Origin of the sequence: Frankia sp. R43, assembly GCF_001306465.1 — a bacterium.
Classification (GTDB): Bacteria; Actinomycetota; Actinomycetes; order Frankiales; family Frankiaceae; genus Parafrankia; species Parafrankia irregularis.
The window spans coordinates 461,372-519,042 of the sequence record NZ_LFCW01000003.1 but is presented as its reverse complement, the minus strand read 5'-3'; the positions used below and the strand labels follow the sequence as shown (position 1 = coordinate 519,042).

45 protein-coding genes and 1 tRNA gene (2 of these 46 running past the window's edge) are annotated in these 57,671 nt (G+C 71.8%); 10 read left to right on the top strand and 36 right to left on the bottom strand.

The window, feature by feature from the left end; translation table 11 throughout:
- The 6 genes in view from mnhG to mbhE are tightly spaced (at most 2 nt apart) and all read right to left on the bottom strand, a layout consistent with a single transcriptional unit that may run on beyond the window.
- Window positions 1-214 carry the 5' portion of a monovalent cation/H(+) antiporter subunit G gene (gene mnhG / locus ACG83_RS15750; RefSeq protein WP_083473278.1) on the bottom strand. The gene continues 221 nt to the left of window position 1, outside the view, so 214 of the gene's 435 nt are visible here — the first part of the coding sequence; the start codon lies at window positions 212-214; the stop codon falls past the left edge of the window.
- A complete protein-coding gene (locus tag ACG83_RS15745; protein WP_054566947.1) occupies window positions 214-480 on the bottom strand; it encodes a monovalent cation/H+ antiporter complex subunit F in 267 nt (88 codons plus the stop codon). Before ACG83_RS15745 ends, mnhG begins: the two co-directional genes overlap by 1 nt.
- Window positions 481-482: 2 nt before the next feature.
- Window positions 483-1,103 carry a Na+/H+ antiporter subunit E gene (locus tag ACG83_RS15740; RefSeq protein ID WP_083473277.1) on the bottom strand — a complete coding sequence of 207 codons (621 nt, stop codon included), beginning with the start codon at window positions 1,101-1,103 and terminating at the stop codon, window positions 483-485.
- Entirely contained in the window at window positions 1,100-2,695 is a 1,596-nt protein-coding gene (locus ACG83_RS15735; RefSeq protein WP_054566946.1) for a Na+/H+ antiporter subunit D, read from the bottom strand. Before ACG83_RS15735 ends, ACG83_RS15740 begins: the two co-directional genes overlap by 4 nt.
- Complete coding sequence (locus tag ACG83_RS15730; protein ID WP_054566945.1) at window positions 2,692-3,204, bottom strand: Na(+)/H(+) antiporter subunit C; 513 nt, start codon at window positions 3,202-3,204, stop codon at window positions 2,692-2,694. Before ACG83_RS15730 ends, ACG83_RS15735 begins: the two co-directional genes overlap by 4 nt.
- A complete protein-coding gene (gene mbhE, locus ACG83_RS15725) occupies window positions 3,201-6,197 on the bottom strand; it encodes a hydrogen gas-evolving membrane-bound hydrogenase subunit E (protein ID WP_054567261.1) in 2,997 nt (998 codons plus the stop codon). Before mbhE ends, ACG83_RS15730 begins: the two co-directional genes overlap by 4 nt.
- A gap of 772 nt (window positions 6,198-6,969) precedes the next feature.
- Here mbhE and ACG83_RS15720 point away from each other — a divergent pair.
- A complete protein-coding gene (locus ACG83_RS15720) occupies window positions 6,970-7,632 on the top strand; it encodes a hypothetical protein (protein ID WP_054566944.1) in 663 nt (220 codons plus the stop codon).
- Here the strand turns inward: ACG83_RS15720 and ACG83_RS45415 are convergent.
- The gene (locus tag ACG83_RS45415; protein ID WP_161934766.1) at window positions 7,623-7,781 is read right to left on the bottom strand and encodes a hypothetical protein; all 159 of its coding nucleotides are present in this window, start codon (window positions 7,779-7,781) and stop codon (window positions 7,623-7,625) included. The genes ACG83_RS15720 and ACG83_RS45415 overlap by 10 nt on opposite strands.
- Window positions 7,782-7,912: 131 nt before the next feature.
- Here ACG83_RS45415 and ACG83_RS15715 point away from each other — a divergent pair, with 131 nt between their 5' ends.
- Window positions 7,913-9,724: a serine/threonine-protein kinase gene (locus ACG83_RS15715; RefSeq protein WP_054566943.1), complete on the top strand. Its 1,812-nt coding sequence runs from the start codon at window positions 7,913-7,915 to the stop codon at window positions 9,722-9,724.
- Window positions 9,725-9,747: 23 nt separating this feature from the next.
- Here ACG83_RS15715 and ACG83_RS15710 read toward each other — a convergent pair whose 3' ends face one another.
- The 3 genes from ACG83_RS15710 to ACG83_RS15700 form a co-directional block, all read right to left on the bottom strand.
- On the bottom strand, window positions 9,748-10,998 hold the full coding sequence (locus ACG83_RS15710; RefSeq protein ID WP_054566942.1) for a nucleotide disphospho-sugar-binding domain-containing protein: 1,251 nt from the start codon (window positions 10,996-10,998) through the stop codon (window positions 9,748-9,750).
- A 122-nt stretch (window positions 10,999-11,120) separates the two neighbouring features.
- Window positions 11,121-11,717: a TetR/AcrR family transcriptional regulator gene (locus ACG83_RS15705; RefSeq protein ID WP_054566941.1), complete on the bottom strand. Its 597-nt coding sequence runs from the start codon at window positions 11,715-11,717 to the stop codon at window positions 11,121-11,123.
- A gap of 128 nt (window positions 11,718-11,845) precedes the next feature.
- Complete coding sequence (locus ACG83_RS15700) at window positions 11,846-14,443, bottom strand: SulP family inorganic anion transporter (RefSeq protein WP_063793095.1); 2,598 nt, start codon at window positions 14,441-14,443, stop codon at window positions 11,846-11,848.
- A gap of 659 nt (window positions 14,444-15,102) precedes the next feature.
- Between ACG83_RS15700 and ACG83_RS42415 the strand changes: the two genes are divergently transcribed.
- Together ACG83_RS42415 and ACG83_RS15690 are read left to right on the top strand one after the other, a co-directional pair.
- On the top strand, window positions 15,103-16,236 hold the full coding sequence (locus ACG83_RS42415; RefSeq protein ID WP_235497925.1) for a class I SAM-dependent methyltransferase: 1,134 nt from the start codon (window positions 15,103-15,105) through the stop codon (window positions 16,234-16,236).
- A 289-nt stretch (window positions 16,237-16,525) separates the two neighbouring features.
- Window positions 16,526-18,871, top strand: coding sequence for an MMPL family transporter (locus ACG83_RS15690; RefSeq protein WP_054566940.1), 2,346 nt, complete (start codon window positions 16,526-16,528; stop codon window positions 18,869-18,871).
- A 144-nt stretch (window positions 18,872-19,015) separates the two neighbouring features.
- On the opposite strand, the gene ACG83_RS15685 is transcribed toward ACG83_RS15690, so the two are convergent.
- From ACG83_RS15685 to gabT, 10 genes are all read right to left on the bottom strand, one after another.
- Window positions 19,016-21,652 carry a transglutaminase domain-containing protein gene (locus ACG83_RS15685; protein ID WP_161934765.1) on the bottom strand — a complete coding sequence of 879 codons (2,637 nt, stop codon included), beginning with the start codon at window positions 21,650-21,652 and terminating at the stop codon, window positions 19,016-19,018.
- Window positions 21,649-22,794, bottom strand: a complete 1,146-nt coding sequence (locus ACG83_RS15680) for a DUF58 domain-containing protein (protein ID WP_054566938.1) — start codon at window positions 22,792-22,794, stop codon at window positions 21,649-21,651. The genes ACG83_RS15685 and ACG83_RS15680 overlap by 4 nt, the downstream gene beginning before the upstream one ends.
- A gap of 13 nt (window positions 22,795-22,807) precedes the next feature.
- Window positions 22,808-23,791 (bottom strand): MoxR family ATPase, encoded by a 984-nt coding sequence (locus ACG83_RS15675; RefSeq protein WP_054566937.1) that lies wholly within the window; start codon window positions 23,789-23,791, stop codon window positions 22,808-22,810.
- A gap of 91 nt (window positions 23,792-23,882) precedes the next feature.
- A complete protein-coding gene (locus ACG83_RS15670) occupies window positions 23,883-25,436 on the bottom strand; it encodes a serine/threonine-protein kinase (RefSeq protein WP_054566936.1) in 1,554 nt (517 codons plus the stop codon).
- Between the two features lie 364 nt (window positions 25,437-25,800).
- The gene (locus ACG83_RS15665) at window positions 25,801-27,303 is read right to left on the bottom strand and encodes a cell wall metabolism sensor histidine kinase WalK (RefSeq protein WP_063793094.1); all 1,503 of its coding nucleotides are present in this window, start codon (window positions 27,301-27,303) and stop codon (window positions 25,801-25,803) included.
- 13 nt (window positions 27,304-27,316) lie between these two features.
- Window positions 27,317-28,006, bottom strand: coding sequence for a response regulator transcription factor (locus tag ACG83_RS15660; protein WP_054566935.1), 690 nt, complete (start codon window positions 28,004-28,006; stop codon window positions 27,317-27,319).
- Window positions 28,007-28,184: 178 nt separating this feature from the next.
- Window positions 28,185-29,024: an FAD:protein FMN transferase gene (locus tag ACG83_RS15655; RefSeq protein WP_369812890.1), complete on the bottom strand. Its 840-nt coding sequence runs from the start codon at window positions 29,022-29,024 to the stop codon at window positions 28,185-28,187.
- On the bottom strand, window positions 29,017-29,622 hold the full coding sequence (locus tag ACG83_RS15650) for an FMN-binding protein (RefSeq protein ID WP_054566933.1): 606 nt from the start codon (window positions 29,620-29,622) through the stop codon (window positions 29,017-29,019). Before ACG83_RS15650 ends, ACG83_RS15655 begins: the two co-directional genes overlap by 8 nt.
- On the bottom strand, window positions 29,619-31,067 hold the full coding sequence (locus ACG83_RS15645; protein WP_083473274.1) for a ferric reductase-like transmembrane domain-containing protein: 1,449 nt from the start codon (window positions 31,065-31,067) through the stop codon (window positions 29,619-29,621). Before ACG83_RS15645 ends, ACG83_RS15650 begins: the two co-directional genes overlap by 4 nt.
- A gap of 180 nt (window positions 31,068-31,247) precedes the next feature.
- Entirely contained in the window at window positions 31,248-32,627 is a 1,380-nt protein-coding gene (gene gabT / locus ACG83_RS15640; RefSeq protein ID WP_152991422.1) for a 4-aminobutyrate--2-oxoglutarate transaminase, read from the bottom strand.
- A gap of 43 nt (window positions 32,628-32,670) precedes the next feature.
- On the opposite strand from gabT, the gene ACG83_RS15635 reads away from it, so the two are divergent.
- A complete protein-coding gene (locus ACG83_RS15635; protein ID WP_200931325.1) occupies window positions 32,671-33,633 on the top strand; it encodes a LysR family transcriptional regulator in 963 nt (320 codons plus the stop codon).
- A 582-nt stretch (window positions 33,634-34,215) separates the two neighbouring features.
- Here ACG83_RS15635 and ACG83_RS15630 read toward each other — a convergent pair.
- The 3 genes from ACG83_RS15630 to ACG83_RS15620 all read right to left on the bottom strand — a co-directional run bounded on the left by ACG83_RS15630 (window position 34,216) and on the right by ACG83_RS15620 (window position 36,236).
- Complete coding sequence (locus tag ACG83_RS15630; protein ID WP_054566930.1) at window positions 34,216-34,551, bottom strand: hypothetical protein; 336 nt, start codon at window positions 34,549-34,551, stop codon at window positions 34,216-34,218.
- Window positions 34,548-34,754 (bottom strand): hypothetical protein, encoded by a 207-nt coding sequence (locus ACG83_RS15625; protein ID WP_054566929.1) that lies wholly within the window; start codon window positions 34,752-34,754, stop codon window positions 34,548-34,550. The genes ACG83_RS15630 and ACG83_RS15625 overlap by 4 nt, the downstream gene beginning before the upstream one ends.
- A 237-nt stretch (window positions 34,755-34,991) precedes the next feature.
- Window positions 34,992-36,236 carry a helix-turn-helix domain-containing protein gene (locus tag ACG83_RS15620; protein ID WP_054566928.1) on the bottom strand — a complete coding sequence of 415 codons (1,245 nt, stop codon included), beginning with the start codon at window positions 36,234-36,236 and terminating at the stop codon, window positions 34,992-34,994.
- A 1,408-nt stretch (window positions 36,237-37,644) separates the two neighbouring features.
- Between ACG83_RS15620 and ACG83_RS47950 the strand changes: the two genes are divergently transcribed.
- The gene (locus tag ACG83_RS47950) at window positions 37,645-39,489 is read left to right on the top strand and encodes a recombinase family protein (protein ID WP_369812894.1); all 1,845 of its coding nucleotides are present in this window, start codon (window positions 37,645-37,647) and stop codon (window positions 39,487-39,489) included.
- On the opposite strand, the gene ACG83_RS15605 is transcribed toward ACG83_RS47950, so the two are convergent.
- The 4 genes from ACG83_RS15605 to nadD all read right to left on the bottom strand — a co-directional run bounded on the left by ACG83_RS15605 (window position 39,440) and on the right by nadD (window position 41,497).
- Window positions 39,440-39,516: transfer RNA gene (locus ACG83_RS15605), tRNA-Ala, on the bottom strand. The genes ACG83_RS47950 and ACG83_RS15605 overlap by 50 nt on opposite strands.
- Before the next feature lie 73 nt (window positions 39,517-39,589).
- Entirely contained in the window at window positions 39,590-40,339 is a 750-nt protein-coding gene (locus tag ACG83_RS15600) for a histidine phosphatase family protein (protein ID WP_054566925.1), read from the bottom strand.
- On the bottom strand, window positions 40,336-40,725 hold the full coding sequence (gene rsfS, locus ACG83_RS15595) for a ribosome silencing factor (protein ID WP_054566924.1): 390 nt from the start codon (window positions 40,723-40,725) through the stop codon (window positions 40,336-40,338). The genes ACG83_RS15600 and rsfS overlap by 4 nt, the downstream gene beginning before the upstream one ends.
- A gap of 127 nt (window positions 40,726-40,852) precedes the next feature.
- Entirely contained in the window at window positions 40,853-41,497 is a 645-nt protein-coding gene (gene nadD / locus ACG83_RS15590; RefSeq protein ID WP_255354741.1) for a nicotinate-nucleotide adenylyltransferase, read from the bottom strand.
- Between the two features lie 210 nt (window positions 41,498-41,707).
- On the opposite strand from nadD, the gene ACG83_RS15585 reads away from it, so the two are divergent.
- Together ACG83_RS15585 and pgm are read left to right on the top strand one after the other, a co-directional pair.
- Entirely contained in the window at window positions 41,708-42,496 is a 789-nt protein-coding gene (locus tag ACG83_RS15585; protein ID WP_054566923.1) for an SDR family oxidoreductase, read from the top strand.
- A gap of 168 nt (window positions 42,497-42,664) precedes the next feature.
- The gene (gene pgm, locus ACG83_RS15580; RefSeq protein ID WP_054566922.1) at window positions 42,665-44,320 is read left to right on the top strand and encodes a phosphoglucomutase (alpha-D-glucose-1,6-bisphosphate-dependent); all 1,656 of its coding nucleotides are present in this window, start codon (window positions 42,665-42,667) and stop codon (window positions 44,318-44,320) included.
- A gap of 65 nt (window positions 44,321-44,385) precedes the next feature.
- Here pgm and ACG83_RS15575 read toward each other — a convergent pair whose 3' ends face one another.
- A complete protein-coding gene (locus tag ACG83_RS15575; RefSeq protein WP_235497976.1) occupies window positions 44,386-45,630 on the bottom strand; it encodes a DUF4349 domain-containing protein in 1,245 nt (414 codons plus the stop codon).
- Window positions 45,631-46,354: 724 nt separating this feature from the next.
- Between ACG83_RS15575 and ACG83_RS15570 the strand changes: the two genes are divergently transcribed.
- A complete protein-coding gene (locus ACG83_RS15570) occupies window positions 46,355-47,935 on the top strand; it encodes a transposase (RefSeq protein ID WP_054564590.1) in 1,581 nt (526 codons plus the stop codon).
- 375 nt (window positions 47,936-48,310) lie between these two features.
- On the opposite strand, the gene ACG83_RS15565 is transcribed toward ACG83_RS15570, so the two are convergent.
- The 7 genes from ACG83_RS15565 to rplU all read right to left on the bottom strand — a co-directional run bounded on the left by ACG83_RS15565 (window position 48,311) and on the right by rplU (window position 55,968).
- Window positions 48,311-49,738 carry a VWA domain-containing protein gene (locus ACG83_RS15565; protein WP_054566921.1) on the bottom strand — a complete coding sequence of 476 codons (1,428 nt, stop codon included), beginning with the start codon at window positions 49,736-49,738 and terminating at the stop codon, window positions 48,311-48,313.
- Between the two features lie 55 nt (window positions 49,739-49,793).
- Window positions 49,794-50,729: a MoxR family ATPase gene (locus ACG83_RS15560; protein WP_054566920.1), complete on the bottom strand. Its 936-nt coding sequence runs from the start codon at window positions 50,727-50,729 to the stop codon at window positions 49,794-49,796.
- 200 nt (window positions 50,730-50,929) lie between these two features.
- A complete protein-coding gene (locus ACG83_RS15555; protein ID WP_054566919.1) occupies window positions 50,930-52,186 on the bottom strand; it encodes a glutamate-5-semialdehyde dehydrogenase in 1,257 nt (418 codons plus the stop codon).
- 244 nt (window positions 52,187-52,430) lie between these two features.
- A complete protein-coding gene (gene proB, locus ACG83_RS15550) occupies window positions 52,431-53,555 on the bottom strand; it encodes a glutamate 5-kinase (RefSeq protein ID WP_054566918.1) in 1,125 nt (374 codons plus the stop codon).
- 10 nt (window positions 53,556-53,565) lie between these two features.
- Complete coding sequence (gene obgE / locus ACG83_RS15545) at window positions 53,566-55,215, bottom strand: GTPase ObgE (RefSeq protein WP_054566917.1); 1,650 nt, start codon at window positions 55,213-55,215, stop codon at window positions 53,566-53,568.
- Between the two features lie 140 nt (window positions 55,216-55,355).
- Window positions 55,356-55,646, bottom strand: coding sequence for a 50S ribosomal protein L27 (gene rpmA, locus ACG83_RS15540; RefSeq protein ID WP_054566916.1), 291 nt, complete (start codon window positions 55,644-55,646; stop codon window positions 55,356-55,358).
- A 4-nt stretch (window positions 55,647-55,650) separates the two neighbouring features.
- Window positions 55,651-55,968 (bottom strand): 50S ribosomal protein L21, encoded by a 318-nt coding sequence (gene rplU / locus ACG83_RS15535; protein WP_006543759.1) that lies wholly within the window; start codon window positions 55,966-55,968, stop codon window positions 55,651-55,653.
- 618 nt (window positions 55,969-56,586) lie between these two features.
- Between rplU and ACG83_RS15530 the strand changes: the two genes are divergently transcribed.
- Window positions 56,587-57,252 (top strand): hypothetical protein, encoded by a 666-nt coding sequence (locus tag ACG83_RS15530; protein WP_054566915.1) that lies wholly within the window; start codon window positions 56,587-56,589, stop codon window positions 57,250-57,252.
- Window positions 57,253-57,435: 183 nt separating this feature from the next.
- Here the strand turns inward: ACG83_RS15530 and ACG83_RS15525 are convergent, their stop codons facing one another.
- Window positions 57,436-57,671 carry the final stretch of an Rne/Rng family ribonuclease gene (locus ACG83_RS15525; RefSeq protein ID WP_369812889.1) on the bottom strand. The gene runs 3,727 nt beyond the window's last position, so only the last 236 of its 3,963 coding nucleotides appear in the window; its start codon lies off the right edge, out of view; the stop codon is at window positions 57,436-57,438.

The following is a 57,671-nucleotide window of genomic DNA, read 5'->3' as shown; positions in this document are numbered from 1 at the left end:
GCAGCAGGGCCACCAGCAGCAGGCCCACCGCAAACCGGAACGGGAGCAGCACGGCACTGCCGAGCAGGATCGCCACCAGGCCGACCGTCTGCGGCTTGGTGGCGGCCTGCAGGCGGGACGGCACGTCGGGGAACCGCAGCAGGCCCCATGCTCCGAGCACGCAGAACACCGAGCCGACCAGCAGGAGCACCGCACAGATCACCTGCCTGGCCATCAGCGGATCTCCCCCTGTCGCTCCACCAGCCGGGCCGCGGTGACGGAGCCCAGGAACCCCAGCAGGGAGACGACCGCCACCAGGGCGATGTTCCAGCCCTCCCGGCGCATCCCGATCTCCACGGTGACTCCCGCGGCGATGAGGATCACCAGGACGTCCAACGCGACGATGCGGTCGAGATCGGTCGGCCCGACCAGCAGCCTGGCGAGCGTGAGCAGCCCGGCGATGCTCAGCAGGACGAAGGTGGCCGTGTAGACAGCAGTCAAGATCATCCCTTCCCGGGCGGGCGAGCCCGCGCCCCGGTGGGCCGGCGGACGTCCTCCGCGAGGCCGAACGCCTTCAGCACTCGATGGTGCATGCTCCGGACGGAGTCACGGACCCGGTCCGCCATCCGGTCGTCCTCGACGGCGAGCATGTGGACGTACAGCGCTCCGCGCTGGTGGTCGATCTCCAGGACGAAGGCACCGGGTGCCAGCGAGATCGCGTTCGCCGTCAGCGTCGAGATGATCTCCGAGGACGCGGCCAGTGGCACCTCGACGATCGCCGACCGGGTCCGCGGCCCGTTTCTGATCATCTGGGCCGCGACCGACAGCGACGCCGGGACCAGATCGGCGAGGAGCCAGCCCACCAGGGCGAACGAGGGCAGCAGCCGGAACCGGACGGGCGCGTCGGCATCCCGCAGCGGAAACAGGACAAGCACACCGGCCGCGACGACCAGACCGCTGATCATCACCAGCGGTGTCAGCCGCCCCCACAGCGCCGCCCAGACCACCCAGAGCCACACCAGACGTCCGGGCCGGCGCAGCATCTGGCGAAGCGCCGCACGTGACCCGGGTCTCTCCACCAGCGGCTCGCTCTCGGCCTGCCGCCCGGCCGGTGTCGCGGTCATCGCCGGGCCCCGGCGGCACCCGCGCCGGTACCCGCGCCGGGCAGGACGGAGTCGATGTACGCGGTGGGCTCGAGCAGATCGCCCGCGGCCCGCTCGCTCAGCGACGCCAGCGGCCCGGCGAAGACCGCGACCGCGACGCCGGCGGCGACGACCCCGGCGGTCGCGAGCACCATCGGCCGGGTCACCGGCCCAGCCCGGCCGCTCCGTTCGGCGGCCTGCTCCGCGCCCGGTCGCGCGCCCTGCTCAGCGCCCTGTTGCGCGGCGCCGGGAAGGCCGCGCCGCGGGCCCCAGAACGCCTGGATCCACACCCGGGCCACGACATACAGCGAGAGCAGGCTGGTGATCAGGCTGGCCGCCAGCGCGACGTCCACCGGCCAGGTGCGGGTCTGGGCGCCGGCCTCCAGCAGCGTCAGCTTCGCGACGAAGCCGGAGAAGGGCGGGATCCCGGCGAGGCTGAGCGCCGGGAGTGCGAACAGCAGCGCGGTCACCGGTATCACGGCCACCAGACCACCGGTCCGACGCGGCACCGACGTCCCCGTATAGCGCGTGATCAGGCCACTGACCAGGAACAACGCGGCCTGCGCGAGGATGTGGTGCACCATGTAGATGATCACGCCGGTGAACCCGGTCACGGTGAAGAGCGACAGCCCGAACAGCATGTAGCCGATGTGGCTGACCAGCAGGAACGACAGCATCCGGTTCAGGTTGTCCTGGGCCAGCGCGCCCATCGCGCCGACGAGCAGCGTCGCGATCGCGGTGGCCAGCAGCAGCACCCACGCGCCGTCATGGTGGAACACGAGGGTGTGGGTTCGCAGCAGCGCGTAGACGCCGACCTTGGTCAGCAGGGCCGCGAGGACGGCGGTCACCGGCGCGGGCGCCGTCGGATAGCTGTCGGGCAGCCAGAAGTGCAGCGGCACCGAGGCGGCCTTGATCCCGAAGACGACGAGCGCCATCAGCCCGAGCGTCTCGGCCAGGCCCGGCGGCAGCCGCTGCATCCGTCCCGCGAGATCCGCGAGGTTGACCGTCCCGGTCGCCGCGTACACCAGCGCCAGCATCGTGAGGAACAGCAACGAGGACGTCATGCTGACGATCACGTAGGTCATGCCCGCCCGGATCCGTCCCGGTGTGGTGGCGAAGGTGATCAGCACGTAGGACGACACGAGCATGACCTCGAACGCCACGAACAGGTTGAACAGATCGCTGGTCAGGTAGGCGAGCGCCACCCCGGCGACGAGCACCAGATACACCGATTCGAAGACGGAGCTGCGGCCGAGCCGTGCCTCCTCGGTGACGCCCTGGCCGATCGCGTAGACGAGGACCGCGAAGGTCACGACCGCCGAGGTGAGCAGGAGCAGGCCGGAGAGCCGGTCGGCGACCAGCGTGATGCCTACCGGTGCGGGCCACCCGCCCAGGTTCGCGACCAGCGGGCCGTCGGCGTCGGCGATCACCAGGATGGCGGCGGCGTCCGCCACGACACCCGCGACGACGGCCAGCGCCAGCACCCGGCGCACGATGATCCATCTGCTGATGACCAGCACGGCGCCGGCGGCGAGCAGCGGCACCACGACCGGAAGGACCACCAGGAGGCTCACGGGTACCGCCCGCGGGCGTCGTGGCGTTCCAGCAGGCCGGGCACGGCCAGCTCACCCGGCTCACGCTGATCACCCGCCTCGCGCTGATCACCCGAGTCACCCGGCGCGCCCGCATCACCCGGCGCGCCGAAGGGCGGCTCGCCCCCGCCACGCTCCATCCGGGCGATGCGCGCGTCCTCGATGTCATCCCGGACCTCGTCGTCGCCGAGCAGCGTCCAGGCCCGGTAGGCCAGCGCGAGCAGGAACGTCGTCAGCGCGAACGTGATGACGACGGAGGTGAGCGCCATGCCCTGCGGGAGCGGGTCCGACATGGCCTCCGGCGGGACCGAGCCGACCATCGGCGGCTGCCCGCTCTCGCCACCGACCAGCAGCAGGAGCAGGGTCGTGCCGTGCCCGAGCAGGACGAGCCCGATCAGCACGCGCATGAGCGACCGCTGCAGCAGCAGATAGGTGCCGGTGGTGTAAAGCGCGCCCACCACGACGGCCGACGTCAGGTTCACCGGGCTCACGGCGACACCCCGATGCTCGGGTCATCGGCGGCGCGAAGCCCGGCGTCGGCCTCCTTGTCGACCGCTGTGCCGAGGGTGCGCAGCAGCTCCAGGACGACTCCGACGATCAGCAGATAGACCCCGCAGTCGAAGAAGACGCTGGTCACCAGCTCGACGTCCCCGAGGACGGGCAGCTCACCGTGGAAGACGTAGCTTTCCAGCACGGGATCACCGACCAGCGTGGGCGCCAGCGCCGCGACGCCGGCGACGACCAGGCCGGCGCCCATCACGGTGGTCGGCACCACCGGCACCGCGGCGCCGACCCGGTGCCGGCGTCCGGACACATAGCGGAGCACGAACGCGAGGCCGGCGACCAGACCGCCGGAGAACCCACCGCCCGTCCTGGTGTGGCCGGCGAAGAGCAGATAGAGCGAGAAGACCAGCAGGACGGGAAACACCGCCCGCGTCGTGACCTCGAGCAGAACGGACCGCCCGGGGCCCGGGGCGGCCCCGCCCCCGGTCGTGCCTCGCGGCGCGGTCGCCTCCCGCGGCGGCGGCGTGCGGGCGAACAGCAACAACGAGGCCACACCCAGGGTGGCGACCGCCAGCACCGAGATCTCACCCAGCGTGTCGAAGGCCCGGAAGTCCACGATGATCGCGTTCACCACGTTCGTCGCACCCGTCTCGGCCGGCGACCGGGCGATGAACTGCGTGCTCACTACCTCCGGTGTGGCCCGTGACCCGCTGGTCACGATGGCGAAGCCCGCGACGAACACACCGACCGCCCCCGCGATGGCGACCCGTCCCAGCCACAGCGGCGCCGAGCGGTCGGCTGTCGAGAAGCGAACCGGCATCCTTCGCAGCACGAAGACGAACGCGATCAGGGAGAGCGTCTCGACGAGGAACTGGGCGAGAGCGAGATCCGGCGCTCCGTCCACCACGTACAGCGCGCCGATGCCGTAGCCGGCGGTGCCCAGCAGCAGGGTCGCGGTGAGCCGTCCGTCCGCGCGGACCACCGCCAGCGACGCGAGGACGACACAGGCGGCCAACGGAAGCTGGATGCGGTAGTCCCACAGGGGCAACTCGTGCGGCCAGGAGGAGGCCGTGATCAGCGCGCTGCCGGGCTCCGCCAGCAGCATGACGAGGATGACCGCCAGGTAGACCGGCAGGGAGCCGGCCTGCAGCCGTCCGGTCACCGCCACCGCCGACCAGTCCAGCGCACGGACGGCCTGCTCGTAGCCGCGCTGCCCATCCAGCACCCGACGCACCCGACGCACCCGCGCGACCCACGCACCCGAGGGGACCAGCGGGGACCGTGCCGACCGCCCCGACCGCCCCGCCGGTGACGCTCCCGGGAGCCCGGCCGCGAAGAGCAGCGCTCCCCCGCCGATCGCGACCACGGTGAGCCACACGGGCAGGCCGAGCCCGTGCCAGAGCGCCAGATGGTAACGATCACCCGAGCTGGGATAGCCGTCCGCGTAGGAGCCGACGAGCCGGTCGACTGCCTGGTAGTTGAGGCCGAGGCCAAGGCCGGCGAGAGCCGGCATCGCCGCCGGGAGCACGAACAGCACGGTCGGCCGGGCCATCGCCCGCGGCTGGCGGCCCGAGGGCGAGGCGAAGGCGCCCCACAGGAACCGCAGCGTGTAGGCGGTGGTCAGCACCGCGCCGGCCACCAGGACACCCAGCAGCACCTGATCGCCCGGCCCGCCGTGGGCGAAGGCCTCGAAGGCCGCCTCCTTGCCGAGGAAACCGAGAAAGGGCGGCAGGCCCACCATCGAGGCCGCCGCGAACACGGCCACCGCGCAGACACCGGGAACGGCCCGCCCCAGACCGCACAGCTCCCTGATGTCGCGGGTTCCCGCCTGGTGGTCGATGACGCCCACGACCATGAACAGCGCGGACTTGAACAGGCCGTGTGCGAGCAGCACCGTGGCCCCGGCAAGCGCCGCCGTCCGGGAGCCGAAGCCGACGAGTGCGGTCAGGAAGCCGAGCTGGCTGACGGTGCCGAAGGCGAGCAGCAGCTTGAGATCGGTCTGGCGCAGCGCGCGCGCCCCGCCGAGCAGCATCGTCGTCGCGCCGATGACGACCGCGGGCACCCGCCAGCCCGGGACGTCGGCGAAGGCCGGCATCAGCGCGGCGATGAGGAAGACACCGGCCTTCACCATCGCCGCGGCGTGCAGATAGGCACTGACCGGTGTCGGCGCGACCATCGCCGCCGGCAGCCATGAATGGAACGGGAGCTGCGCGGACTTCGTCACCGCCCCCACCAGCACGAGCACCAGCGCGACCGTCACGACCGGGCCGGACGGGGGCGCGGCCACGATCGCGCTGATGCGGGTGGTGCCGGCGGTCATCCCCAGCAGAACGAAACCGAGCAGCATCGGCAGCCCGCCGAGCGTCGTCGTCAGCAGCGCCTGCAGGGCGGAGCGCCGGTTGGCCGCGCCGATCCCGTCCTGCCCGATCAGGAGAAAGGACAGAACGGTCGTGAGCTCCCAGAAGACGTAGAGCGTGAACAGGTCATCAGCCAGGACGAGGCCCAGCATCGCGCCGGCGAACCCCAGCAGCGCGGCGCTCATGCCGCCGAGCCCCCGCGGACGGGCGGGCGGACCAGCCGGAGCTCCGTGTGCTCCGCTTGTTTCTTTTGTCCCGTTTGTTCCGTGTGCTCCGTCGGCGTCGTGGTAGGAGAAGGAATAGATCATCACCAGCGCGCCGACACCGGTCACGAGCAACGCCATCAGCAGCGCCAGCGGGGTCAGCCGGAGCGCGAGCTCCAGGCCGACCGCACCCGCCCAGGGGATGACCTCCGTCAGCCCGGCACTCCCGGCCGCCCCGGCACCAGCACCGGCGCCACCCGTCGGCACGCTGTCGAGCACCGCCGGGATCCGGGCCACCAGCCAGCCGAACGCGGCGGCGGGAACCGTGGCCGCCAGCAGATAGCAGCCCCGCCCCAACCGGCCGGCCAGCGCGGGCAGGGTGACGGCGAGGAGCAGGTGGGCGCCTAGGGCAACGAACACACCGCTCGCCACCCATACATGTCCTCAGGCGCCGTCCCCGCTCCGGCCATCTCCCCGCACCCCCAGGTATCGAGTTGCCAAAGTGTCACGCTGCGCTGGGATCGGCCGTTCCGGCGCGCCAGCGCACCCGGCCGAGCCGCGCGCCCTGCCCCGGCGTCCGGCCGCGCCCGGCCGCGTCCGGCCGCGCCGGCCCGGGCGCCGGTCGCGACGACACGCCGAACCGACATCGCGACACGCCGAGCCAGCAACGCTTCCCCGACATTCACGACAGGTCACGACCAACCCCGAGACCGGACACTCGGCAGCCCCCACCAGCTACCCACGCGCCACGCGCACCCGACCGGACCACCACCCCGCCCCTCACGCACCGCAACCAGACCGATGTCGGCGCTGCGGGCGCACATCAGCCACGGCCATCCGGACGTGCTCATAAAGAAAAAACACCGACCGAATGAAACGAATAGCGACTACCAAGCGTAGCCATCCCACCTTCCGACCCCACGCCGGCAGACACCTCCCGCCAGGCCCTCCGGACGCCTCCCACCCCATCCGGACAGCGCCCAGAACTTGTCGAATGGCAACCAATGGCACCGGGAATACATTTCAGGCATCATGTCGTGATCATGGCACTAAAGGACTACCATCCGATCAGGCAATGCGATGTATGTGGTTTCGGTCCAGCTGGGGTACCCGGGGGGCTCGGTATGGTGCGGCGCCGCACGATGACACTTTCTGATCAGGGTCACGCCCATGGCCCCTCGGGGGCAGCGGTATGAGCGCCACCGCGATCACCTCCACCAAGGCCCCGGCAAAGCCACGGCAGAAGCGATTAAGCCGCCAGCTTCTCCTCACCGCGCATGTACTGGTCAGTGTGGGCTGGAACGGGGTTGCCCTCGGCCAGCTCGCACTGGCGGTGACGGCCTCCGTCAACGGTGACATCAGGCATCCCGCCTACGAGCTCATGCACGTATTCGACCGGGCGCTCAACATTCCACTCGCACTGCTCACACTCGCCACCGGAATCCTGATCTCGCTACGGACCCGCTGGGGTCTGCTGCACCACTGGTGGGTCGTGACGAAGCTGGCGATCACGGTGTTCGCCGTCATCTTCGCCGCCGGCTTCATGCGGACACTGATCGTCAGGGCCGGTGATGCCACCGCCGACGGCGAGATTCACTACAGCGCTCCGGCGGTGGCCATCATCACCGGCGCCTGCCTTATGAACGCCCTGTTCATCACGGCCACGTTCCTGTCGACGCTGAAGCCCTGGGGCCGGACCCGGCGCGGTCGGCAGGCCGGCCCTCGTCAACGCGGGCCGGTGCCCGTCTCGCCGGCCGAGCCGCCGGCCAGGCCGGCGGGCGAGACGGCGCCCGAGCCGGCAGGTGCCCCGCTACCGTCCCCCGCCGCGACGTCCCCGGGCGGGGCTCACCTCTGACTCCCGGCGTCGGCTCCCGCCGTCCCGGCGTCGGCTCCCGCCGTCCCGGCGTCGGCTCCCGCCGTCCCGGCGTCGGCTCCCGCCGTCCCGGCGTCGGCTCCCGCCGTCCCGGCGTCGGCTCCCGCCGTCCGGTAGCCAACTTCCGTCACTGTCAGATACTCGTCAACTCTGATGCGCGTCCACCTGGGCGGTCTCCGGCCCGCACGCTGGCAGGATCACGGCCACAGCCAACGGGCCTGCCGGTGAACCGCGCCGCGCACCGGAGGAGGGCCGACAGGCAGTGCGAGGACAAGACCTTCCCACGAGCGCGAGCGAGTTCGTCTCCCCGCTCACCTCGGACGACCCCCGTGTGATCGGGCCCTTCCGGATCCGCGGACGCCTCGGCGCCGGCGGCATGGGCACCGTGTACCTCGGGCACTCCCCCGATCGGCGACCCGTCGCGGTCAAGATGATCCGGGCGGACATGGCGTCCGACCGCACGTTCCGGCGACGCTTCGAACGTGAGGTCGCGGCGATCGGGCGGGTCGAGAGCCCCTTCACCGCACCCCTGATCGCGGCGGACGTCGATGCGCCCCTCCCCTGGCTCGCCACCGCCTACGTGCACGGCCCCACCCTGCGCGACAGCGTGGCCCGCAACGGCCCCCTCCCGCCCGCCAGCGTCGCCACGCTCGCCGCCGGGATCGCCCGGGCGCTGGTCGCCATCCACGCGGCCGGTGTGATCCACCGTGACCTCAAGCCCGCGAACGTCCTGCTGGCAGTCGACGGACCACGGGTCATCGACTTCGGTATCGCGCGGGCCGAATTCCACTCGGGCACCATCACCACCGGGCGCATCGTCGGATCGCCCGCCTACATGTCGCCGGAACAGGCCCGCAGTGGACGGGTCGACGCGTCGTCCGACGTCTTCGCCCTCGGTTCGGTGCTCGCCTTCGCAGCCACCGGCCGCAACGCCTTCGGGGAGGGCAACACCGCGGACGTCCTCTACCGGGTCGTCCGGGAGGAGCCGGACCTCACCGGCGTCGACGGCGAGCTGCATGCGCTCATCACCTCGTGCCTGCGCAAGGTGCCCGCGCAACGACCGACGCCCCGGGAGATCCTTTCCGGCTGCCACCACCAGCCGTCCGACAGCGCGCAGACGACGACCTGGCTGCCGGTGCCCGTGCTCGCCGAGATAGACCAACGCCTGCGACACCCTGCGGTGTCGGACGGGCCGGTCGAGCCCGGTGAGCGGCCAGCACCGGACGCGTCGGACGAGCCGGTCCAGCCCGGTGAGCGGCCAGCACCGGACGAACCGGACGCGCCGGATACGCCGGATACGCCGGATACGCGGGGCGAGCTGGGATCATCGGGCGGGAGCGGGCCCGGTGAGCGGGTCGAGCCGATCGAGCCTGCCCGGCCGGCTCGAGCCGGCCGGCACCCGCTGGTCGGGCTCTGCGTCCTCGTGGGCACCGCCGCCGCGACGATCGCTGTCATCGCCGTGGCACCGGTGGGCAACCGACTGCCCGGCCCCTGGGACCTGCGCGGACGCGGTAGCCACACCGAGACTCCCGGGCCGGCGGGGGTGAACGGCCCCGGCGAGCCGGCGGACCGCGACGATCTGAGTGGAGACGTTGCCGAGGCGCAACGCGACAGCTCGACGCGATCCGGGTTCCCAGGGCAGGATGCGATCGACCACCGCCCAACCACCGGCCCGGTGCCGGCCACCGGCCCGGTCGCGCCACCGACGACCCCCCGCGCCGAGACCCACGCGGACGACGGTCACCGTCGGGTTGAGCAGCCGGGCGAAGCGGGTTCGTTCTGGCTGGTCACCTCGCCGTCGGCCGACATGGCGGGCTCGCACTCGCACCTGCACCCCGCGGACCGCCCGAGCGCCACCACCGGCGGGGCACCGGCCGGTGGTGGGAGCCCGACGCCATCGGAACCGGGCGGCCCGACGCCACCGCCCACACAGCCGCACCAGGGGACATCGGTCTCCCCGCCGGCCGACAGTACTGATCCGGGCTCGGGAACCGACCCGGATCCTCGTGAGCGGCCAGACTCGTCGGCCCCGACGGCGACCGGAGCACCGACGCCCGCGGACCCGCCGCCCTGATCGGGAGCAGGCCCGGCGCGGGCTCAGACCGCCTGCGACGACACCGCGGTTCCCGCCAGCAGCTCCTCGGCCGCGACCGCGAAGACCTCGCCGCCGGCCTGGCGCAGCAGGCGACGTGAGGCCTGAAGCGCACCGGCACGCTGGCCCCTCGCCGTGCCGACGGCGGCCCGCAGGCGGTCCGCCGTGAGTTTCCGAGCCGGCAGCAGCACACCCGCGCCGGCCTCCACGACACGGCGGGCGACCTCGGGCTGGTCACGGCCGAACGGCACGGCGACCACAGGCACGCCCGCGGCGACCGCCTTCTGGACGATGCCCATCCCGCTGTGGCAGACGACGGCCGCCGCCCGCTCCAGGACGGGCCCGTGCGGCACGAACCGCTCGACGCGGATGTTGGGCGCCGCCGGCAGGTCGACACGCCCGAAGGCATCGGCGAGCGTGATCAGGACCCGGACCGGCTCGTCACGCAGCGCCTGGGCCGCCGCCAGGGCGAGACGCTCGTCGCCCTGGTACTCGGTCGATGTGGTCACCAGCACCCAGGGATCTCCGGGCTCCTCCAGCCAGGCCGGCGTCTCCCCCGGCGGGTCGTAGATCTGGGCGCCCACGAAACGGATGTGGGCGGGGACGTCCGAGCGTGGGTACTCCAGCGGCTCGCCGGTCAGCACCAGCACCTGGTCGGCCTCGAGGAGATAGTCGAGTGGGCTGGTCAGCGGGGCGAGACCCGCCCCGGCCCGCAGCTCGTTGAGCGGGGGCAGCATCGCGGCGCCGAACTGCCGGATGAGCAGCGGCCACAGCACCCTGTCGCGCAGTCGTCCCAGCGGGCCGGACGCCGGCGCGAGACCCATCCCGTACGGCGGGATGCCCTTGCCGGGCAGGGCGATCAGAGTCGGCAGGGTGATCCCCCACCGTCGCCCCGACGCCCGGGCGGCGACCGCGGCGCCATAGGCGTTGGTGTCGACGAGAACCACGTCCGGATCGGTCTCGGCGATGGCCCGGTCGAGGTCGGCCCGTTCCAGCGGCCCCCGCGACATGAGCCCGGCGATCGCCTTCCGCAGCCGCGCCGCGCCAGACCCGGTGGTGGGCTCCCTGACGTCGATCTCGTCGATGCGCGGATCCGTCGGCGCGACATGCAGGCCCTGGGTCCACGGGCCGTCGACGAGCTTGGCCCCGATCCGCAGGTGAACCTCGTGGCCGCGGTCGCGCAGCGCACGCAGGCCGGGCACCAGCGGAAACAGGTGGCCGGGCGCGGTGGTGCAGTAGACGAGATAACGGGCCATGGTCGCGCTCCTTCGGGCAGGACGGTTCGCCGCCCGGCGCCGGTCGCGTGGGCGGGAGAGACAGACGTGGGCGGGTGGGCGGGAGAGGCAGAGAAGAAGTCGGTGGGGAGACGGTTGCGGCGTCAGGGTGACCGGAGGCAGGCCGCGATGAGGTCCGCGACCGCGTGACGTGTCGCCTCCACGGACATCGCCTGATCACGGCGTAGGACGAGCCACAGCTCGACGCCGCAGACGGCGGCGAGCCGGCCCAGCAGATCGTGCCGCCGATCCGGGGCCAGGCCTTCGAGCTCCGCGGCGAACGCCGTGGCCGTCCAGTCGCGGTGGGCACGCCGGCCGGCCTCCGCCACCTCCGCCAGGGCGGGCGAGGCATCCTGCTGGCGGATCGCCCGATCCGTCACGTCGCCCCACCGCTCGTAGTGCCGGGCAAGACGCTCGGCGACCACCGCCGGATCGGAGACGTCCGGGATGCCTCGGGTCGCCTCGATCTGCGGCGCCATCCAGGCACTGATCGCCCGCACCAGGCCGTCCTTCGTCCCGAACCGCCTGATCACGGTCTGGACGCCGACCTCGGCGTGCTCGGCGACCATGGCCAGCGTGACCTGGTCGAACGGGTGCCGGGTGAACAGCTCGGCGCCCGCGGCGAGGATGCGTTCGGTGTTCGCCGCCGCGGCCTCGGAGCGCTGGCGCTGCTGGTAGCCGCGGGTCACCCTCGATTTCACGGTATGGACATTACCGCCGAATGGGGGAACGCGGAACGCGGGCGGCCTGTCACGCGCGCGACGGCGGGACGAACGCCGGACCGGGGCCCGAGCACGTTCGTCACCGCCGCCGCGGGGAGAGAGGAGGATCAGTGCCCGACGGCGTCACCCAGACGCTGGCCGCTCTCCAGCGCCGGCACGAGGCTGACCGTCGGGACCTCGAAGCGGTTGGTCGTCTCGTCCAGCACGATGGCGCGGGCCGTGGCGATGTCGAACCACATGCCGACCAGCTGCAGACGTCCCTCCCGCTCCGCACGCCGCACCACGGACAGCCCGCGCAGAGCCACCAGCTGCTGGGCGACGCTGATCCGGCTCAGCTCGTCGGCGTCCGTGGGCAGGCCACCCGCCACACGTTCGGCGCGTTCGAGCGCCGGCTCGCCGTGGCGCAGCCAGCCCTCCAGATGACGCAGCGGCGCCGTACCCGGAGCCGGGGCGTGCCCGTCGCGGTCGAACAGCGCGTTGATCGCACCGCAGCCGGAATGCCCGCAGACCGCGATGGTCCGGACCCCGAGCACCTCGACGCCGTACTCGATCGCGGCCAACGTCGAATCCCCGACCGCCTGCGGCCCGGGGACGAAGGCACCGGGCGTGCGCACCGTGAACAGGTCACCGGGGCCGCTGCTGGTGATGATGTTCGGCACCAGCCTGGAGTCGCTGCAGGTGATGAACAGAGTGGACGGACGCTGGCCCGCGCTCAGCTCGGTGAGGTACGGCTCGATCATCGGCGCGGTCCGGCGATGGAACTCGTCGACCCCGTTCAGCAGATGACTGTGATCATGATGATGGCCGTGCTGCCAGGACGACCACGGAGCCAGCCAGCGCGGTGGCCGGACCGCACCGCCCTGGCCGCCGCCGGGACGGGCACCCAGCAGGCTCGCCAGGATCCGCCGCTGGCGCGGATGGGTCGGCGCGCCAGGCAGCGCCAGCGGGACGGTGCCGACCGGGTCGACCGTCACCGCCGTCCCGGCGCGATGACGCTCGGCGATCCAGTCGTCCAGCATCTTGTGCGCGCCGTGGTCGAGGTAGTCGACGGCGAGGTCGAGCCGAACGGGTGCCCCCGGCGGCACCTCCGCCAGCCGCCGCGACAGCCGGGGCAGCGAGAGGAAGGTCAGCGCCCCCTCCACCACGACCCGCCAGGGCGATCCGGGGCCGGACGGCGGATGGACGTGGACCGGGGCGACCAGCGTCCGGCGCAACGCCAGCAGCAGTGCCGTGGCGACCCCGAGCAGGACGCCCTCCAGCAGGTTGAGCAGCACCACCCCGACGACGGTCGTCAGGTAGATGGCGAGCTCGCCGTGCTTGGCGATCGCCCGGATGTGGGCCAGATCGACGAGCCGGATACCGATCACGACCAGCAGGCCGGCGAGCACGGCGAGCGGGATGCGGGCCACCACCGGCGCGAGCAACAGCGCGAAGCCGGCCATCCACAGGCCGTGCAGGATCGCCGACCGCCGGCTGCGGGCACCCGCGCGGACGTTGGTGGAGCTGCGGACGATGACCCCGGTGACCGGAAGGCCGCCGAGCAGGCCGGAGACGGTGTTCGCGGCCCCCTGCCCCAGCAGCTCACGGTCGAGGTCGCCGCGCGGGCCGGAGTGCATCGCCTCCACCGCGACCGCGGACAGCAGCGACTCGATGCTGGCGACCAGGGCGACGGTCAGCACCGACAGCGCGACGGCACCCCACTGGCCGCTCGGGATCTCGGGCAGCTGGATCGCGCCGAGCAGGTCCCCGGGCAGGGTGACCCGCGGGACGTCGAACGGCAGCGAGATGACGGTCGCGGCGGCTACCGCCGCCAGCGGCGCCGGAACGGCGGACAGCGGCCGCGGCAGTCGCGGCCACCCGACGGTCAGCACGATCGTGATCACGCCCAGCAGCGCCGCGGCCGGAACCGACGGCGAGACGATCTCACCGGGCAGCACGACCAGGTTGTCCCACGCCGCGGAGCCGGCGGTGCCGCCGAGCACGACGTGCAGCTGGCCGATGACGATCGTGAGGCCGATACCGGCCAGCATGCCGTGGACGACCGCCGGTGAGATCGCCAGCGCGGCGCGGGCGACCCGGCTGAGCCCGAAAAGTATCTGCAGAACGCCGGCCGCTGCGGTGATGAAGCAGGCGACCCGCCACCCGTGGGTCACGACGATCTCGGCCACGACCGCGGTCAACCCGGCCGCCGGGCCCGAGACCTGCAGCGGCACCCCGCCCAGTGCGCCGGCGACGACGCCGCCGACCACCGCCGCGATGATCCCCGCGACCACCGGCGCTCCGGAGGCGACCGCGATACCCAGCGAAAGCGGAAGTGCCACAAGAAAGACCACGACGGATGCTTCGAGGTCATGGCGCCAGACCCCTCGCGGCGCTCCGTCGAGCGGGCCGCCGCGGTTCAGGCGGCCCGCGGCGGACGCGGTGCCCGTGGGCGCGGAAGACGCGGCGGCGGACGTGGAAGAAGCAGAAGAAGTGGAGGAAAACCCCAGATCGTCGCCGATTCCCGGGAAGCTCGGGTGTTCCGAAACACCGGCGTCCGTCGGGCGACCGCCGCGGTGCGGCTGGTCGGAACGCCCGGAACTGGTACGAGGTCGGGGGGCGCTTTCGGCCCCCGCATGGGAATCCGTCTCCGACGGATAGGGCAACGCGGTCGGGACGGATCCCGCCGGTGGCTTGTTTCTTGGCTCGTGGTGCTCGGCGTGCACGATCGTCTCCTCGGCGAGGGCGCAACGTCAGCGTCAGGCCATCAAGATCTCGATGTTGAGTAGTACAGGTTCGAACACGTTACGTGATTTGGAGCGGGACCCCTGCCTCCACCACCACTGCACGGCAGGAAGAATGTGCCCACCGGGTAGATGACCCGGGCAAGAATCCGGAATAGGACGCCTAGCGCGTCACTTCGAAATCATAGGGTAGCCGCCGCCGCTGACCTGGGATTAAAGGTCCGACGGCCCGGCTACCTGCGACCCGCGTCAGCTCGGGGCTTTCGGCCCGGGGGCGCGGGCACGCCCACCGGCAGCCCACCGGCCGGCCGGCCGGCCGGTGGGCGCCCACCCGCACAGCCACCCAAAGCGGATCCCGCACCGCCCCGCACCGCAGCACCAGCAACTCACCCCAAGAGGGGCGAAAGGCGCACCGGGTCGCCTGGCGACCCGCAAGAACGAAGGATTCTGGTCGCCGGAACGACCAAAATCGTTCACGCTTGCGGGTCGCCAAACCGGGCCACCGGGCCACCGGGCCACCGGACGCTCGGGGGTCCGGCGGCGTTCGTGGAGTGCGAACCTCCCCGCCCACCGGCCAGCGATCTTGATCGGCGCCAATCCACAGCAGGCTCGCGGCGGACGACTCGTCGATGATGTGGGCTATGCCGGACCAAGGTGCGTTGCCGACTGGTGCGCGTGAGCTGACCGCGGCGCAGGTCCGCCGCTGGGACGAGGTACTCGGCCTGCTGATGGCGATGCTCCCGGCGCCGGCGGTGCTCCCGGCGCCAGCGGTGCGGATACGGGTCGAGGGCCGGGCGATCGAGGCCGTCGAGGCGATGGCCGAGCGCCTGGGCGCGGCGCTCGACACGGCCGGCCGACCCTGCACCCGGGCCCACCACACCACCGCGGACCGCCCGCCGGCTCTCCCCCCGACCGCATCTCTCGCCCCGACCGCACCTCTCCCGGCCACCGCGACGCTCACCACCGCGGCCAGCGCGCCCAGCGCAGCCGGCACGACCACCGCGCCCGGCACCACGGACGGCCCGACGGACGGACCCGCTGACCTCGTGATCGGCCTGCGGACCCGCTCCACCGGCGACGACGATCTCGATGGCCGCGCGGACGTCATCGTCGACCTGCATGATCTCACCTGGCCGGTGATCCGGCGGGTCGCGGACCGGCTCGGCGTCACCGACACCTGGCACGTCAGCGAGAGCCGGGCCTTCTTCGCGATTCGCGCCACCACGTGGGACTCGAGGTTCGGCGACGACGCGGCCGCCTACGCCGCCGCGGTCGCCGACCTGGCGCCGGGGGCCGGTGCGGTCGTCGTCGACGTCGGCTGCGGCACCGGACGGGCCCTTCCCCCGCTGAGGGCAGCGGTCGGGCCGGCCGGCGTGGTGCTCGGTCTCGACGTCACCCCGCAGATGCTCGAGGTCGCGCGGGACCAGGGCCGGGCGCGGCCCGGCGAGCTGCTGCTCGGTGACGCCCGCCGGCTCCCCCTGGCGTCCGGCCGGGTCGACGCGGTGTTCGCGGCCGGGCTCGTCCATCACCTTCCGGACATCCGGGCCGGGCTGGCCGAGCTGGCCCGGGTCTGCCGGCCCGGCGGCCGCCTGGCGATCTTCCACCCCTCGGGCCGCGCCGCGCTGGCCGCCCGGCACGGCCGCACCCTCCGCCCCGACGAGCCGCTCGCCCCCGGCCGGCTGGGCCCGCTGCTCGCCGCCGCGGGCTGGCGGCTGGACCGCCACGACGACGCCTCGCACCGCTTTCTCGCACTCGCCTCCCGCACGGGCGACTGACCGGCCGACCAGCTGGGCCCCCGCACCACTGCCACTGCCACGCGCCCGAACGGCGAACGCACCGGGAGACGGTCCGGCAGTCGGGAGAACGACGCCTCTACCAGCCACAACACGTCACCCGCCCGACACATCCTGACAAATATTGATGCCACAGTCGGACAGGCCGCAGCCACCGTGGGTCGGACTACCGCCCACGAACGTGCGACCGCGGCACTTCACCCCGCAGGCGCCGTCGGCCGTCAGGCCGGGCAACACCGTCGGCCGTCAGGCCAGGCAACAAGGAGGAGTGATGTCCGGGTTCCTTTACCGGGTGGGACGGCTGGCCGCGACCCGGCCCTGGCGCGTGATCGGCGTGTGGGTCGTCGCGCTCGTCGTGGCGACGGTGCTCGCCGCCCAGCTGGGAGGCGAGCCGCACGACGACTTCGACGCGCCGGGCACCGCCTCCCAACGCGGCACCGACCTGCTGCGCGCCGAGTTCCCGGCGCTCGCGGAGGCCCAGGCCAGGGTGGTGCTGCACACCCGGGACGGCAGCCCGGTCGCGACCGGGCTCACGGACACCGTCGCGCGGCGGCTGGCCGACGTCCCGGCGGTCGTGGTCGTCAGCCCGCCGCAGGTCTCCGCCGACGGTGACACCGCGATGTTCACCCTGAACTACGACCGCCCGGTCACCGACCTCGGCGGCAGCAAGGCCATCGACCAGCTCGTCGACGCCGTCACACCCGCGGCCGAGGCCGGGCTGACCACCGAGTTCGGCGGCCAGGTGGCCGAGAACGTGCAGGAGGTCAGCGGCACCGCCGAGGCGGTCGGCATCGCGTTCGCGCTGGTCATCCTGCTGATCGCGTTCGGATCGATCATCGCGGCCGGGGTGCCGCTGGCGGTGGCGCTGATCGGTCTCGGTATCGGCAGCGCCGGCATCACGCTCATCGCGGCCGGCACCGACGTCAGCACCATCGCACCGACCCTCGCCTCGATGGTCGGCATCGGCGTCGGCATCGACTACGCGCTGCTGCTGGTCACCCGGCACGTCGAGGGGTTGCGCAACGGCCTGAGCGTGCCCGAGGCCGCGGCCCGGGCCAACGGCACCGCCGGTGTCTCCGTCCTGTTCGCCGGGGTGACGGTCGTGCTCTCCCTGATGGGCCTGCGCCTCGTCGGGCTCAACACGTACGTCACGACCGGCTTCACCACCGCGGCGGTGGTGGTGACGGTCGTCGTCACCGCTCTCACCCTCGTCCCGGCGCTGTGCGGCCTCGCGGGGACCCGGCTGCTCGGCCGACGCGCCCGCGCCGCCCTCAGTGCATCGGCGGCGGCCGGCGCGCCTGTGGCCATGGCCCAGGACACGGCCGATCGCACAGCCCAACCGGAGCCGGAGACCAGGCCGGAGCCGCAGCCGCAGCCGCAGCCGCGACGCACGCTGACCGCGGCCTGGGCCGAGCGGGTCGGGCGACGTCCGCTGCCCTGGGCGGTCGGTGCCCTGCTGCTGTTGCTGCTGCTCGCCGCGCCCATCCTCGGCATGCGCACCTGGCCGCAGGATGCCGGCAGCCAGCCGGACTCCACCTACCAGCGCCGCGCCTACGACCTGATCGCCGCCGAGTACGGCCCCGGCGCGAACGGCCCGTTGATCGTCGCGGCCGACCTGCGCAGGATCTCCGCCACCGACCTCGACGGGCTGGTCCGCCGCCTCGCCGCCACCCCGGATGTCGCCGCGGTCGCCGAACCGGTGGTCGCGCCCAGCGGCGACGCGGCGGTGATCATCGTGACACCGACGGTCGGGCCGAGCGACGAACGCGCCGCGGAGCTCGTACGAACGCTGCGCGCCGAGGTGCTGCCGGCAGGTGTCGAGATCACCGGCCTGACCGCCGTCTACACCGACCTGTCGCGCTGGATGTCCGACCGGCTGTGGTGGGTGGTCGGATTCGTCGTGAGTGTCTCCTTGTTGCTCCTGACGCTCGTGTTCCGCTCACCGGTCGTCGCGCTGAAGGCGGCGGTGATGAACCTGCTCTCGATCGCGGCCGCGTACGGCGTGGTGACCGTCGTCTTCCAGTGGGGCTGGGGGACGGATCTGCTCGGTCTGCCACACAGCGTGCCGATGTCGAGCTGGCTGCCGGTGCTGATGTTCACCGTGCTGTTCGGGCTGAGCATGGACTACGAGGTGTTCCTGCTCTCCCGGATCCGCGAGGACTACCTGGCGACCGGCGACCCGCACGGCAGCGTCGTGCGGGGGCTCGCCTCCACCGGCCGGGTGATCAGCTCCGCCGCACTGATCATGATCGCGGTGTTCGCCGGCTTCGCCCTCGACCCGGACGTCACCGTGAAGATGGTCGGTTTCGGGATGGCGGTCGCCGTGCTCGTCGACGCGACCATCATCCGCATGATCATGGTGCCGGCCACCATGGCCCTGCTCGGCCGGGTGAACTGGTGGCTGCCCGGCTGGCTCGACCGCGTGCTGCCGCACCTGGACGTCCACGGCGGCGGCCCCGCGGCGCCGTCAACGCCCCGCTCCGACAGCGAGCCCACGGCCGACAGCCCGGGCCTGCCCGCCGTCGGTCGCCCGCACCTCCCCCTGCCCCGGCAGCAGGATCCCCTCGCTCCCCTCGACGAGACCGACCAGCAGCAACCCGACCCGATCGGCCGGTGACCCGGCGGCGCACGCCCACGCTGTTCGGTGTTCGGTGTTCGGTCAACACCGAACAGCGTGGGGCGCCGCCTGTGCCGGCCACCGGACAGCACCTGTCAGACCTCGCGATCAGGCAGGCGGACGGCGACGTCCCGTCGGTGTCGCCTACCTCGGTTCGGCCCAGGAGGGTGGTGGTGGGCCCGGCGGCCCGCCCGGCGGAACCTCCGCTGCCGGGTCCGGCGAGAGATCGGAGGATCCGCGTGGTGGTGGCAGCAGTGGCCGCGGATCGATCCTCGCCCGCAGCGCGCTCGCCCGGCCGTTGCTGTTCCGAAGCCCGTGGCGGATCTGCGCGACGAGCTGCCAGGCGCGCGTGGCGTCGGGCTCGACCGCGCCCCCGCCGGCGAACCGGGCCATCTCGGCCAGCGCCGCGAGCTCGCGCAGCGGCTGTTCGACCGCGGCGGTGGCCGGCCGTTGCCCCGCCAGGCCGAGCACCTCGCGGTAGGTCAGCGCCCGCGAGCGGGAAACGCCGTGCTCGGCGAGCCTGTCCCTGGCCTCATGCCAGGCACCGCGCGCCCGTTCGCCGGGGGTGCCGCGGCCACGCGCCGCACGGCGACGCGCCTTCTCGCCGATGATCAGCGACAGGGTGGCCAGGACCAGCCCCAGCAGGGAGACCACGGCGATGAGCAGAGTCCACGCAAGGACACGACCAGCTCCGCCTCCCGCACCGCCGCCGGCGTCCGACGGCGGATCCACGCCCGGTGGTTCGAGCGGCTTCAGCGACGCGGGGGCCTCGATGCTCCTCCCGCCGAGTGGCATCGGCTCCACGGTCGGCGCCCGGTGGCGCAGGTCGCTGATGTCGGTCGGCTCGAACGAGACCCAGCCGATGCCCGCGAGCAGGACCTCCGGCCAGGCGTGTGCCTGCCAGTTCGTGACGGTGAACGCGCCGTCGGTGGTCACCCGGTTACGGTCCAGCAGGTAGCCGACGGCGACCCGGGTCGGGAAGCCCAGCGCGCGGGCCAGCGCGGCGAACGCGGTGGCGTGCTGCTCGGCGTACCCGTGCGAGTCGGACTCCTGTTGGGGATTGAGGAAGTCGTTCAGAACACCGTAGGAGTGCCCCGGGGAAGCGGACAGGTCATACGGATAGCCGGGCCCGGCGAGCGCCTTCTGGAGGGCGTCGAGCCGCTGGTAGGGCGTGCGGGCGTCGCCGACCAGCCGTTTGGCGGTCGCCTCCAGCCAGCTCGGCCGGCCCGGCAGGGTCGTGTAGGGCTCGGCCGCGGGGCCGGTGGCGGGGACGGCCTCGGCCAGCGCCCGCTGGCTGGGCCGCGGCACCTGCATGACCAGCTCGACGCGGTCACCTCGCGCGGGTGTGGCCAGCGCGGCGAGTGATCCGGAGGAAGGCTGGAAGACGAGATCGGGCGCGTCACCGCTCCCGCCGGCCGGTGCGGCTCCGGCGACCTCGGCGGCCGGGTGGTACGTGACGGACGTGGGCTGGCCGAACGTCGGAAGCAGATCGCTGCCGGCCGCACCGAACGTGACCTCGGCACGCACGGTGACCGAGGCGGACGGTCGCACCGACGACCCGTCGGAGGTCGGAAGCGTCTCGTCGACCCGGACGAACTGGCCGTCGTCGCGCCAGCTGGCGCCGTCGAAGTCGCCGAGCGCGGCGATCCGCACCCGGGTGTCGGCGGCCGCCGGCCTGCCGGTCCTCGGATCGTCGGCCAGTCGCACGGTGAAGACCTCATGCTCCGCGTCGACCAGCTGGGCGCGCACCTGGACGAGCGGGTTGAGCGCGGTGACGTTCTCGACCGGCGGGCTGACGTGCTCACGCGGGTCGAACCGGGCCGCGACCGGCAGCTGGCGGCCGATCACCGTCGCCAGCAGCGTGACGACCACGACGACGACCACTGTCACCACAAGTGATCCGTTCAGCGCACGCCGCGCTCGGCCCGGAGATCCGGCCGGACCGCCAGACCCACCAGACCCACCAGGCCCGCCAGGCCCGCCAGACCCACCAGGCCCGCCAGGCCCGTCGGGACCACCGGCCGGGCCGGTCGCCGGGTCGGGAGCCGCCAGCGGCCGCGCCGCTCGCAGCGCCGCCACGGCCATCGCCAGCAGGATGAAGACGCCGGTGAGCAGCACCGGCGACGGCCGCCAGCCGCCGAGGGCGAGGGTGGCCGCGGTGACGCCGTCGCCGGCGTCACCGACCAGCAGCAGCACCCCGATCAGCCCGGCGAGCGGCGGCAGCAGCGGGAGCAGCGTGTTCTCGGTGCGCACGACCAGGACGACCGCGAGGTGGGCCGCCGCCCACAGCAGCGCGCCCAGCGGTATCAGCAGCATCGCGCGTGGCTCGGCCGGAACGGCGGCGGCCAGGACCCGTGGCCAGCCAGCCCGCAGGCCGCTCACCAGCAGGTCCACGTTCCCGGCAGTCAGGACGATGCCGTAGAGCACGCCGCCGACGAGACCGAGCAGCCAGACAAGTTCGATTCTCGCCACCAGATGGGCCGAAAGCCACGCGACCAGCGCGGCGACCACGACGGCACCGGCGAGCGGCGCCAGGTAGCGCATCCCGGCGAACAGCCGGCCGGCGACCAGCGCGGCCGGCAGGCAGGCGAGCGCGACGAGCACGGCCTGGGCGATCCGGTCACGGCCCCGCTGGTGCGGCCACGGTGACCGCAGCCACCGCAGCGGATGACGCCGCTGGGATGGCCGCGACGGCTCGGACGGCTGGGAGGCTCGGGACGGCTGGGACTGGGGCCACGGGGAGGGATGCGCGGGACGGATCTCGTCCGTCGGGCTGGTCACCGGGCCGCCCCCGCCCCGGATGTCCACTCGGCCGCGAAGGCCTCGCTGGTACGCGCGTGGACAACCAGCGCACCCGACACCGTCGGCCGCCCCCGCGGCTCCCCGACCAGCACCAGGCTGACCATCGCGAACCGGGGCCTGACCTTCGTCACGGCGGCCAGCTGGCCGGCCGCGGGCTGACCGGTGACCGCCCCGAGGGCCACCCCGGGCTCACCGGGAACCATGCCGGCGAGCGCGGCCAGTCCCGGGTCGCCCTCGCGGGGCGAGACGGCCGCGAGCAGGTCCAGTGCCGCGTCGAGGGACTCGCGGCCGTGACCGGCCGCCACCTGCTCGCCACCGGTGGTGCGCAGCACGACCGGGAAGCCATGGGTATGCCCGGAGACCACCAGCGACGCCACGATGCGCACCGCGTCCTCGAACGCGTCACCCGTGTAGGGCGCCGCGCTGGTGTCCAGCACCACCAGCATCGTGGGGTCGTTGGGGATCACGTTGTGCCGCACCATCTTCTTTCGCAGCTTCGCCGTCGACGGCCAGTGGATCAGCCGCGGATCGTCCCCGCGGACGTACTCCCGCAGCGAATGGAAGGCGACGCCGCCGCGCGGAGCGGCGTCCGAGGTCGGGCCTTCCAGGTCGGGCGAGCCACCGGTCGGCAACGGCGGGATGGCGTGCACCCGCGGGCGCACCCGCAGGACGGAGCGCTGCGGCAACGCCCGGCCCACATGGACCAGCCGCAGCGGGTCACTGTGCGCGATGATCAGCGGGCCGATCTCGAACACGCCGCGCCGCGGGGTGGGGATCGGGTAGGTGCGCCGCGCCGACCCGCCGGCGGCGAGCGCGGGCAACGCGACGCCCACCGATCTGCCGGCGACCCGCTCCTGTGCCTGGGCGGGTGGGCAGCGCCGGTTGGCGATGTTGGTGACGGTCAGCTGGGCGAAGGCGGGCTCGCCCTCGACGACCCGCACCGGATGGATCTCCCGGGAGATCGTCACGTTCGGGGTGACGAGCAGCCAGGCGCCGGCGACCAGCAGGGAAAGTGCCGCGGCGGCAGCCACGACGACCAGCTCGGGGTATCCCAACGCGACCCCGGCGATACCCAGGAACGCCGCCACGAAGGCGACCGCGATCCCCGTCCCGGTAATCATCTCCCGGCCGCCGTCAGTCCGGCACCCGGGCCGACGCGACGATCGCGCGCAGGAGCCGTTCGGGGGTGGTGCCGGCCAGCTCCGCCTCCGGGCGGAGCAGCACCCGGTGGGCCAGCACGGGCAGGACGAGGTCCTTCACATGGTCGGGGGTGACGAACCAGGAGCCGCGGGCGGCGGCGTGCGCCTGCGCGGCGACAGCCAGTGTGAGCGCGCCCCGCGGGCTCACGCCGAGGCGCACCTCCGGATGCGTCCGGGTGGCCACGACGATGTCGAGGATGTAGTGGACGACCGGCTGCGCCAGGTAGACCCGGTGCACCAGATCGGTCATCTGGTGGATCTCCGCCGCCGGGACCACGGGGGCCAGGTCCACGACGGAATGGCCGGCGGCCCGGTTCAGGATCATCTCGGCCTCGGGGCCGTAGTCCGGGTACCCCATCGTCAGGCGCGCCATGAACCGGTCGATCTGGGCTTCGGGCAGGTCGTACGTACCGCCGTGCTCGACCGGGTTCTGCGTCGCGATCACCAGGAACGGCCGTGGCACCGGATGGGTCGCGCCGTCCACGGTGACCTGCCGCTCCTCCATCACCTCCAGCAGCGCCGACTGGGTCTTCGGGGACGCCCTGTTGATCTCGTCCGCGAGGACCACGTTCCCGAACACGGCGCCCCGGCGGAACTCGAACCCGCTGGTCTGCTCGTTCCAGATCGACACCCCGGTGATGTCGGTGGGCAGCAGGTCCGGGGTGCACTGGATGCGACGGCTGGTGCCGCCGTCGAGGGAGCCGGCCAGGGCCTTCGCCAGCGAGGTCTTGCCCACGCCGGGGACGTCCTCGATGAGCAGGTGCCCCTCGGCGGCCAGGCAGGTCACGGCCAGCCGGATCACCTCCGTCTTGCCGCGGATGACCCGCTCGACGTTCTCGACGATCCTGTTGCAGCGATCGGCGAACCAGGCCACCTCCGATGGCGTCACAGCCGCGCGCTGCCTGATCGGATCCGGCATTTCTCCTGCCTCTGTTCGGGGTCGTCTACTTGGTCGGTTCGGCTGTTCGTCGGGATGGACCGGCCGCCGAGCCGGTGGGCGAAGTCGCGCGTCAGCGGTACACGACCACCGCCAACAGGACCAGCGCCGCGATCAGGGTGACCAGGCCGAACACGACGAGCGCGCCCCGCACGCCAGCCCGCGGATCCGCCCCGTCGCGCAGGCGGGCCACCAGCGGGCCGGTGGTGACGGGCGGCCCGGTGGTGACAGGCGGGCCCGTGGTGACAGGCGGGCCCGTGGTGACAGGCGGGCCCGTGGTGACAGGCGGGCCCGTGGTGACGGTGGTGACAGGCGGGCCGGTGGTGACAGGCGGATCAGCGGTAGCGGGCGGGGCTGTGGGCACAGCACCAGCCGGCTCGGGTTCGACGCCCGGTCCACCCACGGGTGACCGCTCGGCCAGCACCCAGGTGGACGGTTCGACAGGCGGGCCGCCGGTGGCGGGCTCGGCCGGCGGCCTACCGGCGGGCGGCTCGACGAACGGTCCGTCCGTTGCGGCCTCGGCAGCCGGTCCCGTCGTCCGGGGCTGACCGGCCGGCTGGCTGTCGGACCACCTCTGGCCAGGGCGCCCCATGGGGGAATCCGGCGCGATCGGCGGGTCGGCACGGTGCGGCCGGGGAGCGTCCGAGACGGGGGCGGTGTAGCCAAGCGCCGCCGCCTGGATGTCGGTCTCAAGAAAGGCCTGAAAACCGGCCCGGGTCAGCCAGGCGTTGCCCCACGATTCCGCCGCCGCGGTAGCGAGCTCGAACGCGAACTCCCGGGCGTTCTGGTGACGCTCGGACGGGGCGTAGGCCAACGCCGTCCAGATCACCCGGTTGACTTTCTCCGGGATGCCGCCGACATGGTTCGACCTGGCTGCTTCCGGGCCCACCCCGGAAACCGTCATTCGGCCGTTGAACAGCTCGAAGGCGACGAGACCCAGCGCATAGACGTCCGCGCTCGGATACAGCGGGTCGGTTCGGAACTGCTCAGGAGCCATGTATCGCGGCGTGCCGGCCGGATTCAGGGTGTGCACCCCGGAGTCCTCGAGGACACGCGCGATTCCGAAGTCGGTCAGTTTCGGTCGGCCGTCCTCGGTGAACAGAATGTTCGCCGGTTTGACGTCCCGGTGCAGGACCCTGCGGTCGTGGGCCGCGGCGAGTGCCGTGGCCACCGCCAGCACGACCGCGCACGACCACTCGGGCGACCGGATGCCCTGGATGAGACGATCGCCCAGCGTGCCGCCGGGCAGCAGCTCCATGACGATGAGGATCACGGTCAGATCCGGTGCGGCCACCCCGGCCGGCCGTGGGGCACGGAGCGTTCCAGGCGCCTCGAATCCCAGCCGTGGTTCGAAGGAGAGGTTGACCGGGATCGCGCGATGGATGCCGACGATGTGCGGATGGTTGACGCTGGCCAGCAGTCTCGCCTCGCGCAGCGCCTCGGCCTGAGCGTCCTGACCGCCGCTGAACGCACTGGGATCCACCACCTTGACGGCGACCTGGCGGCCCAGCTCGTCAGCGCACTCGAAGACGACGCCGAAGGCTCCCCGGCCCAGCAGCCCGTCGACCCGGAATCCCGGTAACGCCAGACCCAGCCAGGCACGTAACCATGCCGGCTCGGAGATCATGCCCCGGTCTCGGCGGTGGACGTCCTGTATGGGCACAGCATGTGAAACGGACGGAACGAAACCACGGCCCTCGCCTGCACAGCGACGGGAAACCACCCCGCGACGGGCAGAGGCACACGGGAAACCGCTGCGCCGGCCCACCGCCCGGCTGCCCGCATGCGGCGCCCCCACGTTCCCAGTTGTCAGCCCGGATACACACGAAGCGCCGGCCCACGCACCGCATCCCGCACAGGACGGCATCCCGGCAAACAGCTTGTATACGGAACACAACCTGCGCGATCAGCATAGTGGTGTGCCGGTCCCCTGCGCCCCGGCCCCCGTGGCCCGGGATGTCAGCCATTGGACACGCCCGCGCACCGGGCACCTACGGTGTGGGACGGGGTACCTCCGGTATCCGGAGTCTGAAGGTCGAACCACCGCCCGGCGTGGCCGAATGGTCCGCACCACCCCCGTGGGAACGCATCACGGCGTCGACGATCGACAGGCCGAGTCCGGTGCCGCCGGCTTCACGCGAACGCCCGGCATCGGCGCGATAGAAGCGCTCGAAGATGTGGGGGACGTCCTCGGGTGCGATACCCGGCCCGTGATCGGCGACGGTCACGACCGCCCAGCCGTCGCCAGAACGGACCGCCTCGACCTCGACCGGGGTACCTGCCGGCGTGTGCACGAGCGCGTTGCGGACGAGGTTGCCGACCGCCTGGCGCAGCCGCGGCTCATCACCGGTGATCTCCAGCAGCGGCGCCACCTCGACGGTGATCGTGCGGGTGGGATCGACCGCACGGGCGTCGGCGACGACATCCCGGACGACGGCGGCGAGGTCGACCGGTTCCGGCCGTCGCCTTGTTCCCTGGTCGAGGCCCGCCAGCAGGAGCAGGTCGTCGACGAGCTCACTCATCCGAGCGGCCTCGCTCTCGATCCGGCGCATCGCCAGGGCGAGATCATCCGGACGGTCGGCGACGCCCCGGTGGAACATCTCGGCGTACCCCTGGATCGACGTCAGTGGTGTGCGCAGTTCGTGGCTGGCATCGGCCACGAACTGCCGCAGCCGGTTCTCGGAGCTCTCCCGCTGCCGGAACGCCGCCTCGATCTGCGCCAGCATGGTGTTGAGGGCGCGTCCCAGCCGACCCGCCTCGGTACGGGGACCGGCATTCGCGACCCGCCGGGTCAGATCGCCGGCCGCGATCGCGTCGGCCGTGCGCTCCATCTGCTCCAGCGGCCGCAGTCCCAGCCGGACCACGACATACCCGAGCGCGGCCGTGGCTGCGGCGACGATGAGACTGGCCACCACCTCGATGCGCCAGATGTCGTCGAGAGTCGCGTCCATCGCCGTGTAGGGGACGGCGACGACGAGTACCTGCCCAGGGTCGCGGGAGACCGCCAGCACGCGGAATCGGTCACCGCCGCCGACCGCGGGCACGGCCGTGAGCTGGCCGGACCCGCCGGGCTGGCGCCGCGCCTCGTCCAGCAGGCTCCCCGGGACGTCGGGGCGTGGTGCCTGGCCCGACGTCCCGCCGGGGTTCGGCCTCACCTCGGCGACCCGTCGGTCGTCCGCGTCGAAGAGCGCGCCGTAGGTGCCGACGAGGTAGGCCGTTCCGAAGCGCGGGTAGTCATGATCCTTGTCGGACGCCAGGTACTCGCGGTCGATGTCACCGTCGGAGTCGGGATCCATGCCAGCGCCGGAATCCGCACCCGGTTCGGACGGCCGCGCCAGCGCCCGCTCGACCAGCGGCTGGGCCGCACGCACCTGCTGGTCGAGCCGATCGGCGAGATACCCCTCGATCGCGCTGTGGGTGCCGAGCGCCGCAAGTGACAGACCGGCGCCGATCAGCATGACCAGGGCGAGCAGCAGCCGGGTTCGGATCGACACCGCCAGCCTCGGCTCAGCGCGGCAGCCGCAGGACGTACCCGACGCCCCGGACCGTGTGGATCAGCGCAGGCGCGACATGGTCGATCTTCTTGCGCAGATAGCTGACGTACGTCTCCAGCACCCGGGCGTCGCCCGCGAAGTCGTGCCCCCACACGTGGTCGAGCAGCTGGGCGCGGGTGAGCACATGCCGCGGGTTGCGCATCAGGACGTGCAGCAGCCGGTACTCGGTGGCGGTGAGCTCGACGTACCGACCGGCCCGGCGCACCTCCCGGGTGTCGGGATCGAGCTGAAGGTCGGCGAACTCGAGCACCCCGGACATCTCGGCACCGTGACCTGCCCGGCGCAGGATCGCCCGGACGCGGGCCATCAGCTCGCTGACGACGAACGGCTTCGTGACGTAGTCGTCGCCGCCCAGCGTGAGGCCGTGCACCTTGTCCTCGGTGGTGCCCCGAGCCGTCAGGAAGAGAGTCGGGATGTGGTGACCAGAACGCCGCAGCCGGTCACACACCGCGAATCCGTCGACGTCCGGCAACATCACATCCAGCACGATCAGATCCGGAGCACAGAGCGCGACCTTGGTGAGCGCCGCCTGGCCGGTGCTCGCGGTCGCCACCTGGTACCCCTCGTAGCGCAGCGCCATCGACACCAGGTCCGTGATCGGCTCCTCGTCGTCGACGACGAGGATCGTCGCCCTCTGTTCCATCAGCCGCTCTGCTCCATCAGCCGCTCTGCTCCATCAGCACAGTCTCACCCCTGCCATCTCGTGGATTCGCAGCCGGGAAGCCCACGGACGCGCGCTCGCGCACATCCCGGATGTGTGCCAGCCGGATGTGTGCCAGCCGGGTGAGCCGAGCTGGGGCCGGCCGTGCGCCGGGACGGCGTCATTCAGGCACTCCAGGCACCGCCCGCGGGCCCTGGCCGGCGGCCATCGCGACAGCCCCCGGGAAGCCGCCGCTGCGGCGGATCGCGCCGGTGCCGCTGACCAGCAGCCACGCCCAGCCCTCCGGCTCCAGCTCGGCCAGGAAATCCACCGCCTGCGGCCCTGCCGCCACGGCCGCGGTCGCGTAGCCGTCGGCGAGCGCCAGGTCCGGCCCCACCACCGTGGCCGACGCCAGATCGCTGACCGGCACGCCGGTGGCGGGGCAGACGATGTGGGCGCCCCGCTCGGCGGTTCCGGATGTCGCGACCGCGATCTCGGCGGCCTCGACCACCGCCACGAGACGGCCCGCGGCGAGGGGATCAGCGACCCCGACCCGCCAGGGCCGCTGGGCCGTGGCCCGGACCCGGACATCCCCGGCGGCGTTGACGCAGTGGTCGACAGCGCCCGCCGCGGTCAGCACCGCCGAGGCCGCATCCGCCGCCCATCCCTTCACCAGGCCCGTCGGGTCGAGGGTGCCGTCGCCCCGCCAGGCCGGGTCGAAGCTGCCCGCCGAACGTCGTCGACACAGCTCGGCCAGGCGCAGGACGTCCCGCAGCTGGCCGGGGCAGTCCGCGAGCTCGATCTCATGGCGCCGCAGGCGGGAGACCCACGAGTCGGGGCGGTAGGTGCTGAAGTCCGCGTCGGCCCGGTGCAGGCATGCGACGGCGCTGTCGATCGCCGCGTCCAGCACCGCCGGCGGCAGTTCGGTACGCACGGCGATGCTCACCACCGTGCCCATCACCGGCTCGACCCGCCTGCCGCCAGGGTGGCGCGCGCCCGCGGCCTCCCGTGGGCTAGTCACCGATACCGGCCTGGTCCAGCGCCGACTGGACCGAACGCAGGTAGCCCACGCTGGTGTAGGTCGCCCCGGACACCGTGTCGACCGCGGCGCTCTGGGCGTCGAGGACCGCCTGGCGCAGGATCGGGACCGCCTCGGCGTTGATCCGCCGGTCCCGCCCGTTCTGGTCGGGCAGGGCCAGCGCGACGACGTCCGTGATCTGCCCGTTCCGCAGGTCGACCCGCACCTGCACCGGGCCGAAGCGGGTGCTGACCGAATCGCCGGTGACAGTTGTCACCGAGGTGTCCCCGGCGCCGGTACCGGATTCGGCCGAGCTGCCCGACTCACCCGCTGACGAGGAACCGCTCCCCCCACCCCCGTCCGCTCCCGCGGATCCGGTCGAGCCCGCGGCGGCCGAGCCGGTGGATCCGGTCGAGCCCGCGGCGGCGGTCGAGCCCGGCATGGTCGCGATCGCCGCCGACGGGGCCGGCGGGGCGCCCGTCACCGCCTTGGCGCCGACCACCAGCACGACCGCCCCGAACAGCGCGGCGAGCCCGAGGCGCCCGCCGAGCCAGTGGCCTGGGCCCTGCGCCCGGCCGTGGTCACTTCCGGACCGAGTCATCGGAGGCTGAACTCCTCGTGGTGGATGCGGACGGCGGGAACGCCGAGCTGGCGCAGTGCGTGCGACAACGAGGTGATCAGGCCCGGCGGGCCGCACACGAAGACCTCCCGCCGCGCGACGTCCGGCACCGCCGCTGACAGGAAGCGCGGCTCGAGCGGGTCGTAGCCCAGCTCGCGGCGGCTTCCGACGACCCGGTGGAAGGTCAGCCGCCCGGCCTCCGCGAGCGCGTTCAGCTCCCCGGCGAGCGCGAGGTCCTCCACCCGGTTGGCCCGGTAGATCACCGTGACGTCGACGCCGCGCCGGACCAGTTCCTCGGCGAGGGCGCGTACCGGCCCGATCCCGCTGCCGGCACCCACGAGCAGGGCACCGGGGGTCGTGACCTGATCGGCGGTGAAGTGGCCGAACGGCCCCTCCGCCAGCACCGGGGTGCCGGGCCGCAGCCGGGCGAGGGCGCCCGAATGGTCCCCGGCGTCCTTCACCGTGATGCGCAGCCGGTGCGGCGACGGCGGCGCGGACACCGAGTAGGCGTGCGCGGTGAGCCAGTGGCCCGGGGTGAGGAACCGCCAGAGCAGGAACTGCCCGGCGGCCACGCCGAGGCGGTCGAGATCCCGCCCACCGATCTCGACCGAGACAACCCCCGGCGCTTCGGGCACGACCCGCTCGACCACCATCCGGTGCCGGGCGAAGCCCAGCAGTGGCCAGCCCAGCCGCCAGACCACCAGGCAGGTCGCGACCACCGCGTAGAACGCGATCCACAACGCCCGGTTGAACGGCCGGCCGACGAAGTCCGGGCCGGCCGCGATCTGGTGGAAGAACGCCAGCGCGACGGCCAGGTAGGCGGTCAGATGCAGCAGGTACCAGGCCTCGTAGGACATCCTGGCGCGAGCCGTCCGCCCGCTGGCCACCCCGACCGCGACGAGCCCGACGGTGCCGATCGTCGCCTTCCACATGTCCGGGTAGGTCATGACCACCGAGACGAGCTCCGACAGCGGCTGATGATGCTCGACGAGCCCGAGTCCCCACACGGTCAGCAGGACATGCCCGACCACGAGCAGGACGACGTTCGTCCCGAGGGTGCGGTGCCAGGCCGCCAGCCGGTCGAAGCCGACGGCCCGTTCCAGCGCGGGTACCCGGGCCATCAGCAGGAGCTGCACGAGGACCAGATAAGCGGCGAGGAGCCCCGACACGTCCCCCATGGCGGTGAGGACCTCGCCGGCGCCGCCGACGTCACCCGCCGCGGTGTCGAACCACCACATGCCGAGCACCGCGACCCCGCCGAGAACCAGCCCGAGCCGAACGGCACGGGAGGCGGCCGACCGGTGCCCACCCGCCAGCCACCCGGAGGCTGGCAGCGAACCGCGCGGGTTTCCCGCGGGCGGCGCTCCCCCGCCGTCGACCGCGGGAACAGCGGGGCCGGGCCTGGCGGGCGGATGGGTCGTGGGCATGCGTCCACCGTGGACGGCGATCCTGGGAGATCCCTGAGAGCTTCCCGAGAAAGCGCCGAGGTTCCGCGGCCAGGTCCAGCGCAGCCGCGACCTCCTGGTCGGTGGCTGTCGGATACGCCCGCACGACCTCGCCCGTCGCCGGGCCGACGACGGCGTAGTCGGTGGGCGCGGGCCCGCCGCTCACCGTCCGGCTCCCGCTCGTTGCAGCGGCGACGTCGCCGCCAGTGAGCCGGCCAGGACGTCCAGGCCCTCGGCGAGCAGGTCGTCGCTGATCGACAGCGGCGGCAGCAGGCGCAGCACGTTGCCGTCGGTGCCGCAGGTCAGCACGATCACACCCTGCTGATGCACCGCCGCCGCGACGGCACGGGCCAGCGCCGGGTCCGGTGTCGTCGTGCCCGGCTCGACGAGCTCGACGGCGATCATCGCGCCTCGCCCGCGCACGTCCCCGATCCGCGGATCAGCCGCCCGCAACCCGCGCAGCCGCGTTCTCATCAGATCGCCGATCGCCGCGGCGCGGGCCACGAGGTCCCCTGCCTCGACCGTCTCGATCGCGGCCAGTGCCGCCGCGCACGCCAGCGGGTTGCCGCCGTACGTCCCGCCCAACCCGCCGACCTGCGGCGCGTCCATGAGGTCGGCACGACCGGTCACCGCGGAAAGCGGCAGCCCGCCGGCGATCCCCTTGGCCATGACGATGAGATCGGGGACGACGCCCTCGTGGTCGCAGGCGAACATCGCGCCCGTCCTCGCGAAGCCGGTCTGCACCTCGTCGGCGACGAAGACGACGCCGTTCGCCCGGCACCAGGACGCCAGCGCCGGCAGGAATCCAGGTGCCGGTTCGATGAAACCGCCCTCGCCCTGGATCGGCTCGATCACCAGGGCCGCAAGGTCCTCGACAGCGGCCTGCCGCCTGATCTCGTCGATCGCCCGGATCGCCGCGGCCGGGCCGTCGACCGCCGGACCGTCCCGGAACGGGTACGACAGGGGCGCCCGCACGACCTCGCCCGCGAACGGGCCGAACCCCCGCTTGTAGGGCGTCTCCTTCGCCGTCATCGCCAACGTCAGGTTCGTCCGGCCGTGGTAGGCGTGGTCGAAGACGGCGATCCCGTGCCGGCCGGTGGCCGAACGAGCGATCTTGACGGCGTTCTCCACCGCCTCGGCGCCGGAGTTGAACAGCGCAGTCCGTTTCTCGTGCCACCCCGGAGTCAGGCGGTTGAGCGCCTCGGCCACCGCGACATAGCCCTCATACGGCGTGACCATGAAGCAGGTGTGGGTGAACGCCGCCGCCTGCTCCTGCACGGCGGCCACGACCCGCGGGGCGCTGGCCCCGACCGTCGTCACGGCGATCCCGGAACCCAGATCGATGAAATGGTTGCCGTCGACGTCGACCAGCACCCCACCGCCGGCGTGCGCAGCGAAGACCGGCATCGTCGAGCCGACACCGGACGCCACCGCGGCGGCCCTGCGGGCGGCCAGGCGACGTGACCGCGGTCCCGGAACGCCCGTGACCAGGAGTCGGTGCTGCGGGATGTCCATGGAGCCACTCTCCGCCCGCCCCGGCATGCTGTCTAATTCCAACTGGGAACACATTCCATGTTCTGCAGGCATGGGTGATTGGCGGGAAGGAACGGGTGACGGCCCGATGGAGCTGCGGACGGTCCGGTACTTCGTGGCGACCGTCGACGCGGGATCCGTCAGCGCGGCCGCCACGGCGGTGCGGGTGACCCAGCCGGCGCTGTCCCGGCAGCTGCGCCAGCTGGAACGGGAGCTCGGCGTCGACCTGTTCGAACGCTCCGGCGGGCGACTCACCCTCTCCCCCGTCGGGCGGGCGCTGCTGCCACTCGCCCGCGAGCTGCTCGACCGCGCCGACGCGCTCCGGCATGCCGCCACGTTCCACGCCGCCGGCCGTATCGAGCGGATCACGATCGGCGCCCCGGCCACGACCCTCGCCGACGTCGTCGCACCGTTCATCACGACCCTGACCGCGGGCGACCCGACACCGGCGATCCTCACCGCGGACAGGCTGACCACCGCCGAGACCCTGGCCATCGGCGCCGACCTCGCGATCGGCACCGCGACCGTCCGGCCGCCGTACCGCGCACTGCCGCTGGCGGTGCTGCCGGTATGGGCGTACGTCCCGACAGCGCATCCCTGGTCCGGTCGCACGGCGGTGTCGCTCGGCGAACTCCTCGAACAACCGCTGGTCGTTCCGCCGGAGACGTTCACCGCCAGGGAGGCGCTTGACAGGGCGGTGGCAGCCGCGGGGCTCACCTACGCCGATCTGACCGAGGCCAGCGACGGAACCGTGGCCCAGGCCCTGGCCGCCGCGGGCCGCGGCGTCGCGGTCGTCTCCGACGATCCGCGTTTCGAGCTCACGCCCACAGCGATCCTGGCTGACAGTTCACCGCTGCGGGTCCGGCTGCTCGCGGCCTGGGACACCCGCCACCCAGCAGCAGAGGCCCTGGCGGCAATCGCCACCCGCCTGGCCCGCTACATCATCAACCGCTACGGCCCCGACACCGCCCCCAACACCACCCGGGCACGGCACGAGCAGGAAAAGGCCGACTGATGCCGCTGGCGCCTCATCAGCACCAGCCTCAGAACGGACGGGAGCCCGACCCGGCAAAAGCCCCCGCACGCATGGAAACCCGGTCGGCAGCAGCACCGATCGACACACCGACGAACGACACGTCACGCCAAGGTCGAGACTTCGCAGCACGACCAACAAAAAGCCGCCGCACAGGAGAAAAAGAAAAAACCCCAACACCCAAGTTCCATCTAACTTCAGAACCGATTGGGCGGGGGTGTCGGGGGCGGAGCCCCTGACTCGGGGATTCCAGGGGGTCGCCCCCCTGGGCAGATATTACGCAGGAGCCCGGGAGCATCTTCCCAAAGGGAAATGCGAACACGCGAACCCCGATCGCGTGGAGCTGAGGGGGTGGAGCTTGAACCCCGACCTGACCCGCTACCTGCAACAACACGAAGCGGGCACCACAGGCCACAGCGGAAAGTAGCCACGAGACTCCAAAAAGCACAGGGCCCGCCCGGGATGGCACTCCGGGCGGGCCCTCCGCGTTTCGTGATCACATCTCGCGCTAGCAAGGGCGCTAGCTTGAGCTAGCACCGGAATGCCAGTGATGGCGTTTCGTGATCACGGGCTGTCGTTCCGGGTGATTTCTCTCGGATAGCCCGTGGGTGCCGCAAGGGTCTGCGGCCTCCAGAGTTCTCCGAGCGTGACAACGACCTTGTCCAGCATCGCTTTCTGGCCGTACTCGTATGCAACGGCTTCGTCTTCGGTGACTTGATTGCCGGCGGTGAGCAGCGGCTTCGGATCCGCGCCGAGGATGGCGAACAGCGCCCGGCGATAGTCGGATTTTCTCAGTGGCGACGTGTCCTCGCTCTCGGTGTCGAGTTCGAGGAGGTTCATCACATAACTCCGGTAAAGGGCGATGACCGCCGGCTCGCGTTCACGGAATTCGGGTGTCATTGGATCACCAGCCCAGCGCCAGAGGGTTCGGTATCTGGCGCGACGTCGAATTCGATCGGTGCCACGTCGTATCCGTCGAGGTGGCGCATCCGGGCCGATCTTTCGGCTGCGGCAACCGATTCATATGGGAGCAGAACTCCGCCGATACTGGGTTCCGGGCCGCCCTCGTACCAGACGATGGCGTAGACGGTCTCGTTGTTCAATGTCCGGCCTCCCACTCCGCCCGACCCGCACGGGCCCGATCGACATCTGTTTCTCGTCGATGGCGGCAACCCGGGTCCGGGAGTCCGAAAGACGTGGGGTGTCCTCAGCTGCGACCGAACCCGGGTGCCTGCCACAGAAATCTAGACAGTGCACCCGGGGATCACGAGCGGCGCAGCGTGGTACTTTCCCGAACGCATCGGCGGACTACCACGCAGCGCGGTAGCTACCGTTTGCTTCTACGCAGCGACGTCGAGGAAGTCTGCCAGATCTCGGAGTTCCTGACTGAGTGACCGTTTGCGGCTGCGCAGCAGGATGAGCAGGATGTCCTTCGCCTTGCGCTGATGACGCAACCATTCGGGCGAGTTCTTCCGCAGCTGGACCAGTACGTCAGTCGCGTCCCGGTAGTCCCGAAGGTCCGTGTGGGCAGCGGCCACATCGAGGAGGTGGCGACTGAGGTTGTCCGAACGGCGCCGCCCGGATCGCGGGTGCGGGATGTTCTCCGCCAGCCGCAGAACGCCGCGCGCGTCACCCATGACCATCATGGATTCCGCGCGTTTCATGGCAACCACCGCTGGCCCGAAGGTCGTCAGGTACTGGTTGTGGTGATCGGGTGCCCGCGCGGCGGAAACCCGGGACGCGGCCACGTCCGCCAGCGACAGGAACTCATCCGAGGAGTCCTGCCGGTTGTTGCGGATCGCGGCGGCGGAGCCGCGCAGCAGAAGCCATCCCCACGCCGAGAGATCCTCGTCGGTCGCTGTCGACATGCGCGGCTCGATCTTCGATGCGATATCACCCGCCAGTGATTCGGCATCGACGAAACGGCCCTGCCGGATGAACAGCCACGCCTGCGAGATAGCCCCGAATGCGGCCGTCAGGTTGTCCCCGACCGCCGTGGCATCGTTGATCGCGTCACGAATCGCCGCGTAGGCGAGGTCGTATTGCCTCACCTGTGTAAGGAAAAGTCCGGCGAGTTGGAAGATCTCGGCCCGCAGACGGAGCAGTGTCGCCCTCTCCTCGTCGGCCGCGCGATTGACCAGCGAGTGGCTCTGCCGGATCATTCCGGGCAGCATCGCCGCGACAGCTTCGAAATCGTCGGCACGGTACCGGCCGACCGCTTCGGACAGGTCCGCGCGGAGGCTGGCTTCCCGGGACTCGGCAGGCGCTTCCGCGCCAAACGTGACGGCACCCGCGAGACCGATAACCGGCGTGAGTACCTGCCGCAACGGAATGAGATTGAGCTTGTTACTTTCCTCATGCTCGGCGATCGGGTCTGGAGAACCCGGCTGGAAAAGTGACGAGGTCTCCGCATCAAGCGCGCGGGCGAGGATATGGAAGGTTTCGAGCCGGGCGTTCCCGCCCTGTTCGATCTTGCGGATCGTGGAAACGCTCAGGCCGGCTCTGTCCGCCAGCCCTTCCTGCGACAGGCCGCGTCTGCGGCGAAGGTTCTGGAGGTGGGTTCCCGGTGCCGGCTCGTCTACCATCGCGACCCTCTTCCCGCATACGCGCGCAGCCGCCTACCAGACTACGGCGCCACGACGCCAGCGACTCGCCACCGCGCCACGATTGCCGATCTCTCGACCGCGTTGTCAACGGTCCGCTCTGGCAGGTGTTCTGCGGGCCCATGGGGTCGTACCGGTGGCGTCGACAGAAACGCTCGCCGAAGATCGGCGGACTCCAGACGCCCGACGCGGGCGTCGACCATGGAAACTACGGAGCGTAGTTGCCGCGAGGTCGGTGCACGGAAGGGGTTAGCGGCTCCCCCGGGGGGGCTCACAGGCCGGTTTTCCGAGGACTTCGGGGGTTGACCCTCCTAGGCGCTAACATGCTTAGGCACAGCTCAGCGGGCATCCAGGCCGCTAACGGGGGGTGCTAACGCTAGCAGGCGAGCCGCTAACGTTAGCACCCCTCCCGCACCGTCGATTGCTACTTTCAGTGACCATCAGTGCCGCTGGGCTGCGGCGCCGATGTCCTGTCCGGCACGCTCCGGAACGGTTCACGGGACAGCACCAGACGGAATCCGCGTCGAAGTCGATCCGGGATCACCGTCTCCTGCCGAAGGTCGGGACTTTCTGCCCGGTTTCCGCCGCGAATGCACGATGCCTTCACGGGGAATAACAAGAAGGGAAGCACGGTGTTCCGCGCCGCAGCTCCCAACCTTGATCATCGGCTCGGTCGTCTGGAGTGGGTGCGCTTGACCTCATCGTGGATCTTCGTCGTTCGTGCTGGCCGTCCACAGGATTCCGAAACCCGGTTCCCGTGCCCCGCGACCGCGACGAGGGCAGGTGGCCTCCCCGGTACCGCCACGACCTTCGCAGGATTCACGATCACCCCGGGCAGACAGGCATCCACATTCTGTCGTGGATCAACGTAGGCAAACGGATCCTTACGTTCGGTAACGGGTAGCGGGCACCCCGCTACGGGTAGCGGCTGCGCAACCCGTAGCCGCTACCCGTCACGACCGTCCTGACCTGCACCCGGACAGCCGGGTGGCGGGTAGCGGACGCCACCGCCGGTCGCGCGCGTACGCGCGTGGCGGCGGGTACGCCGCCCTGTGCGGCCGCTACCGCTACCCGGCCGGGCGAAATCCCTTGTCCACGATTCTTCCGACCGCGCGACAGAATCGGGTCTGATCCGTTGAATGCGGCGCGCCGCCAGCATGTCTCCGTCATCGCACAACCTCATTCTGATATCGACTGTGGTGGTTTCGCAGCTGCGCTCGCCGGCTGGGCGAGCATGATTGTCCGCGAAGAAATCGAGACACCGGACGGCACATCGAACGACGTTTCCGCGGAAGGCATCACCAAGAAGAAAAGCGTTCGAACGGAAAGGAAGGACTGAGGGGCAGGGTGTTACGCTGATGTCGCCGATCTTCGGACGAAAGGGTCTGCCATGCCCCCTGCCACTGTCAGCGAAACGGCCGTTCCGCCTTCCGCCGAATCCATTCGCCGGCTGCGCGCCGTGTTCTACCTCCGGGTTTCCTCCAAGTCGCAGGTACGTACGGACTACAACCCGGAGGGGATCTCGCTTCCCGCGCAGCGGGTGAAGTGCGGCGAAAAGGCGGAGAGTATCAATGTCGATGTTGTCGACGAGTACGTGGAACCGGGCGCGTCCGCCTACAAGGATCTGAACAAGCGGCAGGCGTTCCTCGCGATGATCTCCCGTATCGAGGCACACCGGGATGTCGATATCGTGATCGTCTACCAGTTGAACCGGTTCGCACGCGACAGGTACGAGGATGCCGATTTCACGATGCGGCTGCGTAACCTCGGCGTCCTTCTCGTCTCCGCAACGGAGAACATCGACGAGACCCCGTCCGGGGAGCTTCTCCACGGAATCATGGCCGCGATCAACCAGTATCAGTCGGCCGCAAGCGGCAAGGACATCGCCTACAAGATGACGCAGAAGGCCAGCAACGGCGGAACCCCCGGCCTCGCCCCGATCGGCTACCTCAACGTCCGGATCAGGACCGAAGGGCGCAACATCGCGGATGTCGCGCTCGACCCCGACCGGTGGCGGCTTGTCCAGTGGGCTTTCGAGGAGTTCGCCACCGGGAAATGGACGATCTCGACCATCACCGAGGAACTCACCCATCGCGGCCTCACGAACCGGGCCGCCGGAAAACGGCCGGAGCGGCCGCTCAACAAATCCCACGTGCACAAGATGCTCACCAACAAGTACTACGTCGGTGTCGTCACCTTCTCCGGTGTCGAGTACCCGAACGGCAGGCATCCCACGTTCGTCACGCCTGCCGTGTTCGATCGCGTCAGTGCGATACTGCGTGCCCGCGACGTCGCGGGAGAGAAGCCGCAACACCACTTCCACCCGCTCAAGGGAAGCCTGTTCTGCGGGCACTGCGGCTCACGGTTCGGGATCACGAATGCCACCGGCCGGCACGGCGGCACCTACCCGTATTTCTACTGCCTGGGCCGCCAGCGCGGAAAATGCCGCCAGCCGTACGTACTCATCAGCACCGTGGAACACCTCGTCGAGGAATGGTGGCGCCGCGTCGAGATCACACCCCGACACAAGGCACGCATCCGGGAACTCGTCGTCGCCAGCGCACAATCCCTCACCGCCCACGGTGCCGAACAGGCCGCCCGCCAGAAGAAAGCCATCACCGACCTCGAACACGAGCGCCGCGCGTGCATGCGCGCCTACTACAACGACGCGATCACCGAGGAGTTTCTCAAGGAGGAACAGACCCGCATCGACCGGGCCCTGTCCCGCGCCCGCGAAACCCTTGCCCTGTGTGAGGGTGAATGGCGCGACCTCGATCGCGTCCTGGATCAGATTCTCGCGCTCTGCGAGGACAGCTACACCCTTTACCGGACAGCACCCGCGACCGTGAAACGGCAACTCAACCAAGCGGTGTTCCACCGGTTCTGGATCTTCGACCGCAGCATCGGCACGGCCGACCTGCAGCCTCCGCTGGCCCAGCTCCTCGCGAAGGATCTTGGCCAGCGGCTCGCCACCGAGACCAAGAACCTGATCAACGCCCAGCGCACTCCAGAGGACTCCGAGACCGTCGACCCACACTCCCCCACCGGATCGGCAGTCGCACTCGCCTACGGCGACACCAGACCCCACAGCGGACAAACAGATACGCCGCCCGGAACGCATCCGGACGGCGTCTCGCTTACCGAGGGGCAGAGGAGCCATGATCAGGATTCGAACATGACAACTCTGGTGGAGCTGAGGGGATTCGAACCCCTGACCCTCACACTGCCAGTGTGATGCGCTACCAGACTGCGCCACAGCCCCATATTCAGTTCTTACTGCCAGTTCTTCAGTTCGTACCGCTTACATCCTACACGACCATTTTCTGTACCCGCTCTCAGCCATTTGCTGGCTGCGTCTGCGAGTGTACAGGTTCAGTGTCGCTTTCCGTCGGCCCCTCCTGCGTTGGCAGAAGTGCCTCGGCCGGTGGGAGAGGAGCTGCGCTCCCCGGCCCGACGCTGACGACCATATCAGGCGCCGCGGCACCTGTGGCGAGGGGCCCGCTGTTGTGTTCCGCCAGCCGGAAACCACCGTGCTCCCGCCGGAGCATGGACCAGCGGCAGTTGCGCAGCGGGCCGAACACCCACCAGTTCTGCGGGGGGACGCCCAGCGCCCTCCCGATGAGGGCCCGCGCCGTCCCGCCGTGCAACACGAAGACGACAAGCCCGGAGGGTTCGACCGGCAGGCCCTCGGCGAGGACCTCGTCGAGGACCGCGAACGCCCGTTCCGCGACCTCCACGTAGGTCTCGCCACCACCGCGGCGGATGTCCTCACCACGGCGCCACGCGGCGTCCTCCGCGGGGAACCGCGCGGCAGCCTCGGACCCGGTCAGGCCGGACCAGGCACCGAGGTCGATCTCCCGCAGCCGGGCGTCGGCCCGCACGGGCAGCCCGATGCTCGCGGCGGTCTCCTGGCAACGAATCAGATCCGAGGAGATCACAAGCTCGGGGCGCAGCGCCCTGATCACCGGGCCGACCGCCGCGGCCTGGCGGCGGCCCGTCTCGTCCAGAGGCGGGTTCGCATGCCCCTGGAAACGCCCCGCGTCGTTCCAGGACGTCCTGCCGTGCCGCCAGAGAAGCAGCCTCACCGCGGTTCCGCCGCGCCGACGCCGACCGCGGCGTCGGTGAACGGGATGACCGGGCAGTCCTTCCACAGCCGCTCCAGGCCGTAGTACTCCCGCTCCTCGGCACGCTGTACGTGCACGACGATGTCGGCGAAGTCGAGCAGGACCCACCGGCCGTCACGCTCGCCCTCGCGGCGCAGCGGCTTCGCGCCGAGCGTCCGCAGCTTCTCCTCGACCTCGTCCACGATCGCCTTCACCTGACGCTCGTTGTCGGCCGACGCGATGACGAAGCAGTCGGTGATCGCGAGCCGCTCGCTGACATCCAGAACGAGAATGTCCTGGCCGATCTTGTCGGCGGCGGTCTGGGCTGCGGCGAGAGCGAGCTCCACGGCTCGCGGCGAGGCGGTCACGCTTGTTGGTCTCCCAAAGGTACGAGCTGGTCATGCGCGCCGATGGACGCGCCGGCCACCCACCGGTCAAGTGGCCATGTCCAGCGTGACACAGCTTTGCGCGAATCGGCGACCATGTTTGTGGTCATCAGGCCGAATGTTCCGTCCCGTCAGGCCGCCCGGCGCCCTCGGGCAGCGGGGGCGCGACCGGCCGGGGGCCGTACAGCCCCCGTTTCGCGATGTAGCGGACGACCCCGTCCGGCGTCAGGTACCAGATCGGTGCCGCGCGGGCGACCCGCTGGCGGATGTCGGACGAGGAGATCGCCAGCGCCGGAACCTCCAGGAGGCTGACCGACTCGTCGGGCAGGCTGGCGTGGCGGCGCAGGTCGTAGCCCGGCCGGGTCACACCGACGAAGTGGGCGAGCCCGAAGAGCTCGGTGTGGTCACGCCAGGTGAAGATCTGCGCGAGCGCGTCCGCGCCGGTGATGAAGAACAGCTCGGCGTCGGGGTGGGTGCGGCGCAGGTGGCGCAGGGTGTCGATGGTGTAGGTCGGGCCGCTGCGCTCGATGTCGATCCGGCTGACGGTGAACTGGGGGTTCTCCGCCGTCGCGAGGAAGGTCATCAGGTACCTGTCCTCGGCGGCCGAGACCTCCCGGTCGGCCTTCTGCCAGGGGCGGCCGCTCGGGACGAAGACGACCTCGTCCAGGTCGAACAGCGCCGCGACCTCGCTCGCCGCGACCAGATGCCCGTTGTGCACTGGATCGAACGTCCCACCCATCACACCCAGTCGCACGTGGGGACATTAACCCCGGGCAAAGTCCACGTGCCTCCTTCTCACCTCCGCCCGCAGGATGTCCTTCGTCACTCCACCTAGTAAGTTGGATTTTCCAACTTATGATTCGGCCGTGGACCGCCCGCTCGGATGCCGCCCCGGCGCGGCCCCGAAACAGCCCACGCAGAGCCCACAGAGTGCCCACACACCCACGCACGGACGGAGAACGCCATGGCGCCCATCGAGGGGTCGGTCGCGCTGGTCACCGGTGCCAACAGGGGTCTCGGCCGCAGGTTCGTCGAGGAGCTGCTCGCGAGGGGCGCGGCGAAGGTCTACGCCGCGGCGCGCAACCCCGGCTCGATCACGACACCCGGTGTCGTCCCGATCGGGCTCGACGTCACCGACCCCGCTAAGATCGCCGCCGCCGCCGAGGCCACCGGCGACGTCGACATCCTGATCAACAACGCCGGCAGCTCGACCGGTGCGTCGGTGCTGACCGGAGACATCGAGGACATCCGGCTGGAGATGGAGACCCACTACTTCGGGCCGCTGCGCCTGGTGCGCGCCTTCGCGCCGCAGCTGTCGCGCGAACGGCCGGACAGCACCGGTGGCGGTGGCAGTGGCCCGCACGGCACGCGCGGGGCCGTTCTCAACGTTCTGTCGGTGCTGTCCTGGCTGGCGATGCCGACGAGTGGGGCGTACTGCGCGGCGAAGGCGGCGGCCTGGTCGCTGACCAACTCCCAGCGGGTCGAGCTGGCCGGCGCCGGGATCACCGTCACCGCGCTGCACGTCGGATTCATGGACACGGACATGACGCGGCGGATCGACGCTCCCAAGGTTGATCCCGCGGCCGTCGCCGCGCTCGCGCTCGACGCCGTCGCCGCCGGCGCCCCCGAGGTCCTGGCGGACACACCGAGCGCCCAGGTGCGGGCGGCCCTGGCGGGCGGGCTCGGCGCGCTGTACCCGAGCCTCGCCGAGCACTACGGCACGCTCGACGCGATGGTCCCCCGCACAGGCTGATCCCGGGCGGGTCGCCAGCCGGGAGCGGACTCGGCACGGCCGGGGCACGGGCCACGTCCGGGCGGGGCACAGGCCGCGTCCGGGCGGGCCGGCTCCGGGCGGGGCGAACCTGGCCGGGTGCGGCACTAGGCTGACCGGGGAGCCGATCACATCCCATGGAGCCCGCCCATGCCGAACAGCCCGCGCGCGGGGCAGCCCGCCGCTCCCGACGAGCTCATCGACCCGGGCGCGCTGCTCGCCGCCTACCACGACGTCCACCCCGACCCGGCCGACCCGGCCCAGCGGGTCTCCTTCGGGACGTCCGGCCATCGCGGCAGCGCCCTGCGCGCCTCGTTCAACGAAGACCACATCCTGGCCACCACCCAGGCGATCTGTGAGTACCGCGCGGCCGCCGGGACACATGGCCCGCTGTTCATCGGGGTGGACACGCACGCCCTGTCCGCGCCGGCGCTCGCGAGCGCGCTGGAGGTGCTCGTCGCCGGCGGGGTGGACGTCCGGGTCGCCCCCGCGGGCGAGGCCACCCCGACACCGGTGATCTCGCACGCGATCCTCGCCCACAACGGGCGAGGCGCCGCGGGATCGGGCCGGCCGGCCGGGCTGGCGGACGGCATCGTCGTCACCCCGTCGCACAACCCGCCAGCCGACGGCGGATTCAAGTACAACCCGCCACATGGCGGCCCGGCTGACACCGCCGCCACGAGCGCGATCCAGAACCGGGCGAACGAGCTGCTCGAAGCGGGCCTGGCCGGGGTGGCACGGGTGCCCCACCAGCAGGCACTGGCCGCCGCGACCGTGCATGACTTCGTCGGCGCCTATGTGGCGGACCTGCCGGATGTGGTCGATCTCGACGCGATCCGCGCGGCGGGGGTCCGCATCGGGGTCGACCCGCTGGGCGGCGCGAGCGTCCGGTACTGGCAGGAGATCGCCGACCGGCACAAGCTGGACATCGAGGTGGTCAACACCTCGGTCGACCCGACGTTCGGCTTCATGACGCTGGACTGGGACGGCAAGATCCGGATGGACCCGTCGTCGCCCTACGCGATGGCGTCGCTGCTGCGGCTGGCCGGGTCGTTCGACGTGGCGCTGGCGAACGACGCCGACGCCGACCGGCACGGCATCGTCACCCCCGGCGCCGGCCTGCTCAACCCGAACCACTACCTCGCCGCGGCGATCGCCTACCTGTTCGCGCACCGCCCCGGCTGGCCCGCCGGCGCCGCCGTCGGCAAGACGCTGGTCAGCTCCGGGATCATCGACCGGGTCGCCGCCGACCTCGGGCGCCGGCTGTACGAGGTTCCGGTGGGCTTCAAGTGGTTCGTCGACGGGCTCCTCGACAGCTCGCTCGGCTTCGGCGGCGAGGAGAGCGCCGGAGCGTCCTTCCTGCGCCGTTCCGGCGGCGTGTGGACGACGGACAAGGACGGCATCATCGCCTGCCTGCTCGCCGCCGAGATGACCGCGGTCACCGGGCGGGACCCCGGCCGGCTCTACGCCGACCTGACGGAGCGCTTCGGCTCGCCCGCGTACCGCCGGGTCGACGCGCCGGCCAGCCCGGCCCAGAAGAAGATCCTCTCCGCGCTCACCCCGGAGGCTCTCGGCGCCACGACGCTCGCGGGCGGCGCCGTGACCGCGGCGATGTCGTCCGCGCCGGGCAACGGCGCCGCGATCGGCGGCGTGAAGGTGGCGACGGCGGACGCCTGGTTCGCCGCCCGCCCGTCCGGCACCGAGGACGTCTACAAGATCTACGCCGAGAGCTTCGTCGGCACCGAGCACCTCACCGCCGTGCTCGCGGAGGCCCAGACCATCGTGGACGCCGCGCTGGCCGGGTAGGTGCCCCGGCCAGCCTTCCCGGGTTGACCTCACCGCCGTACCGGTCCGCGACCGTGGCGGTGAGGTCAGGACGCGCTGGTCCCCGGCTCGTCCGGAGAAACCGGCGCGGCGGGCGGAACCGGCGCGGCGGCCGCGCCAGGGGCCGGCGCTGCGGCCGGGACCGGGGCTGTGGCTTGGACTGCTGCTGCTGCGGCTGGGGCTGGGCCTGCGGCTGGCACTGGAGCGGGAGCCGGCACAGGCGCAGGGACCGGGCCTGCGGCTGGCACCGGGGCTGTTGTGCCGCCGCGGCCTCGCCGACGCACGATCCGGACCAGCCGTACGCCCAGGTAGGCGAAGCCTGCGAGCAGGGCGACCAGCGCCAGCGGGCCGATCAGCGCGATGATCGCCTCGATGCCGTTGACGAAGCGGTCCCATGACCGCTGGACGGCGTCCCCCAGACCGGACGGATCGTCCTCGGGCGCGGGACTGATCTCGCCGGCCCCGTCCTCAGCGATCCGGACGGTCAGGGTGGCGAGATCGCTCGCGTCGGCGAGGACCATCCGCTGGCCCTCGATCTGCTCGATCTCGACCTGCACCCGGTCGATCGCCTGCTGCACCGACAGGGTCTCCCCCACCGTCGTCGCCTTGGCGAGCAGGGCCAGGTAGGCGTCGCGGGACGCCTCGAGAGCCCGCTTGCGCGCCTGGAGGTCGACGTACTCTCCCGTGACATCCCGCGCGGAGGTCGTGGACGACGTCACGGTGCCGAGCCCGCCCAGACCGGAACGCAGCTTGTCGAACGACGCGGTGGGCACCCGCAGGGTCACGGTCGCGCTCTGGTGACTGTCGTCGGTCGTCGACGGCGTTCCGTTGGTCTCGCTGGACTCGACGTAGCCGTCGAGGTCGTTCGCCCGCGTCGACAGCGCCTGGACGGCTTCCTCCACCCGGCCGGCCGGCACCGACAGCTCCGTCCTGCCGTCACGGACGATGCGCGGCTCGGCTCCGGCCGGCCGTGCCGGCTCACCGGTGGAGCCCGTCGACCCGCCTGAGCTGGTCGAGGCCGGGCTTGGCGCGACGACGCCACCGCGCGCGGCGGCCTCCGGCGACACCGCCGAGTCGGCGAGGGCCTCCCCCGAGGTGTCTGAGGCGGACCCGGGGGCGGAGCCCGCGGCGCCGCTGCCGGCAGCGAGTGTCGGCGCCGGTGCGACCGCGGGTTCGGCCGCCGCTCCGGTCGAGGGCACCGACAGGGCCAGGTCGGCGGACGAGCCGTCATCCAGCGCGTCGGCGAGGCTACCCAGCCCGGCGCCGGCGACGAGGGCAACGGCAAGGATCATGAACCCGACGAGAACCTTCCCGCGGCGGCGCGAGGGAGCGGGACCGCCCGGGCCACCCGGGCCCGTCGGGCCGGTCGGGCCGGTCGGGCCTGTCGGGCCGGTCGGGCCGGTCGGGCCGGTCGGGCGAGGCGGGCTGACCGGTTCGGGCGGAGTGATCAGTTCGGCCGGACCGGCCGGTTCAGCTGAATCGATTGGTTCAGCCGAGCTGATCAGCCCGGTCACTCCGGTTGGCCCGATCACTTCGCTTGAACTGGTCACTTCGGTTGAACTGGTCGCGCCGGTTGGTCCGGTCCTGCTCACCGTGGTCGCCATGGCGGCACCCCTCCGTCTGGCCTCCCAGGTCACCGCGCGGTTCCTCCGCGCGGCCCTCCTGGTTCGGCGGACGCGGGCCGCGTCGCCGTCGAAGGGGTTTGACGCAGCCAGACGGCGATCGGTTCACCCACAATCGGACGAATCTCGCCACCCCGGTCACTTTGACGATCCGCAAGAAGTACGGATTTCGGCTGCCGCAGAGCCTGTCACAGACTGTCGCCGATCAAGATCGCTAACCGGTGGACGGGGAGGTGGGCACTCCATGAACGTGGCTGGAACTCCGAGAACCCGGTCGCCCGGCGCCCCCGTTTGGAGAGTCGCAAGAGTGAAGGATATCGGCTGTTCCGGAGCCTGTCGCAAATTGAGGTGTCACTACCCGGGTGATCATGTTTTGTCCGGGATGATCGGGTTTATGGCGCGTGGGTACCGGCCGGTCCGGCGGGATCAGTTGTTCCTGCTCCCGCCGGACATGACCGACTGGCTCCCGGACGATCATCTGGTGTGGTTCCTGCTGGATCTGGTCGCCGAGCTCGATACGTCGGGGTTGCACGCCCGGTACCGCACGGGTGGGGTCGGGCGGGCGGCGTACGACCCGGACATGCTCCTTGCTCTGGTCGTCTACGCCTGGTCGCAGCAGGTCCGCTCGTCCCGGCGGATCCAACGGCTGTGCGAGGTCGATGTCGCGTTCCGGCTGATCTGCGCCGGTGACCTCCCGCACCATGCCACGATCTCCCGGTTCGTCGCGGGCTGCCAGGACACGGTGGCCGGGCTGTTCACCCAGGTGTTGGCGTTGTGCGCACGAGCGGGACTGGTCCGCCTCGGCCTCGTCGCGCTGGACGGCACGAAGATCGAGGCGAACGCGTCGCTGGGAGCGAACCGGACCCGGACCGGGATCGACCGGGAACTCGCCCGCCTCGCGGAGAACATCGTGGCCGAACAGGTCGCCACCGACACCGCGGAGGACACCCTGTTCGCCGACCGGGTCGGGGACGAACTCCCCACCGAGCTCACCGACCGGACCAGCCGCCGGGCCCGGCTACGGGCCGCGCTCGACCACCTCGACCGGCGCGACGGACCCGACGACGAGGACGAACCCCCCGCACCCCGACCGGAGGTGATCGCCACCGGCCGCCGGGGCGCCGGGCGGCCCGGCGCCGGCGTCGACCGGGTCACCGAGGCGCGGGCGGTCCACGCTCGGGTCCTGGCCGAGGTCCGCGCCCACCACGACCAGGCCACCGCCCGGCGGGAAGCGAGAACCGCGGCAGGGCGGCGGGCCGGCCGCCGGCCGGTCCCACCCGAGGAACACCACCGGGTCCGCGCCGCCGCCGCCGTTCTCGCCGCCGCCGAGGCCGCCGCCGCACGTGCGGAGAAACCCCAGGCCGACCGGCCGGCCCGACACGTCAACGTCACCGATCCGGACAGCCGGGTCATGCCGACCCGGCGCGGGTGGATCCAGGGCTACAACGCCCAGCTCGTGGCCTGCTCCGGTCAGGTCATCCTCGCCGCCGACGTCACCGACCAGACCAACGACGTCGCCCAGTACCTCCCGATGGCCGACGCCGCCCAGACCGCCACCGCGGCCCTGCCCGTGAGCCTGACCCGCGGCCGGCCGAGGGGTATCGGGCTGATCGTCGCGGACAGTGGCTACTGGTCCCCGCGGGCCGCGACCCATCCCGGACCCGACCGGCTGATCGCGACCGCCAGCCGACGCACCCTGACCCGCCAGCCGATCCCGGACGGGCCACCCGACATCGACGCCACCACCCGGGAACAGATGACCCGCAGGCTCCTCACTCCCGACGGGCGTGAGAGCTACAAGCAGCGCGGCGCGACCATCGAACCCGTCAACGGACAGATCAAGGACGTCACCGGGCTCCGCCGGTTCCGTCGCCGCGGCATGGCCGCGGTCCGCGCGGAACTCGTCCTGACCTGCACCATCCACAACCTGCTCAAACTCCACCGCGCCACCGGCCCCCGCCCAGCCACCAGCTAAGCGGGGCCCGGCCTCGGCCGGCGGCAGGTCACCAGACCCGCACACCCAACGATCACCCGAATCCCCGCCACCAATTTGCTACAGGCTCTCCGACGACCAAAATCCTTCACTCTTGCGGGCCGCCAGGCGAATCTGCGCACCTTTTGTCCCTCTTGAGGTGAAGTGCGGTGCCGGTGCCGGTGCCGCGTGGAAGCGCGGGCGCGGTTCGCCTTCCGTCAGCGCGGCTCCGCCAAGCCCATGCTGGTGGTCCGGAAGCCCGAAGCCCGGGCTCCTGCGACGGGCTCCAGAAGTAGAAAGCGGCCGGTGGCGGGGCACTCGGGAACTCGGGTGTCACCACACTCCGCGGCCGCCCGGCCCTGCTGGGCCGGGTCCGGATCAGGTCGGCAGCAGGCGCTCGATGAAGTGCTGGAGCTGCTCGACGTTGCGGCACTCGACCATCTCGTCGACGAAGTCCGCGTAGGCCCCGGTGGCCGAGTCGCCGGACCCCCAGTAGCTGCGCGGCTCCGGGTTCAGCCAGTAGGAGTGGCGGGCCTGCCCGCACAGCCGGCGGAAGACCGCGGCCGACGTCGCGCGGTAGTTGTTGCGTGCGTCCCCGAGGATGAGCAGGGATGTCCGCGGGCCCACCGCGTCCGGGTACTTCTCGGCGAACACGTCGATCGCATGGCCGTAGTCGCTGTGGCCGTCGAACCAGACCAGGTCGGCCTCGGCGGCGATCCGGGCCATCATGTCGCCCAGGTCGAGACCGCGCAGGAACCGGGTGACCTCGTCGGTCGTGTCGATGAACGCGAAGGCGCGGACCTTGGAGAACTGCTCCCGCAGCGCGTGGGTGAGCATGAGCGTGAAGTGCGCGAACGAGGCCACCGATCCGGACACGTCGCACAGCACGACCAGTTCCGGCTTGTGCGGCTTGTGCGGCCGGTGCCTGGTCTCCAGCGGCACGCCGCCGGTGGCCAGCGAGGCCCGCACCGTGCGGCGGAAGTCCAGCCGCCCGGTGCGGCCGAGCCGGCGCTTGGCGGTCAGCCTGGTCGCGAGGCGCCGGGCCAGCGGATACACCTGGCGACGCAGCTCCACCAGGTCACGCTGCGAGGCGCGCAGGAAGTCGACCTGGTCCGCGAGCGGCTTCACGGCGGAACGCTCGACCGCCTCGAGCCCCCGCTCCTCCGCCATCCGCCGCCGCACCTCGGAGGAGATCATGTCCTCGAAGGCCTTGATCCGGTCGGAGATGGTCTGGCGGGCGATCCGCTCGCCGAGCCCGCCGCGTTCCTCCTCGCCGAGCATCGCGGCGAGCAGGTCGGCGATGAGCGTCTCCGGCGACATCGCGCGCAGCACCCGGTAGATGAAGTAGCTGCGCTGGCCGGGGCCGTTCTGCGCGGCACCGAAGGCGGTTACCGAGCGGCGGGCCAGGTCGCGCAGCCTGTCGTCGTCCCCGTCGAGCAGTGCGTCCCGCAGCTGGTCGCGCATGGCGCGGCGAAGGGCCTCCAGCTCCTGCGGGGTCAGCTCGGGTGCCGGGCCGTTCGCGCCGTCGGCCGACTGCCCGGAGCCGGAGACGTCGCCGGAGTCGCCGAGCGCGACACCGTCACCGATCCGCGGCGGGAAGTACAGGTCGAACAGCGAGTCGAAGGCGTTGCGGTACAGCGGGCGCTTGCACATGGTGGCGGCGAACGCGGCCCGCACCGCCTCCCGGTCGGCCCACCCGACAGCGCCGACCGCCCGCACGGCGTCGACCGTCTCGGCGCTGCTCACCGGGACGTTCGCGCGGCGCAGGGCGGCGGTGAACGCCACGGTGCGGTCGAGCAGGTTCATCGGGACCTCCCGGTCCGGGGCCGGCCGCCCGCTGTGTGTCGGCGCCGAGCCTGATTCAGTTGGCGCCGAGCTTGAGCTGGCTGATGGCGCGAGCCTGGTCGCTGGCGTGCTTGAGGACCACGCCGAGAGTCGAGGTGACGGCGGCGTCGTCCATGGTGTCGAAGCCCAGCGCGAGAACCGTCTGGCCCCAGTCGATGGTCTCCGCGATCGACGGGGCCTTCTTCAGCTCCATCGCCCGCAGCGAGCGCACGATCCGCACCAGGGACTCGGCCATCCGCTCACCGAGCTCCGGCACCCGGGACAGGACGATCTCCTTCTCCCGGGCAGCCGACGGGTAGTCGAGGTTCAGGTAGAGGCAGCGGCGCTTGAGCGCCTCCGACAGCTCACGGGTCGCGTTCGAGGTGAGGATGACGAACGGACGCCGGGTCGCCTTCAGGGTGCCCAGCTCCGGGATCGTCACCTGGAAGTCGGACAGCACCTCCAGCAGCAGGCCCTCGACCTCGACGTCAGCCTTGTCGGTCTCGTCGATGAGCAGGACCGTGGGCTCGCTGCGCCGGATCGCGGTGAGCAGCGGGCGGGAGAGCAGGAACTCCTCGCTGAAGATGTCGTCGTGGGTCTCGCGCCAGGTGGCGAGACCGGCCGACTCCCCCGCGGCCCCGGCGGCCCCCGCGACCGCGCCCTCGGACGCGACGTTGGCGCCGGCCTGGATGCGCAGCAGCTGCTTCTTGTAGTTCCACTCGTAGAGCGCCCGGGCCTCGTCGAGGCCCTCGTAGCACTGCAGCCTGATCAGCTCGGCACCGACGGCGGTGGTCAGCGCCTTGGCCAGCTCGGTCTTGCCGACACCGGCCGGCCCTTCGACCAGGAGCGGCTTACCCAGCCGGTCGGCGAGGAAGACCGTGGTGGCGATCGCCTCGTCGGCGAGATAACCCGTCTCCCGGAGCCGCTCCTGCACATCCGCGACATCAGCGAACGCGTATCCCTGCGACGACATGGCCACCTTCCGGTCCCGGTGCCTGGTAGTACCCACTGTCCATAGTGCCAGTGGTTGGCACCACATGACGGATTGACGACGGATGACGGCCTTGCGGAATTCTCCGGACCGCACCCTCGGGCCACCATCCCACCGCCTTCCGCACCCCCCGTCACCTGCGGAAACCTTCCGGTCACCGAGGCGGAACGGGCCCGGACCGCCTACACGAGATGGCCGTCCCCGATGCCGACCCAGGTCGTCGAGGTGAGCTCGGGAAGCCCCATCGGCCCGCGCGCGTGCAGTTTCTGGGTGGAAATACCGATCTCCGCGCCCATCCCGAAACGCTCGCCGTCGGTGAAACGGGTCGAGGCGTTCACCATCACCGCGGCGCTGTCGCAGCCCGCGATGAAGCGGCGGCTCGCCGCCAGTGACCGGGTGATGATCGCCTCGGTGTGACCGCTGCTCCACCGCCGGATGTGGTCGACCGCCTCGTCGAGGGAGCTGACCACCCCGACCGCCAGGTCCAGCGAGAGGTACTCGGTCGCCCAGTCCTCGTCGGTGGCCGGCACCGCCGACGGGTCCACCGCACGCACGGTCTCGTCGCCGTGCACGGTCACCCCAGCCTCGCGCAGCGCGGTCAGCACCCGCGGCAGGAACTCCGCGGCGACACCCGCGTGGACGAGCAGCGTCTCGGCCGAGTTGCACACCGAGACCTTCTGGGTCTTCGCGTTGAGCGTGACGGCCAGCGCCGTGTCCAGGTCGGCGTCGACATCCACGTAGACGTGACAGTTGCCGACCCCGGTCTCGATCACGGGGATCGTCGACTCCTCGACGACCGTGCGGATCAGGCCGGCGCCGCCCCGCGGGATGAGCACGTCCACCAGCCCGCGCAGCCGCATCAGATGCTTCACGGACTCGTGGTCGGCACCCGGGACCAGCTGGACCGCGTCGGCGGGCAGCCCGGTGGCCACCGCGGCCTCGCGCAGGACGTCCACCAGGAGCCGGTTGGAGTGCAGCGCGGACGCGCTGCCGCGCAGCAGAGCCGCGTTGCCGCTCTTGAGGCACAGCCCCGCCGCGTCGACCGTGACGTTGGGCCGTGCCTCGTAGATGATCCCGACGACGCCGAGGGGGACCCTGACCTGCCGCAGCTCCAGCCCGTTGGCGAGCACCCGGCCGCGGATGACCTCACCGACGGGGTCGTCGAGCGAAGCCACCTGCCGCAGCCCGTCGGCCATCGCCTCGATCCGCGACGGTGTCAGCGTGAGCCGGTCCACCAGCGCGTCGGACGTCCCGGCCGCCCGTGCGGCGGCGACGTCCACGGCGTTCGCGGTGAGGATCTCGGTCTGGCGTTCGAGGAGCGCACCGGCCATGGCGAGCAGGGCGGCGTCCTTGGCCGCCCGCGGGAGCGGCGCGAGCGTGCCGGCAGCCTGCCGGGCTCGCACCGCGCTGGCTCGGACGTCCTCCGCCGAGGTGTTCATGACCGCATTCCTTCCAGGAAGTCCGCGACATCCGACGCCGACGCCGACCCGGGCCCGGCGTCGTCGGCGGCATCGGCGTCGCCGACGCGGCCGCACGCCGTCGACGACGAGGCTACCGGCGTCCGGTGCCCAAGGACCCCGGACCCGCGTAACCAGTTGGTCAGGGGGTGGGCCGGACCTCGGCCGGCGGCGATCCGTGTGATCAACGGCAGGTGATCGGCCGCAGGTGATCGGCGACAGACGGTCAGCGGCGGGCGAGCAGCAGCACGAGGTCGTCACGGTGGACGACCTCACGCTCATAGGACGGCCCACGCTCGGCGGCCAGCTCCATCGTCGAGCGGCCGAGCATGCCCGGCAGTTCGGTCGAGTCGAACTCGACGAGGCCCCGTGCGACCGGACGCCCGAGCGGATCCACCAGGTCGACCGGGTCACCCGCGGAGAAGTCGCCCTCGACCCGGGTCACCCCCGCGGGCAGCAGCGAGGCCTGCCGGTCCACGACCGCGGCCACGGCACCGTCATCCAGGTACAGCCGCCCTTCCGGGGCGGTCGCGTACGCGAGCCACTGCAGGCGCGAGGCCCGCCGCGGGCCGGTCGGGTGGAAGACCGTCCCGACCTCCTCGCCGGCCAGCGCCTCGGCCGCGAGCGCCGCCGAGGTCACGATGGTGGTGACACCACCCGACGCCGCCATCCGAGCCGCGTCGATCTTGGTTGCCATACCGCCGACCCCGACGCCGGCCGTGCCCGTGCCCTGCGCGGTCAGCCCGTCGAGATCGGCGTCCGACCGGACGTCGCGGATCATGGCCGCCGGGCCCAGCCGCGGGTTCGACTCGTACACGCCGTCGACGTCGGAGAGCAGGACCAGCACGTCCGCGGACACCAGGTGGGCGACGATCGCGGCCAGCCGGTCGTTGTCGCCGAACCGGATCTCCTGGGTGGCGACCGCGTCGTTCTCGTTCACGATCGGCACCACGCCCAGGGCCAGCAGCCGATCCAGGGTGGTGCGGGCGTTGCGGTAGTGCGTGCGGCGGATCACGTCGGTCGCGGTGAGCAGGACCTGGCCGACCCGGTAGCCGGCCCGGCCGAACGCTCCCGCGTAGCAGTGCACCAGCGAGCTCTGGCCCACGCTCGCCGCGGCCTGCAGGGTGGCGAGGTCCCGGGGCCGCCGGGAGAGCCCCAGCGGGGCGAGCCCGGCGGCGATCGCCCCCGAGGACACCAGGACGAGCCCACCCTCCGGACCCGCCCGGCCGACGACCGCCGACACGAGCGATTCCACCCGGGCGACGTCCAGACCGCCGGCGGCGGTGGTCAGCGACGACGATCCGACCTTGACGACGATCCGGGACGCGTCGGTGACGAAGGCGCGCGGCATCAACCGGCCCCTAGCCACGCTCGGGGTCGTCATCGAAGCCGTCGAGGCTGTCGAAGCCGTCGGCGTCATCGAAGCCGTCGGTACCGAAGCCGTCGGTCTCGTCGAAGCCCTCGGCCGCGTCCCGGCGGGCCGCCCGCTCCGCCCTGGTCAGCCGCTTCGACGTCCGAAGTCGCAGGTCGGTGCCGCGAGGGCCGAGCTGGACGTCGGGCACCGCACCGGCACGCAGCCCGGTCCGGCCACCGCCCGGGATGCCACCGGAACCACCGACCGTCGCGACGGTCGGCGCGGCGACCGGCTCGACGAGCCCGTAGCCGTCCGCGCTCCCACCGCTTCCGCCGCCCGCGCCCTCGAGCAGCAGGGCCTCGCGCCCGGACAGGGTCGGCTCCCAGTCGAAGGTCACATCGCCGATGGTGACCTCGACCCCCGGGACGGCGCCGCAGCGGGCCAGCTCCTTCTCCACCCCGAGCCGGGCGAGCCGGTCCGCGAGGTAGCCGATCGCCTCCTCGTTCGTGAAGTCGGTCTGCCGCACCCAGCGCACCGGCTTCGGACCCCCGACGACGAAGCCGTCGCCCACCGCACGCACCGTGAAGTCGGGTTCGTCCACCGCCCGCGGATGCAGGACCACCCGGGCGGAGCTGCGGCTGGGCGCCGCGGCGCGCAGGCTCGCGACGAGCTCCGCGAGGGCGAGCGACAGGGCCCGCACACCGTGCCGGCTGGCCGTGCTCACCGCGAAGACGGTCAGCCCGCGGGCCTGCAGGTCCGGCGTGACGAGCTCGGCGAGGTCGGCGGCGTCCGGCACGTCCACCTTGTTCAGGACGACGAGCCGGGGGCGGTCGGACAGGTCGGTGGTGTAGGCGGCGAGCTCCGCCTCGATGATGTCGAGGTCGGTCAGCGGATCACGGCCCGGTTCGAGCGTGGCGCAGTCGAGGACATGAACGATCAACGAGCAGCGCTCGATGTGGCGGAGGAACTCCAGCCCCAGCCCGCGGCCCTGGCTCGCGCCCGGGATCAGCCCGGGGACGTCCGCGACGGTGTAGGGCGGGTGGTCGCCGGCCTGGACGACACCCAGGTTCGGCACCAGGGTGGTGAACGGGTACTCGGCGATCTTGGGGCGGGCGGCGCTGAGTACCGAGACCAGCGAGGACTTCCCCGCGCTCGGGAAGCCGACCAGCGCGACGTCCGCGACGCTCTTGAGCTCCAGGACGGCGTCGAGCTGCTCACCGGGCTCACCCAGCTCGGCGAAGCCGGGCGCCTTGCGCCGGGCCGACGCCAGGGACGCGTTCCCGCGCCCACCGCGCCCACCGCGGGCGAGGACGTAGCTGCTGCCCGGGCCGACCAGGTCGATGAGCTCCTCGCCGTCCGGCGAGATCACCACCGTGCCGTCGGGGACCGCCAGCACCAGGTCGTCGCCGTCCGCGCCGTGCCGGTTCGAGCCCTGGCCCGGGCGGCCCCCACCCGCCTTCTGATGCGGATGGAAGTGGAAGTCGAGCAGGGTGGTCACCCCGTGATCCACCCGCAGCACCACATCACCGCCGCGGCCCCCGTTGCCCCCGTCGGGGCCGCCGAGCGGCTTGAACTTCTCGCGGTGGATCGAGCAGCAGCCATGGCCGCCGTCACCCGCTGCGGCGTGCAGAACAACCCGGTCGACAAACGTCGCCATGGTCGGCCACCTCCCTGCTCCCCGCCCGGCCGCGGGACCACACGAGAACGCCGCGCGTACCACCTCCGGTTCGGCGGTGGTACGCGCGGCGCCCTGTGAACAACTACATCTCAGACAACTACTGCGGCCGTGCCGTCAGGTCAGGCGCTGACCGCGACCTTCTGCTCGCTCTGCTCGCCCTGGACCGCGACGATGCTGATGACCCGCCGGCCACGCTTGCGGCCGAACTCGACATAGCCGGGAGCGAGGGCGAACAGCGTGTCGTCCTTGCCGCGACCGACCAGGTCACCGGGGTGGAAGTGGGTGCCCCGCTGGCGGATGATGATCTCACCGGCCTTGACGAGCTGCCCACCGAAACGCTTGACGCCCAGCCGCTGCGCGTTCGAGTCACGGCCGTTGCGCGAGGAGCTCGCGCCCTTCTTATGCGCCATCTCGTCAGGCCTTCCCCGTCTCGATCCCGGTCACCTTCAGGCGCGTGTACTTCTGGCGATGGCCCTGGCGCTTGTGGTAACCGGTCTTGTTCTTGAACTTGTGGATCCGAATCTTCGGACCCTTGACGACTTCGACGACCTCGGCCGTGACCGCGACGGACGCAAGCGCGTCAGCGTCGTGGGTGACCGACTCACCGTCGACCAGGAGCACCGCCGGAAGCTTCACGGCCGCGCCTGGCTCACCGGAGAGGAGCTCGACGTCGACGACATCGCCGACGGCGACCCTGTGCTGCTTGCCGCCGCTGGCAACGACCGCGTACACCAGATCTCCCTGCTGTTGGATCCCGCATGGACCGCTATGGCGGTCCGCCACGTCTGCTCACGGTGCCCGGCGCTCGCGTCAGACCACCATGCCACCCGGCCTGCCGGGCCTCTGGAGCACTCGAAGTGCCCAGAACATCCCGGAGCCGGGGACCATGCTGGCCGCGCGACATCGAACCCGACAGGGCTCCGAACCTGACAGGGCCTTGCAGCCCGACAAGCTTGGGAGCCCGACAAGGGGCGACATCGCGAGCACGCGCCTGTCCCGTGTCCGTCCACCTTACAGGTCATCCGCGCGGGGGTGAGAAAGGCCCGCACCCGAGGGCCCGATTTCACCCGACCGACCCCTGGACAGGACCCCCGGACCCCCAGACAGGACCCCCACCCGGCCGCCGAATGTCAACCAGCGAACGACAGGAGGACACGGGAAGACACAGGCAGAGCTGGGCATGGGCGATAGACAGCCACCGAAGAGGCCATCCCGGCCATGACTCGGACGGGCCATGGCCGCGCGCCGTGGGCACGGCGAACATGTGGGGTCCCCCGCAGCGGGCACTTCCGCCGCGGCGCGGTCCACAGCCGCCGTGCGAACCCACGGCCAACCAGAAGGAAGAAGACGTTGACCTGGCAGCACGTGACGTGGGCGGCGAGCGTGGCCACCGTCACGGCGCTCCTGGCCGTCTGCGGCTTCCTGCTCACAGCGGCTTCCGGCCGCCGCGCCGAGGCAACCAGCGGCGCTGCCGCGGCCGGCACGCCTGCCGCGGCCATCGGCGTGCTGTCCATCGTGGTCGCGCTGGTCACGGCGGAGCTGGTCTTCAACGACCTGATCGATCCCCCCGCCTGGGCCAGGGCGGTATGGGCGCTGCTGACAGCCACGGCGGCCGGCTGGCTCGCGCTGCACGGGCGCGGCCTGACCAGGCCCGTCACCGCCAGGCCCGTCACCGCCGGCCCCGAGCCGGCCGCGACCGCACCAGCGATCCCGGCTGACCCAGCTGCCTCGGCTGACCCTGCTGTCTCGGCCTCGGGGACTTCGGCCGATGAGGGGCGCCCGCTCGATCCGCTCTCGGCTCAGGACGATCTGGTGCAGACCCTGGTGGTCGCCTCCTACGCGCTGCAGATGGGTGACGAGCCCCGAGCGCGTCAGGCGCTGGACGGCGCGCTACGACGGTCCCGCGCGACCCTGGACGAACTGGTGCGCCAGCGCGGCTGCCACGGCTTCGTCCGGGCCACGCCCGCGGCCGTCGCTCCCACGACCGTCGGTCGGGACCTGTCGCCGCTGTCCTGAGTCCGCGGCGGGCCGCCGGCCAGCCGAGATTCGCCAAGCCAGCCGAGATCGTGGCCGCTCGCCTCGGTGACCGTGCCCCCGAAGGCCCGCGATGCACCAGGGCATGGAAGCCCTGCGAGGAAAAAGAAGAAGCGGCTGGGCGTGTTCCGCGCGGACACGCGGGAACACGCCCAGCCGCTCTGGTCAGCTTCCGGCCGCCTCGGACGGCTGGAGGGATTCGGCCGGCTTCGACACCGGCCGGGAGGCCCGGCGCCGCCTGGTGCGTGCTGGCTTCTCCGCGCCCTGCGAGGCGCTCGTCCCGTTGGCCGCCGCGTGCAGAACGCTGTCCGGATCGTCGGTGTTGGCGAAGACTGTGCTCTCCCGCTCGCCGGATCCGGTGAGTACCACCGGTCCGCTCGCCGCGCCGACCGCCGCCAGCT

Coding starts and splice junctions, on each gene's coding strand:
- ACG83_RS15635 (WP_200931325.1), top strand. CDS start 32,671: ATGGGTGATTGGCGGGAAGGAACGGGTGACGGCCCGATGGAGCTGCGG.
- ACG83_RS15740 (WP_083473277.1), bottom strand. CDS start 1,103: ATGACCGCGACACCGGCCGGGCGGCAGGCCGAGAGCGAGCCGCTGGTG.
- ACG83_RS15585 (WP_054566923.1), top strand. CDS start 41,708: ATGGCGCCCATCGAGGGGTCGGTCGCGCTGGTCACCGGTGCCAACAGG.
- obgE (WP_054566917.1), bottom strand. CDS start 55,215: ATGGCGACGTTTGTCGACCGGGTTGTTCTGCACGCCGCAGCGGGTGAC.
- ACG83_RS15675 (WP_054566937.1), bottom strand. CDS start 23,791: ATGCCGGATCCGATCAGGCAGCGCGCGGCTGTGACGCCATCGGAGGTG.
- ACG83_RS15570 (WP_054564590.1), top strand. CDS start 46,355: ATGGCGCGTGGGTACCGGCCGGTCCGGCGGGATCAGTTGTTCCTGCTC.
- ACG83_RS15555 (WP_054566919.1), bottom strand. CDS start 52,186: ATGAACACCTCGGCGGAGGACGTCCGAGCCAGCGCGGTGCGAGCCCGG.
- ACG83_RS15690 (WP_054566940.1), top strand. CDS start 16,526: ATGTCCGGGTTCCTTTACCGGGTGGGACGGCTGGCCGCGACCCGGCCC.
- ACG83_RS15645 (WP_083473274.1), bottom strand. CDS start 31,067: ATGCCCACGACCCATCCGCCCGCCAGGCCCGGCCCCGCTGTTCCCGCG.
- ACG83_RS15560 (WP_054566920.1), bottom strand. CDS start 50,729: ATGTCGTCGCAGGGATACGCGTTCGCTGATGTCGCGGATGTGCAGGAG.
- ACG83_RS15670 (WP_054566936.1), bottom strand. CDS start 25,436: ATGATCTCCGAGCCGGCATGGTTACGTGCCTGGCTGGGTCTGGCGTTA.
- rpmA (WP_054566916.1), bottom strand. CDS start 55,646: ATGGCGCATAAGAAGGGCGCGAGCTCCTCGCGCAACGGCCGTGACTCG.
- ACG83_RS15620 (WP_054566928.1), bottom strand. CDS start 36,236: ATGGTAGACGAGCCGGCACCGGGAACCCACCTCCAGAACCTTCGCCGC.
- ACG83_RS15660 (WP_054566935.1), bottom strand. CDS start 28,006: ATGGAACAGAGGGCGACGATCCTCGTCGTCGACGACGAGGAGCCGATC.
- ACG83_RS15650 (WP_054566933.1), bottom strand. CDS start 29,622: ATGACTCGGTCCGGAAGTGACCACGGCCGGGCGCAGGGCCCAGGCCAC.
- ACG83_RS15710 (WP_054566942.1), bottom strand. CDS start 10,998: ATGGCCCGTTATCTCGTCTACTGCACCACCGCGCCCGGCCACCTGTTT.
- ACG83_RS15630 (WP_054566930.1), bottom strand. CDS start 34,551: ATGACACCCGAATTCCGTGAACGCGAGCCGGCGGTCATCGCCCTTTAC.
- gabT (WP_152991422.1), bottom strand. CDS start 32,627: ATGCCGGGGCGGGCGGAGAGTGGCTCCATGGACATCCCGCAGCACCGA.
- ACG83_RS15720 (WP_054566944.1), top strand. CDS start 6,970: ATGAGCGCCACCGCGATCACCTCCACCAAGGCCCCGGCAAAGCCACGG.
- proB (WP_054566918.1), bottom strand. CDS start 53,555: ATGCCGCGCGCCTTCGTCACCGACGCGTCCCGGATCGTCGTCAAGGTC.
- pgm (WP_054566922.1), top strand. CDS start 42,665: ATGCCGAACAGCCCGCGCGCGGGGCAGCCCGCCGCTCCCGACGAGCTC.
- ACG83_RS15575 (WP_235497976.1), bottom strand. CDS start 45,630: ATGATCCTTGCCGTTGCCCTCGTCGCCGGCGCCGGGCTGGGTAGCCTC.
- ACG83_RS15565 (WP_054566921.1), bottom strand. CDS start 49,738: ATGAACCTGCTCGACCGCACCGTGGCGTTCACCGCCGCCCTGCGCCGC.
- ACG83_RS47950 (WP_369812894.1), top strand. CDS start 37,645: ATGCCCCCTGCCACTGTCAGCGAAACGGCCGTTCCGCCTTCCGCCGAA.
- ACG83_RS42415 (WP_235497925.1), top strand. CDS start 15,103: ATGCCGGACCAAGGTGCGTTGCCGACTGGTGCGCGTGAGCTGACCGCG.
- ACG83_RS15680 (WP_054566938.1), bottom strand. CDS start 22,794: ATGATTACCGGGACGGGGATCGCGGTCGCCTTCGTGGCGGCGTTCCTG.